This window comes from Mycolicibacterium hodleri, assembly GCF_025822245.1.
In the GTDB taxonomy this organism is placed as follows: Bacteria; Actinomycetota; Actinomycetes; order Mycobacteriales; family Mycobacteriaceae; genus Mycobacterium; species Mycobacterium hodleri.
Map to the genome: position 1 here is coordinate 171,088 of NZ_JACKTL010000020.1, position 57,022 is coordinate 228,109.

Annotated in this window: 54 protein-coding genes (2 of these 54 running past the window's edge); 40 read left to right on the forward strand and 14 right to left on the reverse strand. The window is 68.9% G+C overall.

The genetic code is table 11. The annotated features are described in order from the left end of the window. Positions 1–759 carry the 3' portion of a phosphatidate cytidylyltransferase gene (locus tag H7J06_RS07260; protein WP_264038016.1) on the forward strand. 120 nt of this gene lie to the left of the window's left edge, so 759 of the gene's 879 nt are visible here — the last part of the coding sequence; its start codon lies beyond the left edge, outside the window; it ends in the stop codon at positions 757–759. On the opposite strand, the gene H7J06_RS07265 is transcribed toward H7J06_RS07260, so the two are convergent. After that, positions 670–1,596, reverse strand: a complete 927-nt coding sequence (locus tag H7J06_RS07265) for a DMT family transporter (RefSeq protein WP_372515264.1) — start codon at positions 1,594–1,596, stop codon at positions 670–672. The genes H7J06_RS07260 and H7J06_RS07265 overlap by 90 nt on opposite strands. Positions 1,597–1,766: 170 nt before the next feature. On the opposite strand from H7J06_RS07265, the gene H7J06_RS07270 reads away from it, so the two are divergent. Genes H7J06_RS07270 through H7J06_RS07280 form a run of 3 tightly spaced genes read left to right on the forward strand, consistent with a single transcriptional unit; the run spans position 1,767 to position 5,179 of the window. Next, positions 1,767–2,618 carry a LysR family transcriptional regulator gene (locus H7J06_RS07270; RefSeq protein ID WP_264038018.1) on the forward strand — a complete coding sequence of 284 codons (852 nt, stop codon included), beginning with the start codon at positions 1,767–1,769 and terminating at the stop codon, positions 2,616–2,618. A 14-nt stretch (positions 2,619–2,632) separates the two neighbouring features. Beyond that, entirely contained in the window at positions 2,633–3,724 is a 1,092-nt protein-coding gene (rlmN, locus tag H7J06_RS07275; protein ID WP_264038019.1) for a dual-specificity RNA methyltransferase RlmN, read from the forward strand. A 15-nt stretch (positions 3,725–3,739) separates the two neighbouring features. Beyond that, a complete protein-coding gene (locus H7J06_RS07280; RefSeq protein WP_264038020.1) occupies positions 3,740–5,179 on the forward strand; it encodes a WS/DGAT/MGAT family O-acyltransferase in 1,440 nt (479 codons plus the stop codon). Here H7J06_RS07280 and H7J06_RS07285 read toward each other — a convergent pair. After that, the gene (locus tag H7J06_RS07285) at positions 5,176–5,430 is read right to left on the reverse strand and encodes a DUF2631 domain-containing protein (protein WP_140687899.1); all 255 of its coding nucleotides are present in this window, start codon (positions 5,428–5,430) and stop codon (positions 5,176–5,178) included. The two genes, H7J06_RS07280 and H7J06_RS07285, sit on opposite strands and share 4 nt — an antisense overlap. A 61-nt stretch (positions 5,431–5,491) precedes the next feature. Continuing rightward, the gene (locus H7J06_RS07290; protein ID WP_264038022.1) at positions 5,492–6,784 is read right to left on the reverse strand and encodes a cryptochrome/photolyase family protein; all 1,293 of its coding nucleotides are present in this window, start codon (positions 6,782–6,784) and stop codon (positions 5,492–5,494) included. Between the two features lie 89 nt (positions 6,785–6,873). On the opposite strand from H7J06_RS07290, the gene puuE reads away from it, so the two are divergent. The 4 genes from puuE (at position 6,874) to H7J06_RS32335 (ending at position 10,349) form a co-directional block, all read left to right on the forward strand. Continuing rightward, positions 6,874–7,794, forward strand: a complete 921-nt coding sequence (puuE, locus tag H7J06_RS07295) for an allantoinase PuuE (RefSeq protein WP_264038023.1) — start codon at positions 6,874–6,876, stop codon at positions 7,792–7,794. Between the two features lie 33 nt (positions 7,795–7,827). Further along, complete coding sequence (locus H7J06_RS07300) at positions 7,828–8,592, forward strand: SDR family oxidoreductase (RefSeq protein ID WP_264038024.1); 765 nt, start codon at positions 7,828–7,830, stop codon at positions 8,590–8,592. 91 nt (positions 8,593–8,683) lie between these two features. After that, positions 8,684–9,982 (forward strand): DUF222 domain-containing protein, encoded by a 1,299-nt coding sequence (locus H7J06_RS32330; protein ID WP_308205719.1) that lies wholly within the window; start codon positions 8,684–8,686, stop codon positions 9,980–9,982. A 76-nt stretch (positions 9,983–10,058) separates the two neighbouring features. Beyond that, complete coding sequence (locus tag H7J06_RS32335; protein WP_308205720.1) at positions 10,059–10,349, forward strand: hypothetical protein; 291 nt, start codon at positions 10,059–10,061, stop codon at positions 10,347–10,349. A gap of 5 nt (positions 10,350–10,354) precedes the next feature. On the opposite strand, the gene H7J06_RS07315 is transcribed toward H7J06_RS32335, so the two are convergent. Further along, a complete protein-coding gene (locus H7J06_RS07315) occupies positions 10,355–10,795 on the reverse strand; it encodes a nitroreductase family deazaflavin-dependent oxidoreductase (RefSeq protein ID WP_264038026.1) in 441 nt (146 codons plus the stop codon). A 125-nt stretch (positions 10,796–10,920) separates the two neighbouring features. On the opposite strand from H7J06_RS07315, the gene sigI reads away from it, so the two are divergent. Beyond that, positions 10,921–11,793, forward strand: coding sequence for an RNA polymerase sigma factor SigI (gene sigI / locus H7J06_RS07320; protein ID WP_264038027.1), 873 nt, complete (start codon positions 10,921–10,923; stop codon positions 11,791–11,793). Positions 11,794–11,848: 55 nt separating this feature from the next. Here the strand turns inward: sigI and H7J06_RS07325 are convergent, their stop codons facing one another. Beyond that, on the reverse strand, positions 11,849–12,460 hold the full coding sequence (locus H7J06_RS07325) for a fasciclin domain-containing protein (protein ID WP_372515255.1): 612 nt from the start codon (positions 12,458–12,460) through the stop codon (positions 11,849–11,851). 24 nt (positions 12,461–12,484) lie between these two features. Further along, positions 12,485–13,174: a fasciclin domain-containing protein gene (locus tag H7J06_RS07330; RefSeq protein WP_264038028.1), complete on the reverse strand. Its 690-nt coding sequence runs from the start codon at positions 13,172–13,174 to the stop codon at positions 12,485–12,487. Between the two features lie 162 nt (positions 13,175–13,336). Here H7J06_RS07330 and dxr point away from each other — a divergent pair, with 162 nt between their 5' ends. The 11 genes from dxr (at position 13,337) to H7J06_RS07385 (ending at position 27,421) form a co-directional block, all read left to right on the forward strand. Then, a complete protein-coding gene (gene dxr / locus H7J06_RS07335; RefSeq protein WP_264038029.1) occupies positions 13,337–14,509 on the forward strand; it encodes a 1-deoxy-D-xylulose-5-phosphate reductoisomerase in 1,173 nt (390 codons plus the stop codon). Continuing rightward, positions 14,506–15,735 (forward strand): M50 family metallopeptidase, encoded by a 1,230-nt coding sequence (locus tag H7J06_RS07340; protein WP_264038030.1) that lies wholly within the window; start codon positions 14,506–14,508, stop codon positions 15,733–15,735. The genes dxr and H7J06_RS07340 overlap by 4 nt, the downstream gene beginning before the upstream one ends. Positions 15,736–15,754: 19 nt before the next feature. Continuing rightward, positions 15,755–16,915 carry a flavodoxin-dependent (E)-4-hydroxy-3-methylbut-2-enyl-diphosphate synthase gene (gene ispG / locus H7J06_RS07345; RefSeq protein ID WP_264038032.1) on the forward strand — a complete coding sequence of 387 codons (1,161 nt, stop codon included), beginning with the start codon at positions 15,755–15,757 and terminating at the stop codon, positions 16,913–16,915. 49 nt (positions 16,916–16,964) lie between these two features. After that, positions 16,965–17,819, forward strand: coding sequence for a GNAT family N-acetyltransferase (locus H7J06_RS07350; protein ID WP_264038033.1), 855 nt, complete (start codon positions 16,965–16,967; stop codon positions 17,817–17,819). Between the two features lie 85 nt (positions 17,820–17,904). Then, positions 17,905–19,728 carry a penicillin-binding transpeptidase domain-containing protein gene (locus H7J06_RS07355; RefSeq protein WP_264038034.1) on the forward strand — a complete coding sequence of 608 codons (1,824 nt, stop codon included), beginning with the start codon at positions 17,905–17,907 and terminating at the stop codon, positions 19,726–19,728. Positions 19,729–19,780: 52 nt separating this feature from the next. Beyond that, on the forward strand, positions 19,781–20,353 hold the full coding sequence (locus H7J06_RS07360; protein WP_264038093.1) for a DUF1707 SHOCT-like domain-containing protein: 573 nt from the start codon (positions 19,781–19,783) through the stop codon (positions 20,351–20,353). Positions 20,354–20,366: 13 nt separating this feature from the next. Then, positions 20,367–21,227, forward strand: a complete 861-nt coding sequence (map, locus tag H7J06_RS07365) for a type I methionyl aminopeptidase (RefSeq protein ID WP_264038035.1) — start codon at positions 20,367–20,369, stop codon at positions 21,225–21,227. Then, positions 21,224–22,714: a cobyric acid synthase gene (locus H7J06_RS07370; protein ID WP_264038036.1), complete on the forward strand. Its 1,491-nt coding sequence runs from the start codon at positions 21,224–21,226 to the stop codon at positions 22,712–22,714. The genes map and H7J06_RS07370 overlap by 4 nt, the downstream gene beginning before the upstream one ends. Positions 22,715–22,727: 13 nt before the next feature. Then, entirely contained in the window at positions 22,728–23,390 is a 663-nt protein-coding gene (locus H7J06_RS07375; protein WP_264038037.1) for a hypothetical protein, read from the forward strand. 65 nt (positions 23,391–23,455) lie between these two features. After that, entirely contained in the window at positions 23,456–24,019 is a 564-nt protein-coding gene (locus tag H7J06_RS07380; RefSeq protein WP_264038038.1) for an alpha/beta fold hydrolase, read from the forward strand. Positions 24,020–24,064: 45 nt separating this feature from the next. After that, a complete protein-coding gene (locus tag H7J06_RS07385; RefSeq protein ID WP_264038040.1) occupies positions 24,065–27,421 on the forward strand; it encodes a DEAD/DEAH box helicase in 3,357 nt (1,118 codons plus the stop codon). Positions 27,422–27,431: 10 nt separating this feature from the next. On the opposite strand, the gene H7J06_RS07390 is transcribed toward H7J06_RS07385, so the two are convergent. Then, a complete protein-coding gene (locus H7J06_RS07390; protein WP_264038041.1) occupies positions 27,432–29,000 on the reverse strand; it encodes an amino acid permease in 1,569 nt (522 codons plus the stop codon). Positions 29,001–29,213: 213 nt separating this feature from the next. Between H7J06_RS07390 and H7J06_RS07395 the strand changes: the two genes are divergently transcribed. The 7 genes from H7J06_RS07395 (at position 29,214) to nicT (ending at position 35,702) form a co-directional block, all read left to right on the forward strand. Then, entirely contained in the window at positions 29,214–30,536 is a 1,323-nt protein-coding gene (locus H7J06_RS07395) for a glutamine synthetase family protein (protein ID WP_264038094.1), read from the forward strand. Further along, positions 30,517–31,278: a gamma-glutamyl-gamma-aminobutyrate hydrolase family protein gene (locus tag H7J06_RS07400; RefSeq protein ID WP_264038042.1), complete on the forward strand. Its 762-nt coding sequence runs from the start codon at positions 30,517–30,519 to the stop codon at positions 31,276–31,278. Before H7J06_RS07395 ends, H7J06_RS07400 begins: the two co-directional genes overlap by 20 nt. Further along, positions 31,275–32,639 (forward strand): aldehyde dehydrogenase family protein, encoded by a 1,365-nt coding sequence (locus H7J06_RS07405; protein WP_264038043.1) that lies wholly within the window; start codon positions 31,275–31,277, stop codon positions 32,637–32,639. Before H7J06_RS07400 ends, H7J06_RS07405 begins: the two co-directional genes overlap by 4 nt. Beyond that, positions 32,640–33,413: a 3-oxoacyl-ACP reductase gene (locus H7J06_RS07410; protein WP_264038044.1), complete on the forward strand. Its 774-nt coding sequence runs from the start codon at positions 32,640–32,642 to the stop codon at positions 33,411–33,413. A 5-nt stretch (positions 33,414–33,418) separates the two neighbouring features. Then, positions 33,419–34,150, forward strand: coding sequence for a FadR/GntR family transcriptional regulator (locus H7J06_RS07415; RefSeq protein ID WP_264038045.1), 732 nt, complete (start codon positions 33,419–33,421; stop codon positions 34,148–34,150). Positions 34,151–34,182: 32 nt separating this feature from the next. Beyond that, on the forward strand, positions 34,183–34,509 hold the full coding sequence (locus tag H7J06_RS07420) for an ArsR/SmtB family transcription factor (RefSeq protein WP_264038046.1): 327 nt from the start codon (positions 34,183–34,185) through the stop codon (positions 34,507–34,509). Positions 34,510–34,589: 80 nt separating this feature from the next. After that, positions 34,590–35,702, forward strand: a complete 1,113-nt coding sequence (nicT, locus tag H7J06_RS07425) for a Nickel transporter NicT (RefSeq protein WP_372515258.1) — start codon at positions 34,590–34,592, stop codon at positions 35,700–35,702. On the opposite strand, the gene H7J06_RS07430 is transcribed toward nicT, so the two are convergent. From H7J06_RS07430 to H7J06_RS07445, 4 genes are all read right to left on the reverse strand, one after another. Further along, positions 35,687–36,481: a phosphodiesterase gene (locus H7J06_RS07430; protein WP_264038047.1), complete on the reverse strand. Its 795-nt coding sequence runs from the start codon at positions 36,479–36,481 to the stop codon at positions 35,687–35,689. The genes nicT and H7J06_RS07430 overlap by 16 nt on opposite strands. A gap of 16 nt (positions 36,482–36,497) precedes the next feature. Beyond that, complete coding sequence (locus H7J06_RS07435; protein WP_264038048.1) at positions 36,498–37,118, reverse strand: superoxide dismutase; 621 nt, start codon at positions 37,116–37,118, stop codon at positions 36,498–36,500. A gap of 199 nt (positions 37,119–37,317) precedes the next feature. Continuing rightward, positions 37,318–38,715: a mycothione reductase gene (gene mtr / locus H7J06_RS07440; protein WP_264038050.1), complete on the reverse strand. Its 1,398-nt coding sequence runs from the start codon at positions 38,713–38,715 to the stop codon at positions 37,318–37,320. 4 nt (positions 38,716–38,719) lie between these two features. Next, positions 38,720–39,751, reverse strand: coding sequence for an alpha/beta hydrolase (locus tag H7J06_RS07445; protein WP_264038096.1), 1,032 nt, complete (start codon positions 39,749–39,751; stop codon positions 38,720–38,722). A 154-nt stretch (positions 39,752–39,905) separates the two neighbouring features. On the opposite strand from H7J06_RS07445, the gene mqo reads away from it, so the two are divergent. Genes mqo through H7J06_RS07480 form a run of 7 tightly spaced genes read left to right on the forward strand, consistent with a single transcriptional unit; the run spans position 39,906 to position 48,647 of the window. Continuing rightward, positions 39,906–41,411, forward strand: coding sequence for a malate dehydrogenase (quinone) (gene mqo / locus H7J06_RS07450; RefSeq protein ID WP_264038051.1), 1,506 nt, complete (start codon positions 39,906–39,908; stop codon positions 41,409–41,411). A gap of 10 nt (positions 41,412–41,421) precedes the next feature. Next, positions 41,422–41,889, forward strand: a complete 468-nt coding sequence (locus H7J06_RS07455) for a GNAT family N-acetyltransferase (RefSeq protein WP_264038052.1) — start codon at positions 41,422–41,424, stop codon at positions 41,887–41,889. A gap of 6 nt (positions 41,890–41,895) precedes the next feature. Next, positions 41,896–43,815, forward strand: a complete 1,920-nt coding sequence (locus H7J06_RS07460; RefSeq protein WP_264038053.1) for a magnesium chelatase subunit D family protein — start codon at positions 41,896–41,898, stop codon at positions 43,813–43,815. Positions 43,816–43,837: 22 nt separating this feature from the next. Next, positions 43,838–44,452, forward strand: a complete 615-nt coding sequence (cobO, locus tag H7J06_RS07465) for a cob(I)yrinic acid a,c-diamide adenosyltransferase (RefSeq protein WP_264038054.1) — start codon at positions 43,838–43,840, stop codon at positions 44,450–44,452. Next, a complete protein-coding gene (locus H7J06_RS07470) occupies positions 44,449–45,816 on the forward strand; it encodes a cobyrinic acid a,c-diamide synthase CobB (protein ID WP_264038055.1) in 1,368 nt (455 codons plus the stop codon). Before cobO ends, H7J06_RS07470 begins: the two co-directional genes overlap by 4 nt. Further along, positions 45,813–47,021: a uroporphyrinogen-III C-methyltransferase gene (gene cobA, locus H7J06_RS07475; RefSeq protein WP_264038056.1), complete on the forward strand. Its 1,209-nt coding sequence runs from the start codon at positions 45,813–45,815 to the stop codon at positions 47,019–47,021. Before H7J06_RS07470 ends, cobA begins: the two co-directional genes overlap by 4 nt. 33 nt (positions 47,022–47,054) lie before the next feature. Further along, positions 47,055–48,647 carry an MFS transporter gene (locus H7J06_RS07480; RefSeq protein ID WP_372515260.1) on the forward strand — a complete coding sequence of 531 codons (1,593 nt, stop codon included), beginning with the start codon at positions 47,055–47,057 and terminating at the stop codon, positions 48,645–48,647. Here H7J06_RS07480 and H7J06_RS07485 read toward each other — a convergent pair. Then, complete coding sequence (locus H7J06_RS07485) at positions 48,644–49,555, reverse strand: LysR family transcriptional regulator (RefSeq protein WP_264038099.1); 912 nt, start codon at positions 49,553–49,555, stop codon at positions 48,644–48,646. The two genes, H7J06_RS07480 and H7J06_RS07485, sit on opposite strands and share 4 nt — an antisense overlap. 138 nt (positions 49,556–49,693) lie before the next feature. Between H7J06_RS07485 and H7J06_RS07490 the strand changes: the two genes are divergently transcribed. From H7J06_RS07490 to H7J06_RS07505, 4 genes are read left to right on the forward strand one after another with little or no spacing between them, the layout of a single operon-like run. Continuing rightward, positions 49,694–50,530, forward strand: a complete 837-nt coding sequence (locus tag H7J06_RS07490; RefSeq protein WP_264038058.1) for an SDR family oxidoreductase — start codon at positions 49,694–49,696, stop codon at positions 50,528–50,530. Positions 50,531–50,540: 10 nt separating this feature from the next. Next, positions 50,541–52,046 carry an MFS transporter gene (locus H7J06_RS07495; protein WP_264038059.1) on the forward strand — a complete coding sequence of 502 codons (1,506 nt, stop codon included), beginning with the start codon at positions 50,541–50,543 and terminating at the stop codon, positions 52,044–52,046. A gap of 37 nt (positions 52,047–52,083) precedes the next feature. After that, a complete protein-coding gene (locus H7J06_RS07500) occupies positions 52,084–52,761 on the forward strand; it encodes a VOC family protein (RefSeq protein WP_264038060.1) in 678 nt (225 codons plus the stop codon). 15 nt (positions 52,762–52,776) lie between these two features. Then, positions 52,777–54,573 carry a proline--tRNA ligase gene (locus H7J06_RS07505; RefSeq protein WP_264038061.1) on the forward strand — a complete coding sequence of 599 codons (1,797 nt, stop codon included), beginning with the start codon at positions 52,777–52,779 and terminating at the stop codon, positions 54,571–54,573. Here H7J06_RS07505 and H7J06_RS07510 read toward each other — a convergent pair whose 3' ends face one another. After that, a complete protein-coding gene (locus H7J06_RS07510) occupies positions 54,574–55,053 on the reverse strand; it encodes a ferritin-like domain-containing protein (protein WP_264038062.1) in 480 nt (159 codons plus the stop codon). Next, the gene (locus H7J06_RS07515) at positions 55,050–55,577 is read right to left on the reverse strand and encodes a hypothetical protein (RefSeq protein ID WP_264038063.1); all 528 of its coding nucleotides are present in this window, start codon (positions 55,575–55,577) and stop codon (positions 55,050–55,052) included. The genes H7J06_RS07510 and H7J06_RS07515 overlap by 4 nt, the downstream gene beginning before the upstream one ends. A gap of 168 nt (positions 55,578–55,745) precedes the next feature. Between H7J06_RS07515 and rimP the strand changes: the two genes are divergently transcribed. Further along, entirely contained in the window at positions 55,746–56,276 is a 531-nt protein-coding gene (gene rimP / locus H7J06_RS07520; protein WP_264038064.1) for a ribosome maturation factor RimP, read from the forward strand. After that, on the forward strand, positions 56,273–57,022 hold the 5' portion of the coding sequence (gene nusA, locus H7J06_RS07525) for a transcription termination factor NusA (protein ID WP_264038066.1). The gene runs 282 nt beyond the window's last position; 750 of the gene's 1,032 nt are visible here — the first part of the coding sequence; its start codon is at positions 56,273–56,275; the stop codon falls past the right edge of the window. The genes rimP and nusA overlap by 4 nt, the downstream gene beginning before the upstream one ends.

A 57,022-nucleotide genomic window follows, 5' to 3' on the forward strand; every position in this document is an offset into this window, starting at 1 on the left:
GGCGTCATCGCCATCCTGGTGTTCGCACCGCTGGGCTGGGTTCCCGTCGTGGCGGTCGCCATGGCCGTCGCCACCCACGAGGTCGTCAAACGACTACGGACGGCCGGGTACTCCATCCCGATCGTCCCGCTGCTCGTCGGCGGTCAGGCCATGGTGTGGTTGACGTGGCCCTTCGGCCCCGCGGGCGCCCTGGGCGCGTACGGCGCCACGGTCGTGGTCTGCATGATCTGGCGGCTGCTCTCCGGTGGCATGAAGAACGCTCCGGTGAACTACCTGCGCGACGTCACGACGACGATCTTCCTGGCCGCCTGGATACCGCTGTTCGGCGCCTTCGGCGTCCTGCTGGTGTACCCGGAGGACGGTCGGTGGCGGGTGCTGTGCCTGATGCTCGGCGTCGTCTTCTCCGACATCGGCGGCTACGCGGCGGGTGTGCTGTTCGGCAAGCACCCGATGGTGCCCTCGATCAGCCCGAAGAAGTCCTGGGAGGGCTTCGCCGGGTCGCTGATCTTCGGGACGGCCGCCTCGGTGCTCGCCGTGGCCTTCCTGCTGGAGAAGCCGGCCTGGGTCGGCATTCCGCTGGGTCTGATGCTCGTCCTGACCGGCACGCTCGGCGACCTCATCGAGTCGCAGGTCAAGCGCGACCTGGGCATCAAGGACATGGGCACGCTGCTACCCGGCCACGGTGGCCTGATGGACCGGCTCGACTCGGTCCTGCCCTCTGCCGTCGCGACGTGGGTCGTCCTGACGCTTCTTGCCTGACGTGTTGAGCCAGCACGCCATCGCGCCGACTACCAGGCCGACCCCGACGCCGAGGTCAACCCGCTGGCCCAACATCAGCCAGGACAGCACGCCCGCGACCGCGGGGATCACGCAGAACAGCATCGACACCGCCGCAGCGCCGTGCAGGTTGATGGCGCGCACGTAGAGCGAGACGCCCAGGGTTGCGTTGAGCAGCACCACGCCGGCCACGGCGAACGCGGCCTTCGCGGGCTCGTGGACGGCGAACGGCGTCGTCAGGGTGAGGGCCAGGGCCGGGATCAGCGCGACCCCGTTCTGCACGGCGGTCGAGGCGCGGAAGTCGACGTCGGCACAGAACCGCTGCTGGTAGACCCCACCGGCCGCCAGGCCGACCAGCGCGACCAACAGCAGCAGCACCGCCGGGTCGACGCCGCGTTCGGAGACCAGCCGACTGGCGCAGGCGGCCAGGACGGCGACGACGCCGAGCACCAGTGCCAGGATCCGTCGCGGCGTCAGACGGTCGCGGAGGAACGCGGCGGCGAGCATCGCCGTCGCGACGGGATTCATCGCGACGACCACCGCGCACAGGACCGCCGGAGCGCCGTGCTGAATGGCCAGGTACAGCGCGCAGAACTGCACCGCCTGCATCAGCAGACCGGTGACGGCGACGTGCCCGAGGACGCGCCCCCTCGGCCAGCGCACCTTGGCGAGGGTGGCCCACGACCCGAGGATGAGGCCGGCCAGGCCGAAGCGGAAGGCCAGCACCGCCATCGGCGTCATCTCGTTGACCGCCATGTTCCCGATCGGATACCCGAGCGCGTAGAAGAACGTGACGGCCACCGCGGTCTGCATGGGCATGCGGGTCGGCGACATGGTTCTCATCGTGGGGACGTCCGGCGGCGCCGTCCAACGAATATCGGCGATCACGTTTGATCGCCAATGCTGATCAATTGTTCGCCCATGGCCGTGTCCCGCGCACGACGACACCGTTCTTTGATCGTCGATGCTGATCGGAGTACCTTGACAGGGTGAGTCAGGTCCTGGACATTGCACCGCTGCGCAGCGTGGTCGCCGTCGCCGACTGTGGCGGATTTCACCGCGCCGCGACCGTTCTGCACCTCACCCAGTCGGCCGTCAGCCAGCACGTCCGCCGCGTCGAGGCGGTCGTCGGCGGGCCCGTCGTCGAGAAGTCCGGCCGCGGCGTGGCCTTCACCGAATTGGGTCATCGGCTGCTCGCCCACGCGCGCACCATCCTCGCCGCGCACGACGCCGCGCTCACCGACCTGGGCGCCGCAGAGGAACGGGTGCTGTTGATCGGCGCAACCGAACACGGCGCCGACGTCATGTTGCCCGGCCTGACCGGAGCGCTGGGGGAGAGGCTGCCCGAGCGGCGGCTGAGATTCCGGCTGGACCGCAACGTGATGCTCGCCGACGCGATCGACCACGGCACCGTCGACCTGGCGGTGATGCTGGACGGCTCCGGCCTCGACCCGGCGAACGCGTCGGGAGTCGTCGCGCTGAAGTGGGTTGCCGGTCGCGCGTTCTCCATGCCCGCGAACGATCCGTTGCCGGTGGTGATGTTCTCCGAGCCGTGCACGCTGCGCGAGCCCACCTTCGCCGCGCTCGACCGCATGGGCGTGCCCTACCGGATCGCCGCCGACAGCTCCGATCTGTCCGGATTGTTCGCCGCCGTGCGATCCGGCCTCGGCGTGGCGCTGCTGCCGATGATCGGACGACTGCCCGACGGACTGTGCCTTGCCGAGGGATTGCCTCCAACCAGCCGTGCGACGGTGTTCGTGCGGGGCCGTGCCGGGGTGGACGCCAGTGCGCTGGCGGCCGTCGAGGGAGCGGTTCGTGACGTTTTGAGTGAACAGGCCTGATAATGAGCGAGACCATGAAACTTCCGTTGGTGTTCGACGCGCCCACCCGTGGGAAACCCCCGCGGCACTTCGCCGACCTCGACGACGACGCGCGCGGTGCCGCCCTCACCGAACTGGGGCTACCCGCGTTCCGCGGCAAGCAGTTGGCGAACCAGTACTTCGGCAGGTTGATCGCCGATCCGCGTGCCATGACCGATCTGCCGGCCGCGTTGCGCGACCAGGTGGCCGAGGCGCTGTTCCCCCGACTGCTCGACGTCGTGCGCTCCGTCGAGTGTGACGGTGCCGAAACCCGGAAGACGTTGTGGCGGGCCGTCGACGGCACCACCATCGAGTCGGTGCTGATGCGCTATCCCAACCGCAGCACCCTGTGCCTGTCGTCGCAGGCCGGGTGCGGCATGGCCTGCCCGTTCTGCGCCACCGGCCAAGGCGGCCTGACCAGAAACCTCACCACCGCCGAGATCCTCGAACAGGTCCGCGCGGCTGCGGCCGTCATGCGCGACGACCACGACGGCAGACTCTCGAACATCGTGTTCATGGGCATGGGTGAGCCGCTGGCCAACTACAACCGCGTGCTGGCCGCGGTCAAGCGGATCATCGCGCCGGCGCCGCACGGGTTCGGCATCTCCGCGCGGTCGGTGACGGTGTCGACCGTGGGGCTGGCGCCCGCCATCCGCAAGCTGGCCGACGAGCGGCTCGGGGTGACGCTGGCACTGTCGTTGCACGCCCCCGACGACGAGCTGCGCGACACGCTCGTGCCGGTGAACAACAGGTGGAACGTCGGCGAAGCCCTCGACGCCGCAAGGTATTACGCGGACGTGACCGGTCGTCGCGTGTCCATCGAGTACGCGCTCATCCGCGACGTCAACGACCAGCCGTGGCGGGGTGACCTCCTCGGCAAGAAGCTGCACGGAGCGCTGGGACCACTGGTCCACGTCAACGTCATCCCGCTGAATCCGACGCCGGGCAGCAAGTGGGACGCCAGTCCCAAGCCCGCCGAGCGGGAGTTCGTCAGGCGGGTCCGCGAGCGCGGGGTGTCCTGTACCGTTCGCGATACCCGTGGTCGTGAAATTGCCGCTGCCTGCGGTCAACTCGCCGCCGAGGGCTAGCGAACTGGGGTAGCGATGCGACGGCTCAACGGTGTGGACGCCCTGCTGCTGTACACCGAGGCGCCCGAGATCCACATGCACACCTTGAAGATCGGCATCCTCGACGTCTCCGGGCTCGACGGCGAATTCACCTTCGAACTGTTCCGTCGGGTGGCCGAGCCGCGCTTGCTTGCCCTCACACCGCTGCGATACCAACTCGTCGACGTCCCGCTGAGGCTGCACCACCCCATGTGGGTCGAGAACCCGGGGATCGACTTCGACCACCACGTCCGCCGGGTGTCGGTGCCGCCGCCGGGAGGGCGACGCGAACTCGACCAGCTCATCGGCGAGATCGCCGGCACGCCACTGGATCGCGACCGGCCGCTGTGGGAGATGTACGTCGCAGAGGGACTCGTCGGCGACCGCGTGGCGATCATCCACAAGGTGCACCACGTGCTGGCCGACGGCGTCGCCTCGGCGAATCAGCTGGGCTGGGCCATCCAAGCCGAACCACCCGAGTTCCCGGCCAAGGCCATCCACACCGAGGCGCGCGAGCGGACGACGAGCGGGCTGATGGTGGCCGCCGGCCGGGACCACGCCCGTCAGATCCGGCGGTTGCCACGGCTCCTCGCCGACACCGCCAGCGGGGTGACGAGGGTGCGTCGTCGCGTCAAGGAGCGCGGCACGCATCCCGGACTCGCCTCCAACTTCGCCCCGCCGCCGTCGTTCATCAACCACGTCGTCTCGCCGGTGCGTCGATTCGCGACCGCTCCGCTGGCCCTCGCCGACGTCAAGGAGGCGGCCAAGACTCTCGGCGTCACCATCAACGACGTCGTGTTGGCCACGGTCGCCGGTGCGCTGCGAGAACTCCTCCTGAAGTACGACGGTGCCGCCGACACCCCGCTGATCGCCGGGGTACCGGTCAGCTACGGAGATCCGGATCGCTTGGCGGGCAACGAGTTCACCTACATGACGCCGTCACTGGCGGTACACGTCGCAGACCCCGTCGAACGCGTTCGGCTGACGGCGACGGCGACCGCGATCGCCAAGGAGAACCATCACCTGCTCGGCCCCAACCTGATTCCCAACTGGTTGAACTTCCTGCCGCCGGCGGTCGCACCGGTGGCCTTCCGGTGGCAGTCCAAGCGAATGCAGTCGAGCATGATCATGAACCTCACCGTCTCCAACGTGCCGGGACCCAGGGAACGAGGGTCGTTCGGGGGAGCGGTGATCAGCGAGATCTACTCCGTCGGCCCACTGGTCGCCGGGAGCGGCATGAACGTCACGGTGTGGAGTTACGTCGACCAGCTCAACGTCTCGGTGCTCACCGACGACCTGACGACCGAAGATCCGCACGAAGTGACCGACGCGATGTTCCGGTCGTTCGTCGCACTGCGCAGCGCCGCGGGGCTTTCCGACGTGCTCACCGACGTGGGCGACGCCATGCCGCTCGCGGCGACGACGGTGTCGGGCTAGCGGGTCCAGCCGCGACGGCGCAGCCACCAGTCGCGGAACACGATTCCCCAGATCGCCAACGCGAACCCGATGAGGAAGATGTCCTCGACGTGGCCGACGTGGTTGCCCCGCAGCATCGCGAGCATGAAGAAGCCGGCGAGGATGCCGCCGATCTGGATGGCCCGGTGATTCTGCTTCGACCAACCCCAGTTCGCCGACGGCACGTCCTCGACGTCAACGCCGGTATGCCGTTCGACCTCGGTGTTCGCCACGCTAGCTCCTCAGGGGGTCCGGTCAACTGCGCCCATTCTGACATACGACGGCGCGTCGTATTTAGCGGACGGCCTCGTATCGCCGCAGTGCCTCGACGCGCTCGGCGGCATGGTCGACCATCGGCTCGGGATAGTCGTCGCCCCCGAACTCCGGCACCCAGCGCGTGACGTAGGCGCCGTCGGGATCGAACTTGTTGCCCTGGGTGGTGGGGTTGAACACGCGGAAGTACGGCGCGGCGTCGGTGCCGCAGCCCGCGGCCCACTGCCACCCGTGCTGATTGCTGGCCATGTCGCCGTCGGTGAGCTGCTCGAGGAACCAGCGCGCCCCCCACTGCCACGGCAGGTGCAGGTCCTTGACCAGGAACGACGCGGTGATCATGCGCACGCGGTTGTGCATGAAGCCGGTCTCGGCCAGCTGACGCATGCCGGCGTCGACGATCGGGAAACCCGTCTTGCCGGCCTTCCACGCCTCGAATCGCTTCGTGGCGTCCTCGTCCTCGTCCACCTCGATGCGGTCGAAGTTCTTGTTCCAGTTCCACCACGTGCTCTCGGGCCAGGCGTGGACGACGCTGGCGTAGAAGTCTCGGAACGCGAGCTCCCGCAGGTAGGCCTGCGCGCCGGTGCCGCCACCCAGATCGGCGGCCATCGTGCGGGGGTGAATGGTGCCGAACTTCAGGTGAGCAGACATCCGGCTGGTCCCGTCGTGGTCCGGCCGGTTGCGGTCGTCGGCGTAGTCCTCGAGCGCCGAGGAGACGAACGTCTTCCACGCCTTGCGCGCCGCGGCCTCACCGGCCGGGTGGTCCAGTTCGGCGTCCCCGGCCGGCACGTCGACGCCGCCGCCCACGTCGGCCGGGTCGATCCACCGTGCCGACTTCGCGGTGGTGCGGGCGGGCGCCCGCCAGCCGTGTGCCTTCCACGCGGTGTAGAACGGCGTGAACACCTTGTACGGCGTGCCGTCGTCCTTCGTGACGCGCCCGGGGGAGACCAGGTAGGGCGACCCCGACGGCTCCAGCGGAACGTCGCCCAGCGCCTGGCGGACGGCGTCGTCCCGGCGGACCCCGAACGGGAAGTAGTCGCCCGACACGTGAACGGACGTCGCCTTGGTCTTCTTCACCAGGGCGGGAATGCGGTCCTCGGGCTTGCCCTCGACGATCAGCAACCGGCCGTCGAGTCCGTCGCGCAGCTCCCGAAGCGAGTCGTACAGGTATTGCAGTCGCCGGGGGCCGCCGGACTTCTTCAGTCGAGGGTCGAGCACGTAGCAGGCCAGGACTTCCTCGTCGTCCTTGGCGGCGTCGAGCAGTGCGGGCAGGTCGTGAAGGCGCAGGTCGCGACGGAACCACAGCAACGTTGGCATGGCCCTGATCTTCCCCGTAGTGCGCCGCGGGAAAACGTCAGGTGGACGCTCGTAAGGAATCCGTATGGATCCACTGCGACAATCCCACCATGACGCCGACGACCGACGACTATCCCCGCGACATGGTGGGGTACGGGCCGCATCCTCCCCATCCTCGCTGGCCTGGCGGTGCCAACATCGCCGTGCAGTTCGTCCTCAACTACGAAGAGGGTGGCGAGAACAACGTCCTGCACGGTGACGAGTCGTCGGAGACGTTCCTCTCGGAAGTCATTGGAGCGCAAGCATTTCCGAACCGTCACATGAGCATGGAGTCGCTGTACGAGTACGGCTCCAGGGCGGGCCTGTGGCGCGTGTTGCGGATGTTCGACGACCGTCGACTGCCCTTGACCATCTTCGGGGTGGCCACGGCACTCGCCCGCAACCCCCAGGCGTTGGCGGCCTTCCTGGCGCGCGGCGACGAGATCGCCTGTCACGGGCTGAAGTGGCGCAGTTACCAGCTGGTCGACGAGGAGGCCGAACGGGCCGACATGGCTGAGGCGGTCCGCATCCTGACGGAGTTGACCGGCTCGGCCCCACTGGGGTGGTACACCGGCAGGGACTCGCCGCGGACCCGCGAACTCGTCGTCGAACACGGTGGCTTCCTGTACGACTCGGACTCCTACGCCGACGACTTGCCCTACTGGACGCGGGTGGCGGGACGAGACCACCTCGTGGTGCCCTACACGCTGGACACCAACGACATGAAGTACGTCTCCACGAGCGGGTTTCCGTCGGGAGACGAGTTCTTCACCTATCTGCGCGACGCGTTCGACGTGCTGTATGCCGAGGGCGTTGCGGGGGCTCCGAAGATGTTGTCGGTGGGTCTGCACTGCCGGCTCGTCGGACGGCCCGCCCGCATCGCCGCCCTGGGCCGGTTTCTCGACCACGTGCAGGGCCATGACGGGGTGTGGATCGCGCGCCGGGTGGACGTCGCCCGCCACTGGGAGCAGAACTTCCCTCCGGGCGCTTGACCCTCCCGCCGGGGGAGGCCTCACGGTGGAGGAATGAGCATGAATCTGGACGGCCGACGAGCCGTCGTCACCGGAGGTAGCAAGGGGACGGGGGCGGCCGTCGTGGCTCGCCTGCGCTCGGCGGGTGCGGTGGTCACCGTGGTGGCGCGCCACGAGCCCGACGACGCCGACGACTTCGTGGCCGCCGATGTCACCACGGTCGACGGGGCGGCCGTGGTCGCCGAACACGTGACCACCCTCGGCGGTGCGCAGATCCTGGTCCACGTCGCGGGCGGATCATCCGCGCCCTCAGGCGGTTTCGCGGCGCTGAGCGATCAGGATTGGCTCGACGAGCTGCAGCTCAACCTGCTGGGCGCGGTGCGCCTGGACCGTGCGCTGGTGCCGTCGATGATCGAATCGGGGGCGGGTGCCATCGTGCACGTGGGGTCCATCCAGAGCCGAATGCCCCTCTACGACGGCACACTGGGATACGCGGCGGCCAAGGCGGCCCTGCGGACCTACGGCAAGGGTCTCGCGAATGAGCTTGCGCCACATGGCGTCCGGGTCAACACCGTGTCGCCCGGTTTCATCCAGACCTCGTCGGCCGACGCGCTCGTCGCGAGGATCGCCGAAGCGGCGGGCACGGACGAGAGTGCCGCCCTGCAGACGCTGATGGACTCACTGGGCGGCATCCCGCTCGGGCGGCCCGCGAGGCCCACCGATATCGCCGAGGTGATCGCATTCCTGGTCTCCGACGCCGCGTCGTCAGTGGTCGGTGCGGACATCGTGGTCGACGGTGGGACCGTCGGGACGGTCTAGCAATGGTCATGTGGCACTGACGTTTTGGAGTTATCCACAGGCTGGTGGCGGTGTCTGGTGCCTGTCGGTGTGCGGCGGTAGAGTCGAATGTATGTTCGATTCGTTGGCCATCGCTACCGGTACCTCGGGTGCCGGTGCGGTGGAGGCGTGGTCTCAGGCGGAGTCCGCCGCGTGCGCTCGCAAGGTCGCGGCCATGGCCGGGATGCTCGAGGCCGCCTACGCCGCGTCCGGGTCGGCGTCTCGGGACCTGTGGTGTGTCGACGACTTCGATGCCGTGGCCGCCCACGTCGGGGCGGTTCTGCGGATTACCCCCGGGGCCGCGTCCAACCAGTTGTTGATCGCCGTGGCCCTGCATGAACGGTTTCCTCAGGTGGCCGCGGTGTTCGCCGAGGGTCTGATCACCTATCAGCTGGTGAAGGCGGTGGTGCAGCGCGGTGCGCCGGTCGTCGACCCCGAGGCGCTGCGGGCGCTCGACGCCATGCTGGCGGCGGCGCTGAGCACCCGGGAACCCATGTCGGTGGCGACACTCGAGAAGACGATCGACGGGTTCGTCGCCCAAGTCGACCCGCAAGCGGTCATCCGCACCGAGACTAGGGCCCGGGGCCGCTCGGTGGAGGTGGGTGAGGAGGACGGCAGCGGGATGGCGACGGTGTTCGCGACGTTGTTCGCCCACGACGCGAAGGCGTTCGACGCCCGGATCGACGCGTTGGCCCGCACCGTCTGCCCAGCTGATCCCCGCACCCTGGATCAGCGCCGCTCCGACGCGATGGGCGCACTGTCCCACGGCGCGGACCGCCTCGCGTGCCTCTGCGAGTCCGAGGATTGCCCGGCCGGGGAGAACCCGCCCTCGACGGGGGTGGTGGTCTACGTGATCGCCAGCCAGGAAACGCTCACCCTCGACGAGCGGCCGCCGGTGCCGGCCACCCCGGCACCTGATTCGTCAACGGATGACGGCGGATGCACCGGCGATGGACAAACTGAGACCGCCGAGGGCACCGACGCTGCCGACGACTCGGCGACCGCCAACCAGGCTGACGCGGCAGAGGAGTCGGCCCCCGCGCCGGCCCCCGTCGACGAGCGCACCGCCCTCGACGGCGAACCCCCGGCCATGTTCACCAAGCCGCTGCGCGAGCTGACCCTCACAGAAGCCCTCACCCCCCCCCGGGCGGCTGGCGGGCCTGCGGCCGGCGACGATGATGGGTGGACAGTTCCTGCCCGGCGCGATCGCCTGCCGGGCCATGGTTGGGGCGACGATCACCGCGATCGTGCACCCCGGCCAAGCCCCACCGGAACCCCGGTATCGACCGTCGAGGAAGTTGGCCGACTTCATCAGATGCCGCGACATGACGTGCCGCTTCCCGGGCTGCCGAGCACCGGCGACGAATTGTGACCTCGACCATACGATTCCGTGGCCCTGCGGGCCGACGGCGGCGTCCAACCTGAAGTGTCTATGCCGCCGACACCACTTGCTGAAGACCTTCTGGGGCGGCGGGAACGGTTGGCGGGATCAACAACTCGATGACGGCACCATTGTGTGGACCGCACCCGACGGCCGCACCCACGTCACCACACCGAGCAGCCGACTACTGTTCCCCGAACTGTCCCAGCCCACCAGAACCGTTCAGGTGAGCGGCGTTCCAGCACGCCACGCGTCGGGCCTGACCATGCCGCGCCGCAAGACCACCCGCGCCCAAGACCGCGCCAGACGCGTCGCCGACGAGCGGGAAGTCAATCGCGTCCTGGACCACGATCCGTGACCCTGCTACGCAGGATCGAGCCGGAACACGGCCAATGTGCCTGCCAGCAACTCGAATTCATCGGGGGTGCCGTCGGTGACGAGGCCGCTGCGCCTGGCGAACCGGACTCCCACTGGGACTTTCCGGGCGAACGCTCTCAGCACCGGGCGAGAGTCGGCGGGGCTCACTTCGACGATCCGCACCAGGCGGCACCGCCGTCCCCGGCTCAGCGTGCCGCTTCCCGCTGCGCGGGCATTGGCCGCCCAGTCCGCACCTGGATACCCGGCGACGGTGTACAGCCCCCCGGCATGCTCGAACGGTGTCATCGGGGTGCTTCGAGGCTGGCCGGACTTGCGACCAGGGACCGTGAGCACCGCGGACGGTCCGACGGACACACCGAGCTTCTGCACGGCGACCATCACCTTGTTCACGGGCTTGAGCCACCGTGGGGGCCTCATTCCTGACATCGGCGTTCCCTTCCTCGTCGTCGACGACGGTCCTCAACGTCGTCTGCAACCAAGGACGGTTCACCCCGCCGAAGAGTTACCACGATCTGCTGTAACTTTTCTCGTCGCCGGTTCGTCCTACACGTATGAGCCCACCGTCGTCCGGCGACCGCGCGATCGCCGCCGCATGGCGCGCACACCGCCCCCACCTGGTGAACCTGGCATATCAGATGTTGCACGACGTCGGTGAGGCCGAAGACGTCGCGCAGGAGGCGTTCCTCCGGTTGTCCGGCGTAGGCCTCGACGAGATCGACGACGTCCGCGGTTGGCTGACGGTGGTGGCGGGACGCCTCTGTCTCGATCAATTGCGTTCGGCTCGTGTGCGTTTGGTGAGCAAGATGTCGCCCGCCGAGGAGGCGCGCCTGGTGCCGGTCGACCACACCGACGACCCCGCGGACCACGTCACCCTCGACGACGAGGTCAGCTCCGCGTTGCTGGAGGTGCTCCGGCGCCTCAGTCCCGCCGAGCGGGTGGCGTTCATCTTGCACGACGTGTTCGCGGTTCCATTCGACGACATCGCCGAGAGCGTCGGCAGGCCCGTGGGCACGTGCCGGCAGCTCGCCCGGCGGGCACGCATGAAGTTCAGCACCGCCGCTGCCCGGCCGGTCGACGTTGCCGCAGGCGAACACCGGCGGGTCACCGAGGCCTTCATCACCGCCTGCGCCAACGGTGACGTGTCCGCGCTGACGTCGCTGCTGGACACCTCGGTGTGGGGCGTGGGTACCGTGTTGGCCCACCCGGCGCCAGTGCCTCAGGTGAACCACGGGCCGGACGACGTCGTCGCAAACCTGTTGCGTCACCTCGGTTCTCGGGCAACATTGGTGTTCGGGCCGCCCGGGGAGGACGTCGTGCTCGCGTTCGATCGTGGTCGGCTGTTTGCGGTGATCGTGCTGACCATCCGCGACGGGCTGGTGACGAAGATCGAGGCCACCGCCGATCCGTCGGCCCGCCAGACGTGACGACGGGGCGGCCCAGGCCGAAGCCCGGACCGCCCCGTCGGCGGAACGTCGTTACTTACATCGCCGGGGGAGCCGGCGGCATCAGAACGGTGTCGATCATGTAGACCGTGGCGTTGGCGGTCTGTACGCCACCGCACACCAGGCCGGCGTCGTTGACCTTGAGGTCCGAGCCCATGCCGGTCACGGTGACCTCGCCGCCCTCGACGGTCTTGTGGGTGCCGACGACCTGCTCGGGGCTCAGCCTGCCCGGAACCACGTGGTAGGTCAGGATGCTGGTCAGCAGCGGCGCGTCGACCTTGAGCTTGTCGATGGTCGCCGGATCGATCTTCTTGAACGCGTCGTCGGTCGGAGCGAACACCGTGAACTCACCACTGTTCAGCGTGTCCACCAGGTTCACCTGCGGGTTGAGCTTGCCCGACAGCGCCGCGGTCAGCGTGGTCAGCATCGGGTTGTTCGACGCCGCGACCGCGACGGGATCCATCGACATGCCTTGCACCGAACCGGGTCCGGTGGGAACTTCCTGCGCGTAGGCGGCACAGCTGTTGCCGACGAGTCCCTCTGCCGGCGCTGCCTGGGCGACGCCGGTGGAGGCCAGCAACCCGGCCACGGCCAGCGCCGCGATCGAGGTGCCGGTGACGGCCTTCATGGTCTTCTCAGTGAGTTTCATGCGATTCAACTTTCTTCGTTGGGTTTACTTGGCCGGGGGCATCAGGACGCTGTCGACCATGTAGACGGTCGCGTTGGCGGTCTTGACGCCACCACACACGAGTCCGGCCTGGTCGAACTTCAGGCCCTCGCCCGCACCGGTCACGGTGACCTCGCCACCCTCGACCGTCTTGTGCTTGCCGGCGACCTGCTCGGGGCTCAGCTGACCCGGGATCACGTGGTAGGTCAGGATGCTGGTCAGCAACGGCGCGTCGGTCTTCAGCTTCTCGAGGGTCGCGGCGTCGATCTTGGCGAACGCGTCGTCGGTCGGTGCGATCACGGTGAACTCGCCACCGTTGAGGGTGTCGACGAGGTTCACGCCGGGGTTGAGCTTGCCGGAGAGCGCCGAGGTCAGCGTGGTGAGCATCGGGTTGTTCGACGCCGCGGTGGCGACGGGATCCTTGGCCATGCCCGCGACGGAGCCGGCGCCCTCGGGGACCTGCTGGGCGTACGCGGCGCAGCCGGTGCCGACCAGACCCGCGGCGGGGTCGGCCGCGGCAGTCATGGGAGCGCTCGACGACGAGCTGCTCATCACGCTGGAGGACATGCTGCTGGCGCCGCTGGAGACGGAACTGGCGGTCGAGCTGGCTTCGTCCTTCGAGCACGCGGCGGTGCCCATGACGGCCACGGCGGTCAGGCCTAGCGCAGCAATCGCCTTGCGGTGTGCTGAGTTCATGACGTGATCACTCCAATGTGTCAGGGACGGCTCGTGCCGCCGTCCTCATGGGGTCTTCGCGGTGACGGTGATCACGGATGGGAGGTGGACTGGCCCGTCATACCCGCGTCACATTCGGGTTGCACCTTCGTCACGGATGGGCCGACGCGGCACAATGGAGCCGTGAACTCGGATCGCGTGCGCGTACTCGTACTTGGCAGCACCGGTTCCATCGGTACGCAGGCCCTCGAGGTGATTGCCGCCAACCCCGATCGGTTCGAGGTCGTCGGCCTGGCTGCCCGCGGCGGCACTCCGGATCTGCTGGCCCGCCAGCGCGCCGAGACCGGCGTGACCAACGTTGCGGTGGCCTCCGCCCAGGCCGCCGAGCAACTCGGGGACGTCACCTACGTCGGCGACGACGCGGCCACCCGCCTCGTCGAGAACACCGAGGCCGACGTCGTACTCAACGCACTCGTCGGAGCGCTGGGTTTGCGCCCGACCTTGGCCGCCCTCGAATCGGGTGCCCGGCTGGCGCTGGCCAACAAGGAGTCGTTGATCGCCGGCGGCCCGCTGGTGTTGAAGGCTGCCGCACCCGGGCAGATCGTGCCCGTGGACTCCGAGCACTCCGCCCTGGCGCAGTGTCTCCGCGGCGGTACCGCCGACGAGGTCGCCCGGCTGGTGCTTACGGCGTCGGGTGGACCGTTCCGCGGCTGGCCGGCCGCCGACCTGGAAGGCGTCACGCCCGAGCAGGCCGGGGCGCATCCCACGTGGTCGATGGGTCCGATGAACACGCTCAACTCGGCGTCGCTGGTGAACAAGGGCCTCGAGCTGATCGAGACCCACCTCCTGTTCGGCGTGCCCTACGACCGCATCGACGTCGTGGTCCATCCGCAGTCGATCGTGCACTCGATGGTCACCTTCGTCGACGGTTCGACCATCGCCCAGGCGAGTCCCCCCGACATGAAGCTGCCGATCGCCCTGGCGCTGGGGTGGCCGGCGCGTGTCCCCGGAGCAGCGCCGGCGTGTGACTTCACCACGGCCTCCACCTGGTCGTTCGAACCGCTGGACGACGCGGTCTTTCCGGCCGTGGCGCTTGCGCGCGAGGCGGGCACCCGGGGTGGTTGCCTGACCGCGGTCTACAACGCCGCCAACGAAGAGGCGGCGGAGGCGTTCCTCGCCGGGCGCATCCGATTCCCCGCCATCGTCGGAATCGTGGCCGAGGTGCTGCGCGCTGCCGACCAGTGGTCGGCGGAACCGGCTACCGTGGACGACGTACTCGCCGCGCAGGACTGGGCCAGGGCCACGGCCGGCGTCGCGGTGACCAGGGCAGCACAGGAGGTCGTAGCAACCAGATGATGTTCGCACTGGGCATTGTGCTGTTCGCACTGGCCATCCTGGTCTCGGTGGCCCTGCACGAATGTGGCCACATGTGGGTGGCGCGCGCCACCGGAATGAAGGTGCGTCGCTACTTCGTCGGCTTCGGACCCACGGTCTGGTCGACGAAGCGACGCAACCGGATCGGCTACACCGAGTACGGCCTCAAGGCGGTTCCGCTGGGCGGCTTCTGCGACATCGCGGGCATGACGTCGGTGGAGGAATTGGCGCCCGAGGACCGGCCGTACGCCATGTTCCGCCAGAAGGTGTGGAAGCGGGTCGCGGTGCTCTTCGCGGGTCCTGCGATGAACTTCGCCATCGGCCTGGTCCTGCTCTACGCCATCGCGGTGGTGTGGGGACTGCCCAATCTGCACCCGCCGACGGCCGCCATCGTGGGCGAGACCTCGTGCGTGTCGTCCGAGGTCACCAAGGGCAAGCTGGGCGACTGCACCGGACCCGGTCCCGCGGCGATGGCGGGCATCAAGGCCGGTGACACGGTCGTCAAGGTCGGCGACACCGACGTGAACACCTTCGAGCAGATGGTCGCCGCCGTGCGCAAGCTGAACGCGCCGACGCCGTTCGTGGTGCAACGCACCGAGAACGGCCGGACCGAGGAGTTCACCACCACGGTCGACGTCACCAAGGCCCAGCGCTGGACCAAGGAGGGCAACGGCGCTCCCACGCAGGTCGGTGCCGTCGGCATCGCCGGCGCTCAATTCGGTCCCACGCAGTACAACCCGCTCTCGGCGGTGCCGGGCACGGTCGCGTTCACCGGCGACCTGATGGTCGAGCTCGGCAAGTCGCTAGCCAAGATCCCCACCAAGATCGGGGCGCTGTGGACGTCCATCGGCGGTGGTGAGCGCGATCCGGAGACGCCCATCAGCGTCGTCGGCGCGAGCATCATCGGTGGCGACACCGTCGACGCCGGACTGTGGGTGGCGTTCTGGTTCTTCCTGGCTCAGCTGAACTTCGTCCTCGGCGCGATCAACCTGCTGCCGTTGCTGCCATTCGACGGCGGCCACATCGCGATTGCCGTCTACGAGAAGGTCCGCAATATGATTCGTGCGGCACGCGGCAAGGTCGCCGGCGCGCCCGTGAACTACCTCAAGCTGATGCCCGCCACCTACGTCGTGCTCGTCATCGTCGGCGGCTACATGCTGCTGACCGTGACCGCAGACCTGGTCAACCCGATCAGGCTGTTCCAATAGCCCTGAGAAAGAAGTCATCATGACCGTCGGTCTGGGATTGCCGGTACCGCCCCCGCCGACGCTGGCCCCTCGTCGCAAGACGCGCCAGCTGATGGTGGGCGACGTGGGCGTCGGCAGCGACTACCCGATCTCGGTGCAGTCGATGTGCACCACCAAGACCCACGACATCAACGCGACGCTGCAGCAGATCGCCGAGCTGACGGCGTCGGGGTGTGACATCGTCCGGGTGGCCTGCCCCAGGCAGGAGGACGCCGACGCGCTGCCGATCATCGCCAAGAAGGCGAACATCCCGGTCATCGCGGACATCCACTTCCAGCCGAAGTACATCTTCGCCGCCATCGACGCCGGATGTGCCGCGGTTCGGGTGAACCCCGGCAACATCAAGGAGTTCGACGGGCGGGTCGCGGAGGTCGCCAAGGCCGCCGGTGCGGCGGGCATCCCGATCCGCATCGGCGTCAACGCGGGCTCGCTCGATCCGCGGCTCATGAAGAAGTACGGCAGGGCGACGCCGGAGGCGCTGGTCGAGTCGGCGTTGTGGGAGGCGTCGCTGTTCGAGGAGCACGGCTTCGGCAACATCAAGATCAGTGTCAAGCACAACGATCCGGTCGTCATGGTCGCGGCCTACGAGCAGCTCGCCGAGCGGTGCGACTATCCGCTGCACCTCGGCGTCACCGAGGCTGGGCCGGCGTTCCAGGGCACCATCAAGTCGGCCGTGGCCTTCGGCGCGTTGCTGGCCAAGGGCATCGGCGACACCATCCGGGTCTCGTTGTCGGCGCCTCCGGTGGAGGAGATCAAGGTCGGCAACCAGATCCTCGAGTCGCTCAACCTACGTCCGCGCGGGCTGGAGATCGTGTCCTGCCCGTCGTGTGGGCGGGCTCAGGTCGACGTGTACACGCTGGCCAACGAGGTGTCGGCGGGCCTGGAGGGCATGGACATTCCGTTGCGCGTGGCGGTGATGGGCTGCGTGGTCAACGGCCCCGGTGAGGCCCGTGAGGCCGACCTCGGCGTCGCCTCCGGCAATGGCAAGGGCCAGATCTTCGTCAAGGGCGAAGTGATCAAGACGGTGCCCGAGCAGATGATCGTCGAGACGCTCATCGAGGAGGCGATGAAGATCGCCGCCGAGATGGATCCCGCACGTGGATCAGACGTCAGCGGCGCGCCCGTTGTGACCGTAAGCTGAACCTGACCCTGTGAGCAGGGTCACCACCGTCGGCTCGTAGAAGGTCCAGATGTCCGCTCCTCCACTGTTTCGCATCGCCGACGAGCGACGCGTCACGGTGGTGCGTGACGCCACGATGGTGCGGCGCGTGCTGGACGAGGATCCCGTCGGTTCCTGCATGGTCGCGTCCAGGGTGGCCGACCACGGGGTGGACCCAACGTCGATCGGCGGCGAGATGTGGACGCGCCGCCGACCCAGTGATTCGCTGTGCTTCGCCGGTGCGAACTTGATCCCGCTGCGGGGTGAGGTCGACGACCTCGTCGCCTTCGCCGACAAGGCCACGAGCACACCCCGTCGTTGTTCGTCACTGGTCGGCCGCACCGAGCTCGTCATGCCGATGTGGCACCGCCTCGAGCGGGCCTGGGGGCCGGCGCGTGACGTCCGGGATCACCAACCGCTGATGGCTCTCTCCACCGCGCCGCAGTGCCCGGTCGACCCGCAGGTGCGCCCGGTGCGCATCGAGGAGCTCGACGCCTATCTGGTGGCGGCCATCGACATGTTCATCGGGGAGGTGGGCGTCGACCCCCGGATGGGCGACGGCGGTCGCGGCTACCGACGGCGGGTGGCCGGACTCATCACCGCGGGCCGGGCCTGGGCCCGCTTCGAACACGGTCAGGTGGTGTTCAAGGCCGAGGTCGGGTCCCAGTCGCCCGCCGTCGGTCAAATCCAGGGCGTCTGGGTGCATCCCGATTGGCGTGGCCGTGGGCTCGGGGTGGCCGGCACCGCGGCGTTGGCTCGCGCGGTCGTCCGTGGCGGCCGCACCGCCAGCCTCTACGTCAACGGGTACAACACGATCGCCCGGGCCACCTACGCCCGCATCGGCTTCACCGAGGTGGGCACCTTCGCCACCGTGCTGCTCGACTGATCACGGGGACATCCCCCGTCAATCACGATCCGATCTCGGTGCGCCTCCGGGGGTTGGGCCCCGACGGCTTCTAACATCAGCCTCAATGGCAACACGAACCTCATCCGCATCACGGGTCACCGGTCTCCTCTCGGTTCTGGTGGTCATGGCGGCGGCCGGCGGTCTCAGCGGCTGCACGCCGCGGCCCAACGGACCCGAACCGGTGGCGACGGCGTTCTTCACCGCGCTCGCCACGGGTGACACCGGCGCGGCCGCCGACCTCAGCGACCACCCCGCGCAGGCGCGGGCGGCCCTCAACGAAGCCTGGGCCGGCCTGCAGGCGACCAAGCTCGACGCGCAGATCCTCGGCTCGAAGTACGCCGAGGACACCGGCAGCGTCGCCTACCGGTACACGTGGCACCTGCCGAAGAAGCGCACGTGGACCTACGACGGAACACTGAACATGGTCCGCGACGAGGGGCGCTGGGAAGTCCGTTGGAGCGCAACGGGTTTGCATCCGAACCTCGGCGAGAACCAGACGCTCGCACTACGTTCGGACGCCCCGCCGCGCGCGTCGGTCAACGAACGCGGCGGCAGCGACGTGCTTCGGCCTGGGTTCCTCTACAACTACTCCCTCGACGCGAAGGCCGCCGGCGGGAACCTGATGCCGACGGCCAGGATCGTCGCCGACACGCTCCGCCGCTTCGATCCGACCATGGACGCCCAGCGGCTCGCCGAGACGGCAAGCTCGTCGGCCAGCCCCCTGAACCTCATCACGCTGCGCCAGTCCGACCGCGACGCGGTGGCGCCGGCGATCGGCAGCCTCCCCGGGGTCGTCATCACGCCGCACGCCGAACTGCTGGCCGTCGACGACAAATTCGCCCCCGACATCATCGGCCAGGTCAAGAAAGCGGTGTCCGACGATCTCGACGGTCAGGCCGGCTGGCGCGTGGTCAGCGTCAACCAGAATGGTGCCGACGTCGACGTTCTGAACGAAACGCCCGGTGCGCCAGCGCCTTCGGTGACCATCAGCCTCGACCGGTCGGTTCAGAACGCCGCCCAGGACGCCGTCGACATGGTGGGCAGGAAGGCCATGATCGTCGCGATCAAGCCGTCGACCGGCGAGATCCTGGCCGTCGCCCAGAACTCCGCCGCCGACGCCGACGGGCCCACGGCCACCACGGGCCTGTACCCGCCGGGGTCGACGTTCAAGATCATCACCGCGGGTGCGGCGATCGATCGCGACATGGCAACGCCCAACACCCTTTTGGGATGCCCCGGCCACATCGACATCGGGCAGCGGACCATTCCCAACTACGGCGGATTCGACCTGGGCACCGTGCCGATGTCGCGTGCCTTCGCCAACTCGTGCAACACGACCTTCGCCGAGCTGGCCAGCCGGATGCCGCCGCGGGGTCTGACGACCGCCGCCGCGCAGTACGGCATCGGGACCGACTACGTCGTCGACGGAATCCCGACCGTCACCGGGACGGTCCCCCCGACGGTCAACCTCACCGAGCGCACGGAGGACGGCTTCGGTCAGGGCCGGGTCCTCGTCAGCCCCTTCGGCATGGCGCTCGCCGCGGCCACGGTCGCCGCGGGCAAGACCCCGGTGCCGCAGCTGATCGAGGGCAGGCACACCGAGGTTTCCGGTGACACCCCGACCATCACGCCGAAGATGGTCGACGGCCTGCGACCGATGATGCAACTGGTCGTGACCAACGGCACGGCCAAGGAACTCAACGGCAGCGGCGACGTCCGCGGCAAGACGGGGGAGGCCGAATTCGACGGTGGCTCGCACGCCTGGTTCGCCGGCTACCGGGGTGACCTCGCGTTCGCGGCCCTCATCGTCGGCGGCGGCAGCTCCGAGTATGCCGTGCGGATGTGCAAGGACATGCTCGGCGAGCTGCCCCCCGACTACCTGGCCTGAGTAGCCTGGTCTGCGGAAGGGACGGCCAGTGACCACTAGCAGCAGCTCCGACATGGGCGGCGAGATGCCTGCAGTGCTTCGCATCTCCGACGCCGATCGCAACGGCACGTTGCGCCGCCTGCACAACGCGGTGGCGCTCGGGCTCATAGACATCGACGAGTTCGAGGAGCGGTCGTCCGCGGTCTCGCAGGCCCGCCTGCACTCCGAACTCGCCGCGCTCGTCGAGGATCTCCCGGGCCCCGGTGCGATCGTCACGACGGCCACCGACCGCGTCGAACTCCGGGGAGTGCTCGGCTCGCTAAAGCGGCAGGGCGAGTGGATCGTGCCGACCCGGTTGTCCCTGGTGCGGCGCATGGGATCGGTCGACCTGGACCTCACCAGGGCGCGGTTCGCCGGACCGATCGTCGTGATCGAACTCGACATGAAGTTCGGCTCGGTCGACATCCGGCTGCCCGACGGGGCCAGCGCGTCGATCGACGACGTCGAAGTCGTCGTCGGCAGCGCCCGCGACCATCGCAAGGACGCCCCCGCGGAGGGTTCGCCGCACGTCATCCTGACCGGCCGCACCGTGTGCGGTTCCGTCGACGTCCGCGGACCGCGAAAGTCGCTGTTCGGCAGGGGTTAGATACGCTGGAAGCATGCCCGTTCGCACCGCCCTCCGCCCCGGTGAGCTGTCCCCGACGCTGCCGGTGCCCAAGTCGATCCCGCGTCCCGAGTACGCCTGGAAGCCCACCGTCGCCGAGGGCTCCGAACCGTGGGTTCAGACGCCCGAGGTGATCGAACGGATGCGCGTCGCGGGACGCATCGCGGCGAACGCGCTCGCCGAGGCGGGCAAGGCGGTCGTCCCCGGCGTCACCACCGACGAATTGGACCGCATCGCCCACGAGTACATGGTCGACCACGGCGCGTACCCGTCGACGCTGGGCTACAAGGGCTTTCCCAAGTCCTGCTGCACGTCGCTGAACGAGGTCATCTGCCATGGCATCCCCGACTCGACGGTCGTCCAGGACGGCGACATCGTCAACATCGACGTGACGGCCTACCTCGACGGCGTGCACGGCGACACCAACGCCACCTTCCTCGCCGGTGAGGTGTCCGAGGAGCACCGGCTGCTGGTCGAGCGCACCCACGAGGCGACCATGCGCGCGATCAAGGCGGTCAAGCCGGGCCGGCAGCTGTCGGTCGTCGGCCGCGTCATCGAGGCCTACGCACACCGGTTCGGCTACCACGTCGTCCGTGACTTCACCGGCCACGGCATCGGCACCACCTTCCACAACGGGCTGGTGGTCCTGCACTACGACCAACCGGCGGTCGACACCGTCCTCGAACCGGGCATGACGTTCACCATCGAGCCCATGATCAACCTCGGCTCACTGGACTACGAGATCTGGGATGACGGCTGGACGGTCGCCACGGTGGACAAGAAGTGGACCGCGCAGTTCGAGCACACCCTGGTGGTCACCGACGACGGGGCCGAGATCCTGACACTCCCGGAGTGAGCGGCGCGCTCCTGGTCGCGGGCACCACCTCCGACGCCGGCAAGTCTACGGTCGTCGCCGGTCTCTGTCGGCTGTTGGCGCGCAAGGGTATTCGCGTCGCACCGTTCAAGGCGCAGAACATGTCCAACAACTCGGCCGTGACCGTCGAGGGCGGCGAGATCGGCCGCGCCCAGGCCATGCAGGCGCGCGCGGCGGGCCTCGAGCCCAGCGTGCGATTCAACCCCGTCCTGCTCAAACCGGGCGGGGACCGAACCTCGCAACTGGTGGTGATGGGTCGAGTCGCCGGCACGGTCGCCGCGGGGGACTACTTCCAGCACCGGGACATGCTCACCAAGGTGGTCAACGACGAACTGGCTTCTCTGCGAGCCGAATTCGACGTCGTCATCTGCGAAGGAGCCGGATCGCCCGCCGAGATCAACCTGCGCGCAACCGATCTGGCCAACATGGGCTTGGCCCGGGCGGCGAATCTGCCGGTGCTGGTGGTCGGGGACGTCGACCGGGGCGGGGTGTTGGCGCACTTCTTCGGCACCGTGGCGGTCCTGGAACCCGACGACCAACGGCTCATCGCCGGGTTCGTGGTCAACAAGTTCCGCGGTGACCCCGCCCTGCTGGCACCCGGCCTGGACCAGCTCGAGCGGCTGTCCGGGCGGCCCACCTACGGCGTCGTCCCCTACGACGACGGACTGTGGCTCGACGCGGAGGACTCGCTGTCGGTGCAAGCCCACCGGATCGTGGGAATTCCCGCCCGGGCGCGGGGCGCCGACACACTGCGCGTGGCGGCGGTCCGGTTGCCGCGCATCTCCAACTCGACCGACGTCGAGGCGCTGGCGTGCGAACCCGGCGTGGTGGTTCGGTGGGTCACCGACGTCGCCGACCTGGCCGACGCCGACGTCGTCGTCCTGCCCGGCAGCAAGGCGACGGTGGCGGATCTGGCGTGGCTCCGCGAGCGCGGTCTCGCCGACGGCGTCCTCGCGCATGCGGCGTCCGGGCGCGCCGTGGTGGGCATCTGCGGCGGGTTCCAGATGCTCTGCCGGACCGTCGACGACCCGGTCGAGTCGGGCCGGGGACGCGTCGACGGCCTGGGCCTGCTCGACGCCGACGTGGTCTTCGCGCCGGACAAGACCCTGAAGCTGTGGTCGAAGCCGTTGCGCGGGTACGAGATTCACCACGGTCAGGTGGCTCGGACGTCCGAGGAGCCGTGGCTCGACGTCGGCATTCGACGCGGCGCCGTGTACGGCACCCACTGGCACGGGCTGTTCGACAACGACGACGTGCGGCGCCGGTGGCTGACCGACGCCGCCGTGGCGGCCGACCGGCGCGGGTTCGTCGTCGCCGACGACGTGGACGTGACCGGTCGCCGGGACGCCCAACTCGACGCGATGGCCGACCTGCTGGCCGAACATCTCGACGTCGACGCGGTGTTGGACCTGGTCGACCGCGGTGCACCGGCCCGGCCCGTGATCACCTCGCACCTCGAGCGCCGCTGAGTAACCTTCAAGGATGGCAGTGACGTCGAAGCTCGCCGTCCTCGTGGCCAGCGTGGTCGTGGTCCTGACCAGCTGTGCCGTCAAGGGCACGCCGACGTGGCCGGGCGCGCGGCTGAACGCCAGCCTGCTGACCGCCGAGGACTTCCCGTCCGGTGTCCGGTTCGATCGCGTGGCCGAGCAACCCGGCCAGCCCGACGGAGCGGACCGACCGCCGGCGATGGACTCCGAACCCGAGGGCTGCGCCGACGGGTTGACCCGGGACATCGCGGCGTCGGCCGAACGGGGTCCCGGAAGCTCGGCGAAGTACGGCGTGACCTACGACGGCGCCCGGATCGTGATGACGGTGCTGACGGACGGCTTGGACCTGCGTCGGCTCGAGGCGACCGCGACACGGTGCAAGCTGTACCTGACCTACTTCGACAGGGACTCGCAGCCGATCCTGATGACCACCACCAAGATGAGCTCACCGCGCCCGCAGTCGCTGACCTATCGGCAGACCATGCAGTTGCGGGGCACCGAGAGCAGCGTGTACTTCACGTTCGAGAACATCGGCGAATGGGGAATGTTCGGCATCGCGTTCCCCACGCCCGATCCCACCATCTCGGTCAAAGGTTCGCTGCCGCAAACGTTTCTGGACGTCACTGCCAAGCAGGCGCAGCGGCTGGGCCAACGCTGAGCGCGTTGGATTGCAAGCCGGTGAAAACCGGCACCCAAGCCGAGCGGCCCCTGTAGCGTGGCGCAATGCCATCGACCGTGCTCACCGTCGACGGGTTTCCGGCGACGGTCGACGTATCGGGCCCCGACAAGGGCTCCGTCGTCGTCCTGCTGGGGGCCACTCATCAAGGGCCCGCGGCGTACGACGCGATCTGTCAGCGCCTGCACACCGCGTCGCTGCGGACTGTCGTCATCGCACCCGACCCGAGGCTCAGCGCCAAGTCCGTCGTCGGGATCCTCGACTCCGTCGGGGTGCGCTGGGCGCTTCTGGTGGGCGACCGAATCGGGGGGGAGCTCGCCTGGGAGTTGGCCGCCACCCGGCTGGACCGCTTCATCGGGTTGGTCGTCGTCGACCGCGGCCATCCGCGCGTGCCCGACCAGGCGGGCGAGGTGCGCGACGAGCACTGCCCACCCGTGGAGGTGAACACCACCGCGCTGGTCAGTTCGCCCGCGGCCCGCACCGTGGCGAAGGCCAGCCAGCGCTACGTCTACGGCGACTACCGCATCGTGGAACTGCTCGGTCGCCGCAACGCCCAGGAGTCCACGGCGCAACTCGCCGCCGAGATCGTGCTGCGCACCAGCACCTGGTGACCTGCTCGCCGACCCGTTGTCGGCGGACTTCTCTATCCTCGGTCCATGGTGCCGCCGCTCGGCCTCGTCCTCAACATCGGTGAGCTGGTCGCCGAGTTCGGTTCGGCGACGGTCAGCCGCGGCACCAGGTATGCCGATCTCGGCCGGGTCAGCGACACCGACTGGATCGAGGACGACCTCGAGCTGACCGGTCTCTGTTCGGGTTCGGACGGCCACCGGTACCGCGTCGCGGCCGGGTTCCAGCGCTCCGGCGACGACCTGCGGCTCGCCTGGGCCGAGTGCTCCTGCCCGGTGGGGGTCTACTGCAAGCACGCCGTCGCCCTGCTGCTGACCGCGTCGAGCAACCACGAGTCACCCGCGCTCGCCGTCGACCGATGGCGCACCGTGCTGACCAAGATGCTCGACGAGCTGGCCCCGCCGGGCACCCAGAACGCCGCGCCGATGGGGCTGGAATTCTCGGTCTCGCCGCCGACTCGCTATCGCCCGCGCGCGGAGGTCGCGCTGCGACCCGTCACCGTCGGCAAGCGCGGCACCTGGATCAGGACCGGGGTCAACTGGCAACGCCTGTCCTACCACGCCGCCGCCGGCGAGTTCGACCGCGCCCAGTACGACACCCTGCGCGCGCTCGTCAGCGACGCGCAGCGGTCTGGGATCGTACCGATCAACGACGTGATGACCATTTCCCGAGTGCCCGTTGGCTTTTGGGCACGGTTGACCGACGCGTTGGACGCCGGGGTCACCATCGTCGCCCATGGCGGCAGTGGCCTGACGGGCGTCGACCTGGTCAAGAGCGCACAGCTGCGGCTCGACTTCGTCTCCGACGACGTGGGTGGGGCGGCGATGTCGGTCGCCATGGTCGTCGACGGCGAACGCTGTCCGACCGACGGCGTCGGCCTCATCGGGTCGCCGGTGCCCCACGGGATGTACACGATCGTCGACGGGGTCCTGCGGCTGGGCCGGTTCGACCCGGTGCCCGCCCGCACGGCACTGGACCTCGTCCTCCGCAACGAAGTCGTCCGCATTCCCCCCGAGATGGTCCCGGAGTTCTCGTTGGACGTCCTTCCCCGGTTGGTCGACGTCACGCCGGTGGACGTGGAGGAGGGGCTCTTCACGCCGCCGACGATCAGCGGGCCGACGCCGGTGCTGACGCTGACCTCGACGCCCAGTGGGGTGCGGGCGCAGTGGAGCACCCGCTATCTGGTCAACGACCGCCACCACGAGTTCGAGCCCGAATCCCTGGCGTTGCGCACGGGCTATCGGAACGCCGAGGCCGAGACCCTGATGTGGGACGTGGTGACTCCCGCGCTGAGGGCCGTCGCCGCCGCGGCGCGAACCTGGAAGCAGCAGGCCGCGCACCACCTCCGGCAGCTGACGAAGCGGACCATCTCCGCGGCGCTGGTCGACGAGATGACGTCCGTAGCCAGGTCCGACGGTGCCGACGGTGCGGCCGCGGCCGCGGCCTCGTCACCGTCGACCCTGCGCTCGGGGGTCGACCTCACCCTCCCCGAGGCGGCGGTCCTGGTTGGCGAGCTCCTGCCTGCCCTGGAGTGTCGAGACGCCTTCACCGTGGAGGTGCACCTCGGCGTACCGGACTTCCGTCCGGCCGAGAGCGCCCCGCAGCTGCGATTCGGCAGCGACGACGACGTGCCGGTGCGCAACGACTGGTTCGACCTGGGCATCACGCTGACGATCGACGGCCAAGAGGTGCCCATCGCCTCGGTCATCGCCGAATTGGCCACGGGCGCAACGCACATGCTTCTGCCCAACGGTGTCTACTTCCGGCTCGACACCCCGGAACTCCAACGCCTACGAGAGCTGATCGAGGAGGCCCGCGCACTCGGTGAGATCGAGGGCGACAGGGTGAACGCCGGCTCCCACAACGTCACCCTGTGGGAGGAACTGCTGGCCCTCGGCGTGGTCGACGAGCAATTGGTCGCGTGGCAGCAGAGCCTCACCTCGAGGACGGCCGCGCGGCCACCCGCACCAGTCGACGTGCCGGCGGGACTGCACGCCACGCTGCGCGACTACCAGCGGGACGGTCTGAACTGGCTGTCGTTTCTGTGGGACAACCAGCTGGGCGGGGTGTTGGCCGACGACATGGGGCTCGGCAAGACCGTGCAGACCCTCGCGCTCATCGCCCGCGTCGCCGAGCAGGGCCCGCGACGGTTCCTGGTGGTTGCGCCGACGAGCGTCGTCACCAACTGGGTTGCCGAGTGCGGACGGTTCACCCCCGGCCTGACGGCGTTGGCGGTCACCAGCACCGAGGCCAGGTCGGGCACCTCGCTGGCGGAGCGCGCGGCGGGCGTCGACGTCGTCGTCACCTCCTATGCCATCCTGCGCATCGACTTCGAGGCCTACGCCGACATCGAGTGGGCGGGCGTCATTCTCGACGAGGCGCAATTCGTCAAGAACCACAACAGCAAGACCCACCAGTGCGTGCGTCGGCTGGACGCCCGCTTCAAACTCGCGATCACCGGCACGCCGATGGAGAACAACCTGATGGAGTTGTGGGCGCTGCTGTCGATCACCGCCCCGGGGCTGTTCCCGTCGCCGGCGGTGTTCACCCAACACTTCCGCAAGCCCGTCGAATCCGGGACCAACCCCGAGCGGCTGGCCGTGCTGCGCCGGCGGATCAAACCGATGATGCTGCGGCGCACCAAGGCTCAGGTCGCGGGCGAGCTCCCGCCGAAGCAGGAGCAGCTCCTCGCGCTCGACCTCGGTCCCAAGCACCGACGGATCTACGACACGCACATGGCGCGGGAGCGTCAGAAGGTCCTCGGGCTGCTGGGCGACTGGGAGAAGAACCGGTTCCAAATCTTCCGGTCGCTGACCCTGCTGCGTCAGCTGAGCCTCCACGTGGGCTTGGTCGACGAGTCGAAGATGGACGTCTCGGCCGCCAAGGTCGACTTCCTGGTCGAGCAGCTGCCGGAGCTGGTCGCCGAGGGGCACAGCGCGCTGGTGTTCAGCCAGTTCACCGGCTTCCTCGCCATCCTGCGAAGCCATCTCGACGCGATCGGGGTGCGCTACAGCCATTTGGACGGTTCGTCGAGTTCGCAGCAGCGCGACGCCGCGATCGCCGACTTCCGGTCGGGCCGCAACCAGGTGTTCCTCATCAGCCTGAAGGCGGGCGGCTTCGGGCTCAACCTCACCGAAGCCGACTACTGCTTCATCTGCGACCCGTGGTGGAACCCCGCCGCCGAGGCGCAGGCCGTCGACCGGACGCATCGCATCGGTCAGACGCGTCCGGTCACCGTCTACCGCCTGGTCTCGGAGGGCACCATCGAGGAGAAGGTCGTGACGCTCCAGGAACGCAAGCGCGAACTGTTCGCCGCCGTCGTCGACGACGGCGACGTCTTCGGTTCGGCCATCACTGATTCCGACGTCCGGGAGCTGTTCGGGTAACGCGCGAGGATCAGGTCAGGTCGAGTTCCTCGGCGACCGTCGTCACCTGCTTGATCGGCCCGGTGAACCACTTCTTCACCGACACGTGCCAGTAGACGAACAGCAGGATCAGCACGCCGCCGACGAGCAACGGGGTGTAGTTGACGAACTTCCACTCGAAGCTCGGGTCCCACGGCATGCCGCCCATCGAGGTCGGGAACATGGCGATGATCGAGGTGACGACGATCTCGACGAGCGCGACCGGCGCCATCCACTTGTGGTGGCCGCGCAGATTCCACTTGCCCACGGGGAACGAGTCGCCGGCCTTCCAGCGGTAGTAGATCGGCACCGCGAAGCAGAGGTACAGGCCGACGACGCCGATGGACACCACGGCGAAGAACGCGACCGGGACGGGTGCGCCGTTGATGTCGACCTGGACGAGGGCGGGCAGCGTGATGATGGCCGCGATGACGGCGGTGACGATCACGCCGTTGGCCGGAATCTTGTTCTTGCTGACCTTGGACCACAGCTGGTGTCCGGGCACCGCGCGGTCGCGGCTGAACGCGAAGAGCATCCGGGAGGAGCTGGTTTGGCAGGCGGTGGTGCAGAACAGCTGACCGGCGGTCGAGATCAGCAGCACGACGCCCACCCACGGCGAGCTCATCGCCTGGCTGAAGATCACCGCGACCGCACCACCACCGGCGGACACCGCGTCGGAGTCGTTGACGGCGAACAGGAAGGTGAGCAGCAGGATCCAGCCGCCGATGGCGGAGTAGAAGATGGAGCGCCAAATGCCCTTGGCTGCACCGTCGGCCGCGCTCTTGGTCTCCTCCGAGAGGTGCGCGGAGGCGTCGTAGCCGGTGATCGTGTACTGGGTGAGGATCGCCGAGATCGGCAGCACGAAGAAGAGCCAGCCGACGCCGGAGGTGGCGCCGCCGAACATGCCGGTGTTGTTGATGGTCTTGGCGAACACGTCGGACAGGCTGGCGTGCTGTGTGGGTACCACGATGAGGATGACGATGACGATGGTCGCGCCGGCCACGTGCCACCAGACCGAGATGTTGTTGATGACGGCCAGCAGGTGTGAGGAGAAGATGTTGACGGTCGCGGACAGCGCCAGGATGACGAGAAAGATGACGAAGACCCTCGTCAGGCTGTAGCCGGCCAGCCACGTCTCACTGAACGTGCCGAGGGTGAGGTCGAGGAACGTCGCCGCGCCGTAGGCCACCGACGCGAGGATGGCGATGAGGCCGATCAGGTTGAGCCAGCCGGTGTAGAAGCCGGCCTTGGCGCCGCCGAGTTTGCTTGCCCACCAGTAGATGCCGCCGGAGGTGGGGTAGGCCGAGACCAGCTCGGACATGCACAGCCCGATGATGAGGATGAACACCGACACGATGGGCCAGCCCCAGGCGATGGCGGCGGGGCCACCGTTGTTCCACCCGAGGCCGAACGAGGTGAAGCAGCCCGCCAGGATCGAGATGATCGAAAACGAGATGGCGAAGTTGCTGAAGCTGGACCAGGAGCGGTTCAGCTCCTGGGTGTAGCCGAGTGATGCGAGGTGCTTTTCGTCGTCGGACAGTTCTTCGTGACCCTCTGGCACGGTAGTTCTCCTTCTTGGGGCAGCGCACGAGAGCGCTCACTGAGTAGGGACAATAGATCCGCAATGGTCTGGTGTCCTACCTTTGGCAGTGACGGTTGTGTAAATCTATGACCGAAATGCGCGGTGAACCGGATCCAATGGTTGACTCTGACCCATGTTCGTCGGTTTCGAGAGGCGGGGCACGTGACGTTGGAGCTCTCCGAGTTGAAGAAGATGGTCACCGAGGGAGACGTCGACACCGTCATCGTCGCCTTCACCGACATGCAGGGCCGGTTGACCGGCAAACGGATCTCGGCGCGGCTGTTCGTCGACGACGTGATCGCGCACGGCGCCGAGTGCTGCAACTACCTGCTGGCCGTCGACGTCGACATGAACACCGTCGACGGATACAAGATGTCGAGCTGGGAAGCCGGCTACGGCGACATGGTGATGACGCCGGACTTCTCCACGCTGAGACGGATTCCCTGGCTGCCGGCCACCGCGCTGGTGATGGCCGACCTCGGGTGGCACGACGGCTCGCCGGTGCGCCCGTCGCCGCGCGGGATTCTGCGCGCGCAGCTCGACCGACTGGCGCAGCGGGGGATGGACGCGGTGGCGGCCACCGAACTCGAGTTCATCGTGTTCGACGACTCCTACCGCGAGGCGTGGGCCAAGGGCTACACCAGGCTGACCGCCGCGACCGACTACAACATCGACTACAACATGCTGGCGTCCACGCGAATGGAGCCGTTGCTCCGCGACATTCGCAACGGCATGGAGGGTGCGGGCCTCTACTGCGAGGGCGTCAAGGGTGAATGCAACCTGGGCCAGCAGGAGATCGGCTTTCGCTACGACGACGCGCTGGTCACCTGCGACAACCACACGATCTACAAGAACGGCGCCAAGGAAATCGCCGACCAGCACGGCAAGAGCCTGACCTTCATGGCGAAGTTCGACGAGCGAGAGGGCAACAGCTGCCACATCCACCTGTCCTTCCGCGGCACGGATGGTTCTCCGGTGTTCTCCGACGACGACGACCCGTTGGGGATGTCGCCGATGTTCCGCAGCTTCCTGGCGGGCCAACTCGCCACGCTGCGCGAGTTGACGTTGTTCTACGCACCGAACGTCAACTCCTACAAGCGCTTCGTCGACGGCAGCTTCGCCCCGACCGCCGTCGCGTGGGGCCTGGACAACCGCACCTGCGCGCTGCGGGTGGTCGGTCACGGGCACGGGATGCGGATGGAGTGTCGCGCGCCCGGCGGTGACGTCAACCAGTATCTGGCCGTCGCGGCGCTGATCGCCGGTGGATTGCACGGCATCGACCAGCAGCTCGAGCTGCCCGAGCCGTGCGCCGGCAACGCGTATACCAGTGGCGCCGAACGACTTCCGACCACGCTCGCCGAGGCGGCCGAACTGTTCGAGGGTTCGACCGTCGCCCGCGAGGCGTTCGGCGACGACGTCGTCGAGCACTACCTCAACAATGCCCGGATCGAATTGAAGGCGTTCAATTCGGCGGTGACCGACTGGGAGAGGCGCCGTGGCTTCGAACGGCTCTAGGCCTGCAGTCGGGCTGACGACGTACCTTCAGCAGGCCCAGACGGGGGTCTGGGACGTGCGGGCGAGCTTCCTGCCCGCCGTCTACGTCGAGGGCGTCACCTCCGCCGGCGGCATCGCCATGCTCCTTCCGCCGCAGCCGGCCGACGACGCCGTCGTCGACCGCGTGTTGGACGGTCTGGACGGTGTGGTGATCACCGGCGGACGCGACGTCGACCCGGCCCGATACGGTCAGCAACCCCACGCGAGCACCGACGAGCCGGCGCTGGACCGCGACGCCTGGGAATTCGCCCTGGTGCGAGGGGCTTTGGCGCGCGAGTTGCCGGTGCTCGGCATTTGCCGCGGTGCACAGGTGCTCAACGTCGCGCTGGGGGGCACCCTGCACCAGCATCTGCCCGACGTGGTCGGGCATTACCAACATCAGCTCGGCAACGCGGTGTTCAGCACCTCGAAGATCCAGACGGTGCCGGGAACCCGGCTCGCCGCGCTGATCGGCACGACCACCGACGCCCAGTGCTACCACCATCAGGCCATCGCCGAACTCGGCGCCGGGCTGATGGCGAGCGCGTGGGATCCCGACGGGGTGGTCGAAGCCGTCGAGATACCCGGCGACACATTCGTTCTGGCCGTTCAGTGGCACCCGGAGGAACGGCTCGACGACCTGCGGCTGTTCGCCGGCGTCGTCGAGGCGGCCGCGGAGTACGCATCGAAGAAGCACTCAACGTTGGAGAGGAATAGCGCGTGAGCACGTCCACACTGATCAACCCGGCGACGGAGGAGGTGCTGCGCACCGTCGAGATGCTCGACGTCCCGGAAGTCGACGACGCGGTGGCGCGCGCGAAGTCCGCCCAGAAGCAGTGGGCCAAGCTCGCTCCCGCCGAGCGGGCGGCCGCGCTGCGTTCGTTCGCCGCGCAGGTCGACGCCCACGTCGACGAGTTGGCGGCGCTGGAGGTGGCCAACTCCGGCCACGTGATCGGCAACGCCGAGTGGGAGGCGGGCCACGTCCGCGACGTCCTGCAGTTCTACTCCGCCAGCCCGGAACGCATGTCCGGCAAGCAGATTCCGGTCGCTGGCGGGCTCGACGTCACGTTCAACGAGCCGCTCGGCGTGGTCGCGGTGATCGCACCGTGGAACTTCCCGATGACCATCGCGTCGTGGGGTTTCGTGCCGGCCCTGGCCGCAGGCAATGCCGTGCTGGTCAAACCGGCCGAGATCACCCCGCTCACGACGATGCGGCTGGCGGAACTGGGCCGCGAGGCGGGCCTGCCCGACGGGCTCTTCCAGGTGCTGCCCGGCAAGGGCTCGGTCGTGGGGGAACGGTTCATCAGCCACCCGGATGTCCGCAAGATCGTCTTCACCGGCTCCACCGAGGTGGGCGTGAAGGTGATGGCGGGCGCCGCGCAACAGGTGAAGCGGGTGACCCTCGAGCTCGGTGGCAAGAGCGCCAACATCGTCTTCGACGACTGCGACCTGGAGAAGGCCGCCGCCACCGCGCCGTACGGGGTGTTCGACAACGCCGGCCAGGACTGCTGCGCACGCAGCCGAATCCTGGTGCAACGCAACGTCTACGACCGGTTCATGGAACTCCTCGAGCCTGCCGTCAAGGGGGTCGTCGTCGGCGATCCGACGTCCCGGGACAGCGAGATGGGTCCGCTGGTGTCGCGGCCGCACTTCGACACGGTGTCGTCGTACGTCCCCGACGGTGCGCCGGTGGCTTTCCGTGGCTCGGCTCCCACGGGACCCGGATACTGGTTCCCCCCAACGGTTCTCACCCCTCAGCGCTCCGACCGCACGGTGACCGAGGAGATCTTCGGACCCGTCGTCACCGTGCTGCCGTTCGACGACGAGGCCGACGCGATCGAGCTCGCCAACGACAGCCCGTACGGCCTGTCCGGCTCCATCTGGACCGACAACCTGTCGCGGGCGATGCGGGTCTCGCGCGGGGTGGAGTCCGGCAACCTGTCGGTGAACTCGCACTCGTCGGTCCGCTACAACACGCCGTTCGGCGGCTTCAAGCAGTCGGGACTCGGGCGCGAGCTCGGGCCCGACGCTCCTCTGCACTTCACCGAAACCAAGAACGTCTTCTTTGCGATTGGAGAGCTCTAGATGGATCTGACCCAGCGGCTGGCAGGCAAGGTCGCCGTCATCACCGGCGGTGCCAGCGGTATCGGTCTCGCGACGGCCAAGCGGATGCGGGCCGAGGGCGCGACGATCGTGATCGGTGACATCGACCCCAACACCGGCAAGAGCGTCGCAGGCGACCTCAACGGCACCTTCGTCCAGGTCGACGTCTCCGACCAGGCGGCCGTGGACAACCTGTTCGACACCGCCGCCGACACCCACGGCTCGGTCGACATCGCGTTCAACAACGCAGGCATCAGCCCGCCGGAGGACGACCTCATCGAGGTCACCGGCATCGACGCCTGGGACCGCGTGCAGGACATCAACCTCAAGTCGGTGTTCTTCTGCTGCAAGGCGGCGCTGCGGCACATGGTCCCGGCGCAGAAGGGGTCGATCGTCAACACCGCGTCGTTCGTCGCGGTGAACGGGTCGGCGACCTCCCAGATCTCCTACACGGCGTCCAAGGGCGGCGTACTCGCGATGTCGCGGGAGCTCGGGATCCAGTACGCGCGCCAGGGGATCCGGGTCAACGCGCTGTGCCCCGGCCCGGTGAACACCCCGCTGCTGCAGGAGCTGTTCGCCAAGGACCCGGAGCGCGCGGCGCGCCGGCTGATCCACGTGCCGATGGGCCGGTTCGCCGAGCCCGACGAGCTGGCCGCCGCCGTCACGTTCCTCGCCAGTGACGACGCGTCGTTCATCACCGGGTCGACGTTCCTCGTCGACGGCGGCATCACCGGCCACTACGTCACGCCGCTGTAGGTGACGTGACCGCCCACCCCACACCGGATCCGCAGCCCGCCAGCGAGGCGCTGCTGCGTCCGGTTCGGCTGGGCAACGCCTTCGAGGACACCGTGGGGCGATTGCTCGAGACGATCCGGCTCGGCGTGCTGGAGCCGGGGGAGTCGTTGCCGCCGGAACGCGAACTCGCAGCGCGTCTCGGCGTCAGCCGCGACACCGTTCGCGACGCCATCAGGTCGTTGTCCGACGCCGGGTACCTGGTGTCGCGCCGCGGTCGGTACGGCGGCACCTTCCTGGCCGACGACCTACCTGCCCCCAGCGCCGACGGCGTGCGTTTCAGTCGCGCGGACATCGACGACGCGCTGCGGCTGCGCGAGGTCTTGGAGGTGGGGGCGGCCCGGATGGCGGCGGGCCGGACGTTGACGGCGGCCGAACGCGAAACCCTGTGGGCCCGGCTCACCGACGTCCGCGGGGCCGCGCTGGAGGACTACCGCCGGTTGGACTCCCGGTTGCACCTCGCGATCGCCGAGGCCGCCGGGACGCCGTCGCTGGTTCCGCTGGTGGCGGAGAATCGGATGCGTCTCAACGAGCTGCTCGACCACATTCCGCTGCTCGCCCGCAACATCGTCCACTCCGACGAGCAGCACGAGGCGATCGTGATGGCGATCCTGGCCGGGGACGCCGACGGGGCGGCCGAGACGATGGCGGCGCACGTGTGGGGATCGGCATCGCTGCTGCACGGGTTCCTGGACAGCTAGGCGCCAGCGGTTCGGTCGACTAAATTGCACTCATGGAAGCTGGTGGCGAGGCGATCGTGCGACGGGCGTCGTCGGCGCTGTCCGACGTCGACATCACCGGCTGGACGCTGCGCTTCGATCTGCTGTCCGATCCGAACCGGCTCGAAATCCTGCTCAGCCTGCATCGCGCGCCCGGCATTTGCGTGAGTGACCTGGCGGCGGTGGTCAACCGGTCGGAGAACTCCGTGTCACAGGCACTGCGGGTGCTTCGGCAGCAGGGCTGGGTGAGCAGCACCCGGGTCGGGCGCTCGGTGGCCTACCGTCTCGACGACGAGATCGTCCACGATCTGCTGCACTGGATCGGCGCCGCGCACGGCTGACCTGCCCGTCCGGGTAGTCCGTCGACCTGAACATCTGTACAGCTAGACAGGCATGCGGGCGTCACCATAGGCTCGAACGCGTGATCCTCGGTACGTCGTCGGAGCCCCTGCCCAGCCCGACCACGGTGAGCAGGCTCGATCGCGCCGACTGGCTGTCCATTGCCGGCATGAGCGCCGTCGTCGTCTTCCTGCACGTATTCGGTTGGGGGGTCCTGGTCTTCGGCGTCGCCCCGCAGCACATCACGCTCGGATCGACCGGGGTGTTCGGCGTAGGGCTCGGCCTGACCGCCTATCTGCTCGGCGTCCGGCACGCCTTCGACGCCGATCACATCGCGGTCATCGACAACACCACCCGCAAGCTGGTCGGCGAGGGCAAGCGCTCGCTGTCGGCCGGGTTCTGGTTCTCGCTGGGGCACTCGAGTGTGGTGTTCGGGCTGGCGTTCCTCTTGGCGCTCGGCGTCAAGGCGCTGATCGGACCCGTGCAGGACGAGAACTCCTCGATGCTGCAGACTCTCGGTCTGATCGGCTCGCTGGTGGCCGGCACCTTCCTCATCCTGATCGGCCTGACCAACCTGTTCGCCGTCGTCGGCATCGCGAAGGTGTTCCGGGAGATGCGGTCCGGTGACTTCGACGAGGCCGAGCTGGAACGCCAACTCAACAGCCGCGGGTTCATGGCCCGGTTGCTCGGGCGCGTCATGCGACGCGTCGGCAAGCCGTGGCACCTGTACCCGGTGGGCCTTCTGATGGGGCTGGGCTTCGACACCGCCACGCAGGTGGCCCTGCTGGTGCTCGCCGCCGGCACCGCCGCGTTCACGTTGCCCTGGTACGCGATCCTGGTGCTGCCGGTGCTGTTCGCGGCCGGGATGAGTCTGTTCGACGCCGCCGACGGGATCTTCATGGCCCGGGCCTACGGCTGGGCGTTCCTCAAGCCGATCCGCAAGGTGTACTACAACCTGACGGTGACGCTTCTGTCGGTGTTCGTGGCCCTGGTGATCGGCGTCATCGTGCTGGTCGGCCTGCTGGTCGACCGGCTCGGCATCCAGTCCGGACCGCTCGCGGTCATCGGGTCGGCAGATCTGGAGTTCGTCGGCTTCACCATCGTGGGGCTGTTCGTGGTCGTGTGGCTGGTTGCGCTCGCGGTCTGGCGTTTCGGCCGCATCGAGGAGCGCTGGGAGCCTCAGGCGAACGGGTAGGGTCCGGCGAAGTCGCCAATCTGGTTGGCGTGGGTCGTCATACCCTCGCGCTCGTCCCAGAGGTGCAGCAGATAACCCCGCGGCCCGCCATGGCTCGACGGTTCCGCCGACGCCGCGAGTCGGAGGTCGATCTCGGTCGCGGTGCTGGGACACGTGACGATCACGGTCCCTGCCCACCGTCTGACCATCGACCGGTGGACGTGTCCGCACACCACGATCTCGACGTTGGGGGCGCGCTCGACGACGGCGGCAAGTGCGGCGCCCTCGAAGTATCGGTACTCGTCCATGTACGGGATGCCGCTGACGAAGGGCGGGTGGTGCAGCATGATCAGCGTCGGCTTGGCGGTGTCCTGTGCCAGCGTGCCGGCGAGCCAGTCCAGCCCCGCGTCGTCCAGGTGCCCGTGATGCCGGCCGGGCACCGTGGAGTCCAGCCCGATGACGCGCACCGGATGGTCGTCGACGCAGTAGTGCAGCGGGCCGGTCCGGGGCAGGTAGTGGTGATCGGCGAAGGCGAGGCGGAAGTTCTCACGGTCGTCGTGATTGCCGGGGATGACGAGATACGGGATTGGCAGGCGCCCCAGGATCTTTCGGGCGTGGTCGTATTCGGCGGGTTCGCCGTGGTCGACCAGGTCCCCGGTGACGAGCACCAGATCCGGGCGCGTGGTCAGGGCGCACACGTGCTCCACGGCGTCTGCCAGGCCGGCATTCGAATCCACGACGCCTTGGTAGAGAACGTCTTTGGGTCGAACGTGCGGATCCGACAGTTGCGCTATGAGCACGTGGCGCCTCGACTTCCTAGAAGATCAGCCCCCGTGCCGTTGTGGTGGCCCCGGCGAACCGGTCCTGGACGTCGGCCCAGTTGACGACGTTCCAGAAGGCCTTGACGTAGTCGGCCTTCACGTTCTTGTACTGCAGGTAGTACGCGTGCTCCCACATGTCCACCTGCAGCAGGGGGATGATGCCCAGGGGCACGTTGGCCTGCTGATCGTACAGCTGGAAGGTGAGCAGCCGCTGTCCGAGCGTGTCGTAGCCGAGCACCGCCCAGCCCGATCCCTGCAACCCGTTGGCGGCGGCGGTGAACTGCGCGCGGAACTTGTCGAACGACCCGAAGTGGTCGTCGATCGCCGCGGCCAATTCGCCGGTGGGCTTGTCACCGCCGTTGGGGGACAGGTTCTTCCACCAGATCGAGTGGTTGACGTGACCGCCGAGGTGAAAGGCCAGGTTCTTCTCGTTGAGAAGGATTGCGGCGTGGTCGTCGTCGGCGCGCGCTTCCTCGAGTTTGGCGACGGCGTCGTTGACGCCCTTGACGTAGGTGGCGTGATGCTTGCCGTGGTGAATCTCGTTGATCTCACCGGAGATATGGGGTTCGAGTGCTCCGTAGTCGTAACCAAGATCGGGTAATGCGTACTCGGCCATGAGTTTTCCTTCTCTCGCGACGGATGCTTCGGTCGTCGTCCAGCCTAGGGCCGGACGACGTCATCTGTCCACATGCACACGTGTTCAGGTGTTCATGTCATGGTGGCGGTGCGCGGCCGGGCCGTGGGTTGGCGTTGAGGAAGCATCTGAACCACTCACTTCCGAGCGGGAGTCGACGTCACGGCCCGACCCGCTTCGACTATCGCAGGCCGAGCAGGGCGTTCTCGATGACCTCGGGCAGTGCCGGGTGAATCCAATACTGGTTCTCGGCAACCTCTTTGGCGGTCTGACCAAAGGTCATCGCCTGAATGACCGGCTGGATGATCGACGACGCCTGATGTCCCATGACGTGGGCGCCCAGGATCTTGCCGGTCGCGCGGTCGCCGATCAGCTTCACGATCCCGTGCTCGTCCTCCATCGCCCAGCCGTAGGCGGTGTCGCCGTACCTCTGGATCTTGGTGACCACGTCGTACCCGCCGTCCCTGGCCTCGGCCTCGGACATGCCCACCATCGCGATCTGTGGATCGGTGAACACCGCCGACGGCACGAACCGATGATCGGAGGCACGCATCGAGTCGGTGTCGTCCCAGTCGAGCAGCAGGTTGTGCCGCACCACCCTCATCTCGTGGTTGGCGACGTGCTTGAGCTGGTAGGCCGACGACACGTCACCGAGGGCGAAGACGCCGCGCGCAGAGGTTCTTTGGTACTCGTCGACGACCACCAGGCCGGAGTCGTCGACGTCGACGCCGGCCAGCTCCGCGTCGAGCTGATCCCCGTTCGGCACGCGTCCGGTGGCCACCAGCAGCATGTCGGCCTCGATGGTCTTGCCGTCGTCGAGTTGGAGCACGCAGCGGTCACCCGTCTGCTGCACGCCGACCACGTTCTCGTGTGTGCGCAGATCCCACTTCGCCGTGGCGAGGTCGGTGAACGGATGGCAGATCGATTCGTCGCAATGGGTCAGCAGGCCGTCACCGCGGACGACGATGGTGACGCGCACCCCCAGGGCGGAGAAGACGTGCGCGAACTCCGCCGCCACGAACCCGCCGCCGACGATGACCAGATGCTCGGGAAGCTCGGGTATCCGCATGACGTCGTCGCTGGTGTAGTACTTCACACCGCACTCGGCGATGGCGGGTGGGACGTGAACCCGGGAGCCCGCGGCGATGACCACCTTGTCGGCGGTGAACTCCTCGCCGTCGTCGGTGCGCAACGTGTACCGGCCGTCGGCCTGAGTCGGCCCAAACCTGGTGTGGCTGGCGTACACCCGCACGTTGGGCAGGCTGCGCTTGTACTGTTCGCCGCCGGCCGCGATCGGATCTATGCGGCGCTCGAAGACGCGGTCGACGATGTCGGACCAGCGGACCTTGTCGATCGTGGAGTCGACGCCGTACCGGGCGCTCTGGCGGATGGTCTCGGCGACCTCGGCGGCGTAGACGAACATCTTGGTGGGAATGCACCCGACGTTGAGGCAGGTGCCACCGAAGGTGCCCTGCTCGCAGATTGCCACCCGCATGTCGCCGTACCTGGGGTCGACGCCGGGATCGGGGATGCTGTTGCCCGAGCCCGTACCGATGATGGCCAGATCGAAGTGTTCCACGTGCCTAGTCCTGTCCGAAATTCGTTGTCGTGCTCCGGGATTCGGAGCTCAGGTAGTCGTCGAGCCAGCGTCCCAGCTCCCGATAGGCCGCCGCGCGCGGCTCGGCCAGTGACAGGAAGACGTCGTGCTTGGCGTCGGTGATCGGCGCGATCGTCTGACGGTTCCCCACGCACCCCGCCCAGCGGGCGATCTGCGCGACGTCGAGGACCGCGTCACCGCGTTGGATGGCCTCCGGGTGGGGGGCTTCGGCGACGGAATGACCGGAGCGCAGCAGCAGATTGGGAACCCCGACGTCGAGGCCGCGGTGCAGCTTCGCCTGACCCCGCCGGATCGCGTTGATCCACCCGAACGTGATGGGAAACCCGCCGACCGGCTTGAGGTCCAGGTCGTAGTCGAACTCGCCCGCGTAGTCGCGATGCAGGGTGGTGCCGTACCCCCCTGTGGTGGGCTTGCGGATGACCTGCCGCTTGCGCAACCGGGCCAGGGCGATCAGCGCCGCCGACGTCGGCGCGGTGCGCAGGATCGCCGGTCCGTGCAGGTCGAAGAACGGGCTGTTGAGCACCAGGGCGCCGACTTGGGCCGCCGCCCCGCGCCGCTGCAACCGGTCCAGCCACAGGGTCGCGACGAGCCCACCCGCGGAGTGCCCGTAGACGCAGACCCGCGGCGGGGCGGGTTCGGCCGTGTCGCGGGCGATGATCGCCAGCGCACGATCCAGCTCGGCGTCGTAGCTGGCGAGGTCGGTGGTGAAGTGCGGCGTCTGTCCCGGTCGGTGCGAGCGGCCGCACTTGTGGAGGTCCAGCGCGTAGAAGGTGAAGCCGCGATCGGCGAAGTGGTCGGCCAACTCGGTGTTGAAGAAGTAGTCGGTGTAGCCGTGCAGGGCCAGCACCGCATGCGTGCCGGCGCCGGTGTCACCGCGCCGGACCAGGGTTGCCACCAGCTCGCCCTCGCCGTCCGGATCGGAACCGAGTGCCAGGGTTTGCTGCCAGTACCCGGGCAAGACGTCGGGCTCCCACGTGGGTTCCTCGCCGGGTCCCATCGGTGTCACGGTGTCACTCTAGGCGGACCGCGCCGCGACGCGGTCCCGCGGCAGGGGTGTCTACCGACCGACGACGCTCGAGGCAGACGGGATAACCTGGACATTCGAAAGCCGTGCTGATGCGGAACTCGTGCCACGAAGGGTCAAGGATCACGTGTCTGAGGTAGCCAAAACCGACGTCGTGCTGGTGGGAGCGGGCATCATGAGTGCCACGCTCGCCACCCTGCTGAAGCTGATGGAACCCGACTGGTCCATCACCCTCGTCGAGCGGCTGGACGGGGCCGCTGCCGAGAGTAGCGATCCGTGGAACAACGCGGGTACCGGACACTCGGCGCTGTGTGAGTTGAACTACACCCCGCAGCGCGCCGACGGCACGATCGAGATCAGCAAGGCCGTCCACGTCAACGAGCAGTTCCAGGTGTCGCGGCAGTTCTGGGCGCACGCCGTGGAAAGCGGTGTCCTGCCGGACGTGCGCAGCTTCCTCAACCCCATTCCGCACGTCAGCTTCGTGCACGGCGCCAAGCACCTCGACTACCTCAAGCGCCGCCGCGAGACGCTGGTCACCAACCCGCTCTTTGCGTCGATGGAATACGTCGACTCGCGCGACGAATTCGCGCGCCGCCTGCCGCTGATGGCCGCCAAGCGGGACTTCAAGGAGCCGGTGGCGCTGAACTGGACGCAGGACGGCACCGACGTCAACTTCGGGTCGCTGACCCGCCAGCTGATCGGCTACGCCGTCGAGGGCGGTATGACGACCCTGTTCGGCCACGAGGTGCGAGACCTCGCCAAGGAGTCCGACGGCAGCTGGACGCTGAAGGTCACCAACCGTCGTACCCGACAGAAGCGCAAGCTCAACGCGAAGTTCGTCTTCGTCGGCGCGGGCGGCGGCGCCCTTCCGCTGCTGCAGAAGTCGGGCATCGAGGAGGCCAAGGGCTTCGGTGGCTTCCCCGTCGGCGGCCAGTGGCTGCGCACCGGCAACCACGAGCTGGCCGCCGCCCATCAGGCCAAGGTCTACGGCGCGCCGCCGCTCGGCGCGCCGCCAATGTCGGTGCCGCACCTGGACACCCGCGTGATCAACGGCCGGTCCTACCTGCTGTTCGGTCCGTTTGCGGGTTGGTCGCCGAAGTTCCTCAAGCAGGGCAAGGTCACCGATCTGCCGCTCTCGGTGAAGCCCAACAACCTGGCCTCGATGCTCGGCGTCGGCCTCACCGAGATGAGTTTGGTCAAGTACCTGGTGGGTCAGCTGGCCCTCAGCGAAGCCGACCGCGTGGAGGCGCTGCGCGAATTCGCGCCCAGCGCCCAGGATTCCGACTGGGAACTCGACATCGCCGGTCAGCGCGTGCAGGTGATCCGACGCAAGGGCGCCGGAGGGGTACTGGAATTCGGCACCACGGTGCTCGCGGCGGCCGACGGCAGCATCGCCGGTCTGCTCGGTGCGTCGCCGGGTGCATCCACGGCCGTGCCGGCGATGTTCGACGTCCTGGAACGCTGCTTCCCCGACCGCTTCCCGTCCTGGCAGCCCAAGATCAAGGAGATGGTCCCGTCGTTCGGCACCGAGCTGTCCGGCGAGCCGAAGCTCTTCGCAGAGGTCTGGGACTGGGGCACCAAGGTCCTCAAGCTCGACCACAAGGCCACGGACGTGCCAGCGGTCCCCGTATGACGGTGGCGCCGTGACGATCACTCCGCGGCGTAGCTGGGCCAAGGACCTTGACGCCGCAACGCTCTACGAGCTGCTCAAGCTTCGGGTCGAGGTCTTCGTCGTCGAGCAGGCCACGCCGTATCCCGAGTTGGACGGCCGCGACCTGCTCGCCGAGACTCGGCACTTCTGGCTCGAGGACTCCGATGGAAGGGTGGTCTCCACCCTGCGCCTGATGGAGGAACATCCGGGCGGGGAGAAGGTCTTTCGGATCGGCCGGGTGTGTACCCGGCGAGGCGATCGAGGCCAAGGGCACACCAGCCGTCTGATGAAGGCCGCGCTGGCCGAGGTAGGCGACGACCCCTGCCGCATCGACGCGCAGACCTACCTCGAGGAGATGTACGCCAAGCACGGCTTCGTCCGGGACGGCGAGGAATTCCTCGACGACGGGGTGCCGCACATCCCCATGTTGCGTCGCAGCGGACTCCATGGGGCAAGCTGAGAGTCGATGACGTCCTCACTTTCAAGCCCGCTCCCGACGGAATACCCCTTCTCCGCGCTGGTCGGTCAGGATCAGCTGAGGCTCGCCCTGATCCTGTGCGCGGTGCGGCCCGAGATCGGCGGCGTGCTGATCCGGGGGGAGAAGGGTACGGCCAAGTCGACGGCGGTGCGGGCGTTGGCGTCGGTACTCGCCGACGTCGACGCGGGTGCGCGCCTGGTCGAACTGCCCATCGGCGCCACCGAGGACCGGGTCGTCGGATCGCTGGACCTGCAGCGCGTGCTCCGCGACGGTGAGCACGCGTTCTCGCCCGGCCTGCTGGCCAGGGCGCACGGCGGCGTGCTCTACGTCGACGAGGTCAACCTGCTGCACGACCACCTGGTGGACGTGCTGCTCGACGCCGCGGCGATGGGTCGGGTGCACGTCGAGCGCGACGGTGTCTCGCACAGCCACGAGGCGAAGTTCATGCTCGTCGGCACCATGAATCCCGAAGAGGGTGAACTGCGGCCTCAGCTGCTCGACCGGTTCGGCCTGACGGTCGACGTCCACGCCTCCCGCGACGTCGACACCAGGGTCCAGGTGATCCGGCGGCGCATGGACTTCGAAGCCGATCCCGACGGGTTCGCCGCCCGATACGCAGACGAGGACGTCGACCTCGCCCGCCGAATCGCCCTCGCCCGAGCCATGGTCGGGTCGATCATCCTGCCGGACAACGAGTTACGACGCATCGCCGCCCTGTGCGCGTCCTTCGACGTGGACGGGATGCGGGCCGACCTGGTGGTCGCGCGCACGGCGGTCGCGCACGCGGCATGGCGTGGCGGCGAGCGAGTCGAGGAACTCGACGTCCGCGTTGCCGCCGAACTCGCGCTGCCACACCGCCGCCGTCGCGACCCGTTCGACGACCCGGGCCTCGACCAGGACCGACTCGACGAGGCGATGAGCCAGGCCGGCGAGGCCGCCGACGAACCGGGACCGGACCCCGAGTCGGGGCCCGCTCCGGAGCCCGACCCGGAGCCCGACCCGCCGGGAGGCGGGGGAGAGTCACCGGAGGCCGACGCCGATGCGTCCAACGGCTCGGCCCGGCAACGCAATTCGCCGTCGTCGACCCCCCGGCCCAACGACGCGCCCGCACCCACGTTCCGGGCGAAGGCGCTGGTGGTGCCCGGCGTAGGGGAGGGTGCGCCCGGTCGTCGGTCGCGCGCCCGCAACCGGACCGGCACCCCGATCGCCGCGACCGAGGATCCCCAGCAGGGTCACGGGCTGCACGTGTTCGGCACGCTGCTGGCCGCCGCCGAGCGGCAGACCGAGCCGGGCCGGCCACGGCTCGGCCCCGCCGATCTGCGGCGCTCGATTCGTGAAGGCCGGGAAGGCAATCTGGTCGTCTTCCTGGTCGACGCCTCGGGGTCGATGGCGGCGCGAGACCGACTGTCGGCCGTCGGCGGCGCGACCATGTCGTTGCTTCGCGACGCCTACCAACGCCGCGACAAGGTCGCCGTGATCACCTTCCGCGGCGACCGGGCTCAGGTGCTGCTTCCGCCGACCACGTCGGTCCACATCGCCGGCCGGCGCCTCGCGCGGTTCGACACCGGAGGAAAGACCCCACTTGCCCAGGGTCTCCTCGCGGCCAAGGACGTGGTGGTCCGGGAGAAGGCGCGCGACCGCGCGCGTCGCAGTCTGGTGGTCGTGCTGACCGACGGCCGGGCGACGGGCGGACCCGACCCGCTCGGGCGGGCCCGCACCGCGGCGGCGATGCTGCTGGCCGAGGGCGCGGCGGCGGTCGTGGTCGACTGCGAGACCTCCTATGTACGTTTGGGTCTGGCCGACGTACTGGCCACCCAGCTCGGCGCGCCGGCGGTTCGGTTGGCGCACCTTCGCGCCGACGGTCTGACGCGGTTGGTTCGGTCGCACTCCGGCGATCGCGCGGCCTGATCCCCGACGGAGGAGATGTTCGATGCCACAGGGTCAACCAGTCGCCGTTCCGGCCGACGGTCTGACGACGCGGGCTCGTCGCAACGCCCCGGTGCTGGCCGTCCACACCGGGCCCGGCAAGGGCAAGTCCACCGCCGCGTTCGGGATGGCGCTGCGGGCGTGGAACCAAGGGTTCGACGTCGGCGTGTTCCAGTTCGTCAAGAGCGCGAAGTGGAAGGTGGGTGAGGAGGCGGCCTTTCGCGAACTCGGCCGCCTGCACGACGAGCACGGCGCAGGCGGTCCCGTGGAGTGGCACAAGATGGGCTCCGGCTGGTCGTGGTCGAGGAAGCCGGGATCGGAGGTCGACCACGCCGAGGCCGCGGCCGACGGCTGGGCCGAGATCGCGCGCCGGTTGGCCGAGCAGCGCCATGACTTCTACGTGCTCGACGAGTTCACCTATCCGCTGAAGTGGGGCTGGGTCGACGTCGACGACGTGGTCGAGGTTCTCCTCGACCGGCCCGGCAGGCAGCACGTCGTGATCACCGGGCGCGACGCCCCGCAGCGACTTCTGGACGCCGCCGATCTGGTGACCGAGATGACGAAGATCAAGCACCCCATGGACGCCGGCCGCAAGGGCCAGCGCGGCATCGAGTGGTGAGCACCCCGGCCGTCGTCATCGCCGCACCCTCGTCGGGCAGCGGCAAGACCACCGTGGCGACCGGCCTGATGGGTGCATTCCGCCGAGCCGGTCGCACGATCGCACCGTTCAAGGTTGGCCCCGACTTCATCGACCCGGGCTACCACGCCCTCGCCGCCGGGCGGCCCGGCCGCAACCTGGACCCCGTCCTGGTCGGCGACCACCTGATCGGTCCGCTCTACCGCCACGGCAGCGACGACGCCGACCTCGCGGTGGTCGAGGGGGTGATGGGGCTCTTCGACGGTCGCATCGACCCGCTGTCGTCGGGTCCGGCGCGCGGCTCGACCGCCCACGTCGCGGGTCTGCTGAGCGCGCCGGTGATCCTCCTGGTCGACGCCCGTGGGCAGAGTCACAGCATCGGTGCAGTGGTGCACGGGTTCTCGACGTTCGACCGCTCGGTTCACCTGGCCGGCGTCATCCTCAACCGGGTCGGCTCACCGCGGCACGAGGCCGTGCTGCGGCAGGGGTGCGAGCAGGCGGGGGTGCCGGTGCTCGGGGCCATCCCGCGGGCCGACGAATTGGCCGTGCCGTCACGGCATCTCGGCTTGGTGACCGCCACCGAGCACGGCAGGCACGCCGTCGCGGCCGTGGAGGCGATGACCACCTTGGTGGCCCGCCACGTCGACCTCGCCGCGGTGGCCGCCGTCGCCCGGTCCCACGTCGACGTGGAGCCGTGGACGCCGGCGATCGCCGAACCCGTCGCCGGTCGCGTCACCGTCGCGCTGGCCGCGGGTCGCGCGTTCACCTTCGGCTACCCGGAGCACGCCGAATTGCTCGCCGCCGCAGGCGCGGACGTCGTCGCGTTCGACCCGCTGACCGATCCGCTGCCGCGCGACACCGACGCGCTGGTGATCCCCGGCGGCTTCCCCGAGCAGTTCACCGCGGAGCTCTCCGACAACGAGGTGGTCCGCCGGCAGATCAGGGAGCTGGCGAGCCGGGGAGCGCCGATCCACGCGGAGTGCGCCGGCCTGACCTATCTGGTCGACGACCTCGACGGGCATCCGATGTGCGCCGTGGTTCCCGGGAGCGCCCGCTTCACCGAGCGCCTGACCCTGGGATACCGCGACGCGGTGGCTCTGGGGGACTCGTCGGTGCACCGGGCAGGCACGCGGGTGTCGGGGCACGAATTCCACCGCACCGCCGTGACGTTCGCCGGTGGGCACGAACCCGCCTGGGGCTTCCGGGACGGCGCGGGTGCGTCGGTCGTCGACGGTGCGGTCGTCGCCGGCGTCCACGCCGCCTATCTGCACGCCCATGCGGCGGCACATCCGCTGGCGGCCACCCGGTTCGTGCGGTCCGCCGCAACCTCTAAGCTCGCCGGGTGACCGAGAACGCCTACCTCGTCGGCCTGCGCCTGAACGGCAAGCGGGTGGTCGTCGTCGGCGGCGGAAGCGTCGCGCAGCGGCGGATCCCGCTGCTGCTCGCCAACGGCGCCGACGTACACGTCATCGCCAGGGCGGCGACGCCCGCGGTCGAGGCGTTCGACGGAATCACCCTCGTGTTGCGCGACTTCCGGCCCGGTGACCTCGACGGCGCCTGGTACGCGCTGGCCGCGACCGACGATCCCGCGGTCAACGAGGCCATCGTCGCCGAGGCCGAGCGGCTGCGCATCTTCTGCGTCCGGGCCGACGTCGCCCGCGACGGCACCGCGGTCACGCCCGCCTCCTTCGAGTACGACGGATTGAGCGTGGGCGTCCTGGCCGGCGGTGAGCACCGGCGATCGGCCGCCATCCGGTCGGCCATCAACGAAGCCCTGCAGACCGGCGTGATCGCCGCCTCCGGTGACGTTCGCGCGCCCGGCTCGCAGCACGCCGGCGTCGCCCTGGTCGGTGGTGGCCCCGGTGACCCCGAGCTCATCACCGTGCGCGGGCGCCGCCTCCTCGCCCAGGCCGACGTCGTGGTCGCCGATCGGCTGGCCCCTCAGGAACTGATCGCCGAACTGGCGCCGCACGTCGAGGTCATCGACGCCGCGAAGATCCCGTACGGCCGATCCATGGCGCAGGACGCGATCAACGCCGTGCTGATCGACCGCGCCAGGGCGGGCAAGTTCGTCGTCCGGCTCAAGGGCGGCGATCCGTACGTCTTCGCGCGCGGCCACGAGGAGCTCCTGGCATGCGCGGAGGCCGGCATCCCGGTCACCGTCGTCCCCGGTGTGACGAGTGCCATAGCGGTTCCCGCGGCGGCGGGCGTCCCGGTCACCCACCGGGGCGTCACCCACGAGTTCGTGGTGGTCAGCGGGCATGTTGCGCCGGGACACCCCGAATCGTTAGTGAATTGGGATGCGCTGGCCGCGCTGTCGGGCACCATCGTCCTGCTGATGGCCGTCGAACGGATCGAACTCTTCGCGAAGGTGCTGCTCGAAGGCGGCCGACCTGCGGATACGCCGGTTCTCGTGGTCCAGCACGGCACCACGGCCGCGCAGCGGACGCTGCGCACCACGCTGGGCGACGCGCCGGAGCACATCCGCGCGGACGGCATCCGACCTCCCGCAATCATCGTGATCGGGGCGGTCGCGGCCTTCGCCACTTAGAGGGTTCTTAAGATTACTGTAGGGTAACCCGACATGACGGCTCCCAACGACGCAGCCCGCGCCGCCACCGAGCGTGATGCGAAGACGAGTGGTGACCGGGCTGAGCACGTGAACATGCCCATGCCCATCACCCAGACGCAGATCGTCAAGAGCAGCTGGTATCCCGAATGGCTGCCGTCGCGTCGATTCATCGCCGCGGTCATCGCCATCGGCGGCATGCAGCTGTTGGCGACGATGGACAGCACCGTCGCGATCGTGGCCCTGCCCAAGATCCAGGACGAGCTCAACCTGTCCGACGCCGGCCGCAGCTGGGTCATCACCGCCTACGTCCTGACCTTCGGCGGTCTGATGCTGCTGGGCGGGCGACTGGGCGACACGATCGGCCGCAAGCGCACCTTCATCGTCGGCGTCGCACTGTTCACCATCGCCTCCATCCTCTGCGGCGTGGCGTGGGACGAGACCACCCTTGTCATCGCGCGGCTGGCCCAGGGCGTCGGCGCGGCGATCGCGTCGCCCACCGGACTGGCCCTGATCGCGACCACCTTCCCGAAGGGCCCGGCCCGCAACACCGCCACGGCGGTCTTCGCCGCGATGACCGGCGTCGGCTCGGTGATGGGTCTCGTCGTCGGCGGCGCGCTGACCGAATTCTCCTGGCGCTGGGCGTTTTTGGTGAACGTGCCGGTCGGCCTGCTGATGATCTACCTGGCCCGCCGGACCCTGCGTGAGACGCACCGCGAACGCATGAAGCTCGACGCCACCGGTGCCATCCTGGCGACGCTGGCGTGCACCGCGGCGGTCTTCGGCTTCTCGATGGGTCCCGAGAAGGGCTGGTCGTCGCCGCTGACGCTGAGCTCCTGCCTCGCCGCGCTCGTACTCTTCGGCGCGTTCCTCTACGTCGAGCGCACCGCGGTCAACCCCGTCGTGCCGTTCAGCCTGTTCCGTGAGCGCAACCGCGTGGCCACCTTCGCCGCGGTGTTCCTCGCCGGCGGCGTGATGTTCACGCTGACGGTCCTGATCGGGCTGTACGTGCAGGACATCATGGGCTACAGCGCACTTCGCGCGGGCATCGGCTTCATCCCGTTCGTCGTGGCGCTCGGCGTCGGCCTCGGCCTGTCGTCCTACCTCGTGTCGATCCTGCCGCCCCGCGTGCTGGTGATCATCGGCGGCGTGTTCGTCCTGGCGGCCATGCTCTACGGCTCCACGCTCAACGGCAACATCCCGTACTTCCCGAACCTCGTCATCCCGATCACGGTCGGCGGCTTTGGCATCGGCATGATCGTCGTGCCGCTCACGGTGTCGGCCATCGCGGGCGTCGCGTTCGACGAGATCGGCCCGGTCTCCGCGATCGCCCTGATGCTGCAGAGTCTCGGCGGTCCCGTGGTGCTGGCCGTCATCCAGGCGGTCATCACGTCGCGGACGCTGTACCTCGGCGGCACCACCGGCCCGGTGAAGAACATGAACCAGGCGCAGATGCACGCGCTCGACCAGGGCTACACCTACGGGTTGCTGTGGGTCGCGGCGGTGGCGATCATCGTGGGCGTCGTCGCGCTGTTCATCGGGTACACCGCCCAGCAGGTCGCCCAGGCTCAGGAAGTCAAGGAAGCGATCGACGCCGGCGAGATCTAGGCCGGGCGCGCCGGCGTGGCGCGGATGCCGTCACCGGCGGCGACCAGCGCCGCGACAGCGGCAATCGCGGCGTCGCCCGGGTCGGGCCGGGTGACCGCCAGCGTCACGCGGCCCAACCAGTTCGGATCGTCGACGCGGACGGTCGTCACCCCCTCGGGCACCGACTGCGCGGCCAGTTCGGGCAGCAGGCAAATGCCGAGCCCGACGGCTACCAATCCCAACCGGGCCTGCCAGCCCTTGGTTCGCAGGGCGACGACCGGGTCGGTCAGCGTCGGCCACGCCCCGAACTGCGGGTCGCCGGCGTGGCCCTCGCCGACCACCCACGGTTCGCCCTCCAGGGCGCGGACCGGCACCGTCGCCGCCGCGCCGAGCCGGTGCCCCACGGGAACCGCGACGCAGAGGTCGCCGGCGAACACCTGCCGGACCGCCAAGCCGTCGAGGTCGTAGTCCTCCAGGCCCGTGCCCGAGCCGATGACGGCCACCGTCACCCGACCGGCACGCACCTCGCGAAGTAGTGCCGGCGTCGACGCCTCGGTCAGCCGCACGTCGAGGCCGGGATGCTCGCCCGCCAGGCGGGCGACTGCGCGTGGCGCGAGAACCGCTGCGGCGGCGGGGAACACGCCCAGTCGCACGCGGCCCGCCAGTCGGTCGCCAAGCCCGTCGAGGTCGGGCCGCAGCGAGTCGACGTCGGCCAGGATGCGGCCGGCGCGGACGACCACCGCCGCGCCGGCTGGGCTCGGACTGACTCCGCGCGCGTTGCGGACGAACAGGGGCACGCCGGCGGCTGCCTCCATGGCGGCCACCTGGCGGGAGATGGCGGGCTGCGAATAACCGAGCGACCGGGCGGCCGCGCTGAACGAACCGAGGGTCGCCACCTCACGGCACACGCGAAGGCCCGCAAGGGTCATGTCGTCCACCGGCTCACCCTACCCATGCGCGGAACGTATGGCAGTCATCGAAAACCGTCATGCACGGTATGGATTGCGCCCGCCGCGGCGATGGTTGCATTGACCGACGACGCACGTGACGCACGGAGAAGAGGACACATGCCCAAGACCTGGTTCATCGTCGGCGCATCGCGCGGCATCGGACGCGAACTGGCTGAACAACTACTGGCGCGTGGCGACCACGTCGCCGCGACGGTCCGCGACGTCGACCACGTCGCCGACCTCGTCGACCGCTACGGCGACGCGTTCTGGGTGCGGGCGCTCGACGTCACCGACTCCGCCGCCGTGCGCGCCGTCACCGACGAGGCGTTCGCGTCGCACGACCGGGTCGACGTCGTGGTCGCCAACGCCGGCTACGGGGTGTTCGGCGCGGCCGAGGATCTCAGCGACGCGCACGTCGACTCGATGATCGCGACGAACCTCACCGGATCCATCCAGCTGGCCAGGGCGGCCGTGCCGCACCTGCGCGCCCAGGGTGGCGGACTGCTGATGCAGATGTCGAGCATGGGCGCGCACATCGCCTTCCCCGCCTTCTCGCTCTATCACGTGACCAAGTGGGGCATCGAGGGCTTCTACGAGGCGCTGGCGCAGGAGGTCGCGCCCTTTGGCATCCGGACCACGCTGGTCGAGCCGGGTGTCGTCCGCACCGGATTCTTCGACGCCTCGACGCGGGTGCCGCCGAGTGCGCCCTACCGCGGCGGCCCCGCGGACCGGCCACCACTGTCGACCGACGACATGGTCGACAGTCAGGAGAAGACCGTGGCGGCCATGATCCGGGCGGGTGACTCCGACGATCCACCGCGCCGGCTGGTGCTGGGTTCCGACGCCTGGCAACTGGTCACCGACGCGCTGCGCGGGCGTCTCGAGGAGCTGACCGCCCAGCGTGCCAACGCCGCCACCGCCGACATCGGTTTCACGATCGGCCCCTCTGGGTAGGGTGTCGGCAATGTCTGCCGCGGGTGGTACCTCAGGTTCGACGGAGAATTCGACTGCGCCCTTGTCGTCGTCGGTGCTCGGCATCGCCATCATCGCCATCACGGGCATGCAGCTGATGTCGACCCTCGACGGCACCATCGTGATCGTCGCCCTCCCGCGGATGCAGGCCGACCTCGATCTGTCCGACGCCGGCAAGAGCTGGGTCATCACCGCCTACGTCCTGACCTTCGGCGGGCTGCTGCTCCTCGGCGGCCGGGTCGGCGACGCGATCGGCCAGAAGCGCGCGTTCCTCTCCGGCGTCGGGGTGTTCACGATCGCCTCCCTGGTGTGCGGTCTGGCCGGCGACGAGTTCACGCTCATCGCGGCCCGCGCCCTGCAGGGCATCGGCGCTGCCGTTGCGGCCCCCACGGGCTTGGCTCTCATCGCGACGACCTATGCGGTGGGACACGCGCGTAATCAGGCGATGGCCGTCTCGGCCGGCATGCAGGCCATCGGTTCGGTGATGGGCCTCGTGCTCGGTGGGTTGCTCACGGTCATCTCGTGGCGGTTGGCGTTCCTCATGAACGTGCCCATCGGCGTCGTGATCGTCGTCATCGCGTGGCTGAGGATCGGCGAGACGCACCACGAACGGCTCAAGCTCGACATCACCGGCGCCCTGCTGGCCACCCTGGGGTGCACGTCGGCGGTGCTGGTCTTCACCCAGGGCCCGCCGCGCGGATGGGTCGACCCATGGGTGATCGGGGCGGCCGTCGCGTCGATCGTCTTCTTCGTGGCCTTCCTCTTCGCGGAGCGCAAGGCCGAGAACCCGTTGGTCCCCTTCTCGGTGTTCAGCGAACGCAACCGCGTCATGACGTTCACCGCCTGGTTCCTCGGCGGCGGCGTGCTGCTCACCGTCACGGTCATGGTCGGCCTGCTGGCCCAGGACGTGCTCGGCTACTCGGCGCTGCGGGCCGGGATCTGCTTCCTTCCCTTCGCCGTCGCGGTCGGCGTCGGCAACGTCCTGGCCACCAAGCTGGCGCCGTTGATCGCACCGCGCTGGCTGATCATCGGCGGCGGGGTCTACGTGCTCGCGGCCATGCTGTACGGCTCGACTCTGGACCGCAGCATCCCGTACTTCCCGAACCTGTTCATCCCGATCGTCCTCGGCGGCTTCGGCATCGGCATCATCTCGGTGGTGCTGCCGCTGTGTGCGGTCGCCGGGGTGGGGCCACGGGAAATCGGACCGGTCTCGGCGATCACCCTGATGGTGCAGAACCTCGGGGGACCGCTGGTGCTGGTCGCCATCATGGCGGTGCAGACCTCCCGCACGCTGTACCTCGGCGGCACCACCGGACCCGTCAAGAACATGACCCCCGCCCAGCTCGACGCGCTCGGCGCCGGCTACACGTACTCCCTGCTGTGGGTGGCCGGCATCTCCATCCTGGTGGGCGTCGCCGCGTTCTGGATCGGATTCTCCGCCCGCGACATCGCCCGCGCCCAGCACACCAAGGAAGCCGTGGAGGCGGGCGAGCTGTAGGGGCGTCGGTGTCGGAGTCTCGCGTTAGCGTGACGCCATGACCGAACCCCTCACCCGTCACGGGATCTCCGACGTGCTCGACCCGCTGGGCTGGCGCCTGATCCTCGGCGTCGCCGTGACCCACGTGCGGGTGCCGTCGCTGTCCGCCGCGGTGGACGCCGCCGCGGCGGCCGTCTCGACCGCCGGGGTCGACGGGCACCTCACCGTCGACCTCCACGCCGACCGGCTGGTCCTGCGGGTGCACACCCCGGCCGCCGGCACCCTGATCGAGGCCGACCTGGACCTGGCCGCGCGCATCACCGACGCACTGGCCGGCCACGGGTGGCACACCGAACCGGGGGTGGGCGGCGTGGCTCCGCAATCCTTCGAGATCGCCGTCGACGCCATGGACATTGCGCTGATCAGACCGTTCTGGCAGGCGGTGACCGGCTACGTCGACGAGCCGGCCCCGCCGGACCTGCCCGCCGGCGGGCTGCTGGATCCCCTGCGCCGCGGACCGGCCATCTGGTTTCAGCAGATGGACGAACCCCGGCCCCAGCGCAACCGCATCCACCTCGACGTCGACGTGCCGCCCGAACATGCGCGGCCACGGGTCGAGGCGGCGCTGGCGGCAGGGGGCACGCTGCTGAGCGACTCCGCCGCCCCCGCGTTCTGGGTGCTGGCCGATGCGGAGGGCAATGAGGTGTGCGTATGCACGTGGCAGGGCCGCGACTGATTAAGGTTGTCGGCTGTGATCACCCGCATGTCCGAACTGTTCCTACGCACCCTGCGCGACGACCCAGCCGACGCCGAGGTGCCCAGCCATAAGCTGCTCATCAGGGCGGGTTACGTGCGCCCGATCGGACCGGGGTTGTACAGCTGGCTGCCGCTGGGGCTACGCGTGCTCCGCAAGATCGAGCAGGTCATCCGCGAGGAGATGGCCGCCATTGGCGGGCAGGAGATCCTGCTGCCCGCGCTGCTGCCGCGCGCACCGTATGAGACCACCAATCGTTGGACCGAGTACGGCGACGGCCTCTTCCGCCTGAAGGACCGGCGCGGCAACGACTACCTGCTCGGGCCCACGCACGAGGAGATCTTCACCCTCACGGTGAAGGGGGAGTACTCCTCCTACAAGGACTTCCCCCTGCGGCTCTACCAAATTCAGACCAAGTACCGCGACGAGGCACGGCCCCGGGCGGGCATCCTTCGCGGGCGCGAGTTCGTGATGAAGGACTCCTACTCGTTCGACGTCGACGACGACGGGCTCAAGGCGGCCTATGACGCTCACCGCGAGGCCTACCAGCGGATCTTCGCGCGGCTCGGCGTCAGGTACGTCGTGGTCTCGGCGGTGTCGGGTGCCATGGGCGGCAGCGCGTCGGAGGAGTTCCTCGCCGAGAGCGAGGTCGGTGAGGACACCTACGTCCGCTGCCTGGAGTCCGGGTACGCGGCCAACGTCGAGGCGGTGATCACCCAGCGGCCCGACGCGCTGCCGTTCGACGGCTTGCCCGAGCCGGTCGTCCACGACACGGCGAACACCCCGACCATCGCGACGCTGGTCGACTGGGCCAACGACGCCAACCTCCCGCAGTTCGAGGGGCGCACGGTGGTGGCCGCCGACACCCTGAAGAACGTGTTGCTGAAGGTGCGCGAGCCGGGCGGCGACTGGGAGCTGCTGGCCGTCGGCGTGCCGGGTGACCGCGAGGTCGACGACAAGCGCCTCGGAGCGGCCCTGGACCCGGCGGAGTACGTCATGCTCCCCGCGGAGGACTTTCCCAAGTACCCGTTCCTGGTCAAGGGATACATCGGGCCAAAGGCATTGTTGGCCAACGGGGTTCGGTTCTTGGTCGACCCGCGCGTGGTCGACGGCACCACCTGGATCACGGGTGCCGACGCGGACGGCAAGCACGTCGTCGGCCTGGTGGCCGGACGCGACTTCACCCCGGACGGCACCATCGAGGCCGCCGAGGTGCGCGACGGCGATCCGTCACCGGACGGCGCGGGTCCACTGGTCTCCGCGCGCGGCATCGAGATCGGCCACATCTTCCAACTCGGCCGCAAGTATGCCGACGCGTTCACCGTCGACGTCCTCGGCGAGGACGGCAAGCCACTGCGGCTGACCATGGGGTCCTACGGCGTCGGCGTCTCCCGGATGGTGGCCGTCATCGCCGAGCAGAGCCACGACGACGTCGGCCTGCGCTGGCCGTCGTCGGTGTCGCCCTTCGACGTCCACGTCGTGATCGCCAACAAGGATGCCGAAGCGCGCACCGGCGCAACCGAACTCGCCGAACAGCTCGACCTGCTCGGGGTGGAGCCACTTCTCGACGACCGCAAGATGTCACCAGGGGTCAAGTTCAAGGACGCCGAACTGCTCGGGGTGCCGTGGCTGGTGGTGGTCGGACGCGGCTGGGCCAACGGCATCGTGGAGCTGCGCAACCGGTTCAGCGGTGAGACCGAGGAGATTGCGGTCGACGGGGCCGCCGCGGCGATCGCGGCCAGGCTGGCCGGCTCGGCGGGCGGGAGCGCAGCGACTCGGGGCAGTGTGAGCTAGTCACTCGGTGCCGCCGGGGAAGGCGACGGTGGTCGGCGCGACGCCAGCCACCGCTCGCCACCTGGCGGCACTCACCGCGGCGCGGGTCACCGCGGAGACGGCCAGCTCGCGGTCGTCGACGGCCGCTACCTGTTCGAGCACCGCACGCCACGCCACCGCGCAGTCCTCCTCCATCCGGACGGCAAGCTTCGCCGCGCCGGTCGGGTCGTCGACGACGAACGGAAGCTGGTAGCCGACCGCGGGGATCGGCGGCGTCACCTTGCGCTCGGCCAGCCGGGCGATGCCCTCTTCACGCAACTCCCGGTGTCCGGCAAGCGAATCCGACACCAGCTGGTTGGCGTCGGGCGTCGAATGCGCCGAGACGATGCCGTAGCCGTAGATGGCTCCGTGCTCGACGGCGACCGCGTCGTACAGGGCGGCGTCGGGGGCATCCGAGGGCCGGGACGGCGCCGTCGACGAACCGCCGTCGGGGGACGTCACGGCGTCACCCCGGCCGTGCCCAGCGCCACGGTGGCGGCGGCGGTGCACGCGGCGGCGATCGAGCCCAGCAGTCCGGCGCGGTAACCGGACTGCTGGGTGGCGAGCAGTGAGGCGCCGTCTGCGGACTGCTTGAGTGCGGCGATCACGTCGGCCGCGGTCGGCGGCTTCGGTGGCGGACCCGACGTCGTGGGCGTGGGGCTGGACGACGCGGCGGCGGTCGTCGACGGTGTGGGTGTCTCCCCGGAGATCCTGGTGATCTCCTCGGTCAGGGCCTTGGCGTGCGCGGCCCGCTGGCCGGCGACGACCGACAGCGTCGCGGCGATCGTGGGCGGTGCGGCGGCCGCGGCGTTGCCCGCGAGCCGGTTGTCGTCGTGAGCCCTGTCCAGTGCGCCCATCAGGGCGTCGAGGTCCTTGACGGGCGGGGTCGAGCCGCAGGCCGTGACCACGGGCCCGCCCAGCAGGGCCAACGCCGCTGCGCCGACCAGCACGCGCCGCCTGCTGACGGTGGGAAGAGCGCTCGGCACATCGACATCCTGCCATCCCGCCCGCGCGAGCCCGTCCGTCCCATCGGGCGTGGACGTCTGGTCGGACGTTTGCCGAGAGTGGGCCTGCGGCTGGCGTATCCTTGACACTCGGTTCCGCGCAACGCGTGGCGGAATCGTGTCCGTACAACTCAAGACGAGGAGCTCACCGTGGCGCTGTTGCCGTCCCCGCAGCAGGTGACCGAGCTGCTCGAAGCCGAATTCGCTCGCGCGGGATATGACGTCGACGAGGTCGTCGTGCAGTCCGGTGCCCGGCCGCCCCGCATCGTGGTGGTCGCCGACGGTGACGGCGGGCTCGACCTGGATTCCCTCGGCACGCTGTCGCGGTTGGCATCCGACCTGCTCGACCAGATCGACGACACGCCTACCGAAGCCACCTACGTGTTGGAGGTCACCTCCCGCGGCGTCGACCGGCCGCTGACCACCGAGCGACACTTCCGCCGCGCCCAGGGACGCAAGGTCGAGGTGACGTTGACCGACGGCTCGCAGGCGGTCGGACGGTTGGGCGAACTGAGTGACGGTGTCCTGCGACTGGTCGTGGCCGACCGTGGCGCGGCGCCGAAGATTCGCGAACTTTCCATCGACGACGTCGCCAATGCCGTTGTCCAGGTGGAATTCTCACCACCGAACCCGCTCGAGCTCGAGCTGGCCGGGGTGTCTGTTGAGGAGGTTGAAGAGTGAACATCGACATGGGTGCGCTGCACGCCATCGAAGTGGACCGGGGGATTCCGGTCGACGAACTGCTCGAGACCATCAAGTCCGCACTGCTGACCGCGTACCGGCACACCGAGGGGCACGAAGCCTCCGCGCGCATCGACATCGACCGCAAGAGCGGCATCGTCAAGGTGCTGGCCAGGGAGACCGACGAAGACGGCAACCTGGTCAACGAATGGGACGACACGCCAGAGGGTTTCGGCCGGGTTGCGGCCACCACCGCTCGCCAGGTGATGTTGCAGCGGTTCCGCGACGCCGAGAACGAACGGATGTTCGGTGAGTTCTCGGCACACGAGGGCGACATCGTCGCCGGCGTGGTCCAGCGTGACGCCCGGGAGAACACCCGTGGCAACGTCATCGTGCGCCTCGGGACCGAGGCCAAGGGGTCCGAGGGAGTGATCCGGCCCGCCGAGCAGGTTCCGGGGGAGTCCTACACACACGGGGATCGAGTGCGCTGCTACGTGATCGGGGTGACCCGTGGTGCTCGCGAACCGAAGATCGAGTTGTCCCGCACCCACCCGAACCTGGTGCGCAAGCTGTTCTCGCTGGAGGTGCCGGAGATCGCGGACAACTCCGTGGAGATCGCCGCGGTCGCCCGCGAGGCGGGTCACCGCTCGAAGATCGCGGTCAGGTCGCGGGTCGCGGGGCTCAACGCCAAGGGTGCCTGCATCGGCCCGATGGGGCAACGGGTGCGCAACGTGATGAGCGAGTTG

Excerpts from the sequence above, each read along its gene's own strand:
- H7J06_RS07265 (WP_372515264.1), bottom strand. The coding sequence starts at position 1,596 with ATGCCCATGCAGACCGCGGTGGCCGTCACGTTCTTCTACGCGCTCGGG.
- rlmN (WP_264038019.1), top strand. The coding sequence starts at position 2,633 with ATGAAACTTCCGTTGGTGTTCGACGCGCCCACCCGTGGGAAACCCCCG.
- H7J06_RS07280 (WP_264038020.1), top strand. The coding sequence starts at position 3,740 with ATGCGACGGCTCAACGGTGTGGACGCCCTGCTGCTGTACACCGAGGCG.
- H7J06_RS07290 (WP_264038022.1), bottom strand. The coding sequence starts at position 6,784 with ATGCCAACGTTGCTGTGGTTCCGTCGCGACCTGCGCCTTCACGACCTG.
- puuE (WP_264038023.1), top strand. The coding sequence starts at position 6,874 with ATGACGCCGACGACCGACGACTATCCCCGCGACATGGTGGGGTACGGG.
- H7J06_RS07300 (WP_264038024.1), top strand. The coding sequence starts at position 7,828 with ATGAGCATGAATCTGGACGGCCGACGAGCCGTCGTCACCGGAGGTAGC.
- H7J06_RS32330 (WP_308205719.1), top strand. The coding sequence starts at position 8,684 with ATGTTCGATTCGTTGGCCATCGCTACCGGTACCTCGGGTGCCGGTGCG.
- H7J06_RS07315 (WP_264038026.1), bottom strand. The coding sequence starts at position 10,795 with ATGTCAGGAATGAGGCCCCCACGGTGGCTCAAGCCCGTGAACAAGGTG.
- sigI (WP_264038027.1), top strand. The coding sequence starts at position 10,921 with ATGAGCCCACCGTCGTCCGGCGACCGCGCGATCGCCGCCGCATGGCGC.
- H7J06_RS07325 (WP_372515255.1), bottom strand. The coding sequence starts at position 12,460 with ATGAAACTCACTGAGAAGACCATGAAGGCCGTCACCGGCACCTCGATC.
- H7J06_RS07330 (WP_264038028.1), bottom strand. The coding sequence starts at position 13,174 with ATGAACTCAGCACACCGCAAGGCGATTGCTGCGCTAGGCCTGACCGCC.
- H7J06_RS07340 (WP_264038030.1), top strand. The coding sequence starts at position 14,506 with ATGATGTTCGCACTGGGCATTGTGCTGTTCGCACTGGCCATCCTGGTC.
- ispG (WP_264038032.1), top strand. The coding sequence starts at position 15,755 with ATGACCGTCGGTCTGGGATTGCCGGTACCGCCCCCGCCGACGCTGGCC.
- H7J06_RS07350 (WP_264038033.1), top strand. The coding sequence starts at position 16,965 with ATGTCCGCTCCTCCACTGTTTCGCATCGCCGACGAGCGACGCGTCACG.
- H7J06_RS07355 (WP_264038034.1), top strand. The coding sequence starts at position 17,905 with ATGGCAACACGAACCTCATCCGCATCACGGGTCACCGGTCTCCTCTCG.
- H7J06_RS07360 (WP_264038093.1), top strand. The coding sequence starts at position 19,781 with ATGGGCGGCGAGATGCCTGCAGTGCTTCGCATCTCCGACGCCGATCGC.
- map (WP_264038035.1), top strand. The coding sequence starts at position 20,367 with ATGCCCGTTCGCACCGCCCTCCGCCCCGGTGAGCTGTCCCCGACGCTG.
- H7J06_RS07375 (WP_264038037.1), top strand. The coding sequence starts at position 22,728 with ATGGCAGTGACGTCGAAGCTCGCCGTCCTCGTGGCCAGCGTGGTCGTG.
- H7J06_RS07380 (WP_264038038.1), top strand. The coding sequence starts at position 23,456 with ATGCCATCGACCGTGCTCACCGTCGACGGGTTTCCGGCGACGGTCGAC.
- H7J06_RS07385 (WP_264038040.1), top strand. The coding sequence starts at position 24,065 with ATGGTGCCGCCGCTCGGCCTCGTCCTCAACATCGGTGAGCTGGTCGCC.
- H7J06_RS07395 (WP_264038094.1), top strand. The coding sequence starts at position 29,214 with ATGGTCACCGAGGGAGACGTCGACACCGTCATCGTCGCCTTCACCGAC.
- H7J06_RS07410 (WP_264038044.1), top strand. The coding sequence starts at position 32,640 with ATGGATCTGACCCAGCGGCTGGCAGGCAAGGTCGCCGTCATCACCGGC.
- H7J06_RS07420 (WP_264038046.1), top strand. The coding sequence starts at position 34,183 with ATGGAAGCTGGTGGCGAGGCGATCGTGCGACGGGCGTCGTCGGCGCTG.
- H7J06_RS07435 (WP_264038048.1), bottom strand. The coding sequence starts at position 37,118 with ATGGCCGAGTACGCATTACCCGATCTTGGTTACGACTACGGAGCACTC.
- H7J06_RS07445 (WP_264038096.1), bottom strand. The coding sequence starts at position 39,751 with ATGGGACCCGGCGAGGAACCCACGTGGGAGCCCGACGTCTTGCCCGGG.
- H7J06_RS07460 (WP_264038053.1), top strand. The coding sequence starts at position 41,896 with ATGACGTCCTCACTTTCAAGCCCGCTCCCGACGGAATACCCCTTCTCC.
- cobO (WP_264038054.1), top strand. The coding sequence starts at position 43,838 with ATGCCACAGGGTCAACCAGTCGCCGTTCCGGCCGACGGTCTGACGACG.
- H7J06_RS07480 (WP_372515260.1), top strand. The coding sequence starts at position 47,055 with ATGACGGCTCCCAACGACGCAGCCCGCGCCGCCACCGAGCGTGATGCG.
- H7J06_RS07485 (WP_264038099.1), bottom strand. The coding sequence starts at position 49,555 with ATGACCCTTGCGGGCCTTCGCGTGTGCCGTGAGGTGGCGACCCTCGGT.
- H7J06_RS07490 (WP_264038058.1), top strand. The coding sequence starts at position 49,694 with ATGCCCAAGACCTGGTTCATCGTCGGCGCATCGCGCGGCATCGGACGC.
- H7J06_RS07495 (WP_264038059.1), top strand. The coding sequence starts at position 50,541 with ATGTCTGCCGCGGGTGGTACCTCAGGTTCGACGGAGAATTCGACTGCG.
- H7J06_RS07500 (WP_264038060.1), top strand. The coding sequence starts at position 52,084 with ATGACCGAACCCCTCACCCGTCACGGGATCTCCGACGTGCTCGACCCG.